Annotated in this window: 56 protein-coding genes, 1 tRNA gene and 3 pseudogenes (2 of these 60 cut by a window edge); 14 read left to right on the top strand and 46 right to left on the bottom strand. The window is 37.9% G+C overall.

Annotated features, from left to right (window positions below):
- The 6 genes from M014_RS0124760 to M014_RS0124735 all read right to left on the bottom strand — a co-directional run.
- On the bottom strand, positions 1 to 459 hold the 5' portion of the coding sequence (locus M014_RS0124760) for a phosphoglycerate kinase (protein WP_026594091.1). It extends 726 nt beyond the left edge of the window; only the first 459 of its 1,185 coding nucleotides appear in the window; the start codon lies at positions 457 to 459; the stop codon falls past the left edge of the window.
- 134 nt (positions 460 to 593) lie between these two features.
- Complete coding sequence (gene gap / locus M014_RS0124755) at positions 594 to 1,598, bottom strand: type I glyceraldehyde-3-phosphate dehydrogenase (RefSeq protein WP_020061700.1); 1,005 nt, start codon at positions 1,596 to 1,598, stop codon at positions 594 to 596.
- Positions 1,599 to 1,624: 26 nt separating this feature from the next.
- Positions 1,625 to 2,653: a gapA transcriptional regulator CggR gene (gene cggR / locus M014_RS0124750; protein WP_026594090.1), complete on the bottom strand. Its 1,029-nt coding sequence runs from the start codon at positions 2,651 to 2,653 to the stop codon at positions 1,625 to 1,627.
- A 135-nt stretch (positions 2,654 to 2,788) separates the two neighbouring features.
- A complete protein-coding gene (locus M014_RS0124745) occupies positions 2,789 to 3,034 on the bottom strand; it encodes a glutaredoxin family protein (RefSeq protein WP_026594089.1) in 246 nt (81 codons plus the stop codon).
- A 9-nt stretch (positions 3,035 to 3,043) separates the two neighbouring features.
- On the bottom strand, positions 3,044 to 4,351 hold the full coding sequence (gene rpoN, locus M014_RS0124740; RefSeq protein WP_026594088.1) for an RNA polymerase factor sigma-54: 1,308 nt from the start codon (positions 4,349 to 4,351) through the stop codon (positions 3,044 to 3,046).
- A gap of 506 nt (positions 4,352 to 4,857) precedes the next feature.
- Positions 4,858 to 4,933: transfer RNA gene (locus M014_RS0124735), tRNA-Arg, on the bottom strand.
- 180 nt (positions 4,934 to 5,113) lie between these two features.
- Between M014_RS0124735 and M014_RS0124730 the strand changes: the two genes are divergently transcribed.
- The 8 genes from M014_RS0124730 to clpP all read left to right on the top strand — a co-directional run bounded on the left by M014_RS0124730 (position 5,114) and on the right by clpP (position 9,731).
- Entirely contained in the window at positions 5,114 to 5,320 is a 207-nt protein-coding gene (locus tag M014_RS0124730) for a DUF1657 domain-containing protein (RefSeq protein ID WP_000216162.1), read from the top strand.
- Between the two features lie 116 nt (positions 5,321 to 5,436).
- Positions 5,437 to 5,925: a YhcN/YlaJ family sporulation lipoprotein gene (locus tag M014_RS0124725; RefSeq protein WP_026594087.1), complete on the top strand. Its 489-nt coding sequence runs from the start codon at positions 5,437 to 5,439 to the stop codon at positions 5,923 to 5,925.
- A 34-nt stretch (positions 5,926 to 5,959) separates the two neighbouring features.
- Complete coding sequence (gene spoVAC / locus M014_RS0124720) at positions 5,960 to 6,436, top strand: stage V sporulation protein AC (RefSeq protein ID WP_026594086.1); 477 nt, start codon at positions 5,960 to 5,962, stop codon at positions 6,434 to 6,436.
- Positions 6,437 to 7,453 (top strand): stage V sporulation protein AD, encoded by a 1,017-nt coding sequence (gene spoVAD / locus M014_RS0124715; RefSeq protein ID WP_026594085.1) that lies wholly within the window; start codon positions 6,437 to 6,439, stop codon positions 7,451 to 7,453.
- Positions 7,450 to 7,800 carry a stage V sporulation protein AE gene (gene spoVAE / locus M014_RS0124710; protein ID WP_026594084.1) on the top strand — a complete coding sequence of 117 codons (351 nt, stop codon included), beginning with the start codon at positions 7,450 to 7,452 and terminating at the stop codon, positions 7,798 to 7,800. Before spoVAD ends, spoVAE begins: the two co-directional genes overlap by 4 nt.
- Before the next feature lie 11 nt (positions 7,801 to 7,811).
- The gene (locus M014_RS0124705) at positions 7,812 to 8,018 is read left to right on the top strand and encodes a DUF1657 domain-containing protein (RefSeq protein WP_026594083.1); all 207 of its coding nucleotides are present in this window, start codon (positions 7,812 to 7,814) and stop codon (positions 8,016 to 8,018) included.
- A 20-nt stretch (positions 8,019 to 8,038) separates the two neighbouring features.
- The gene (locus M014_RS0124700) at positions 8,039 to 8,908 is read left to right on the top strand and encodes a DUF421 domain-containing protein (RefSeq protein WP_026594082.1); all 870 of its coding nucleotides are present in this window, start codon (positions 8,039 to 8,041) and stop codon (positions 8,906 to 8,908) included.
- Positions 8,909 to 9,149: 241 nt separating this feature from the next.
- Positions 9,150 to 9,731 carry an ATP-dependent Clp endopeptidase proteolytic subunit ClpP gene (gene clpP / locus M014_RS0124695; protein WP_026594081.1) on the top strand — a complete coding sequence of 194 codons (582 nt, stop codon included), beginning with the start codon at positions 9,150 to 9,152 and terminating at the stop codon, positions 9,729 to 9,731.
- A 286-nt stretch (positions 9,732 to 10,017) separates the two neighbouring features.
- On the opposite strand, the gene M014_RS0124690 is transcribed toward clpP, so the two are convergent.
- From M014_RS0124690 to M014_RS0124585, 22 genes are all read right to left on the bottom strand, one after another.
- Positions 10,018 to 10,275, bottom strand: coding sequence for an HPr family phosphocarrier protein (locus M014_RS0124690; protein WP_026594080.1), 258 nt, complete (start codon positions 10,273 to 10,275; stop codon positions 10,018 to 10,020).
- 22 nt (positions 10,276 to 10,297) lie between these two features.
- The gene (whiA, locus tag M014_RS0124685; protein WP_026594079.1) at positions 10,298 to 11,248 is read right to left on the bottom strand and encodes a DNA-binding protein WhiA; all 951 of its coding nucleotides are present in this window, start codon (positions 11,246 to 11,248) and stop codon (positions 10,298 to 10,300) included.
- Positions 11,249 to 11,334: 86 nt separating this feature from the next.
- Positions 11,335 to 12,288, bottom strand: a complete 954-nt coding sequence (locus M014_RS0124680) for a gluconeogenesis factor YvcK family protein (protein WP_026594078.1) — start codon at positions 12,286 to 12,288, stop codon at positions 11,335 to 11,337.
- Positions 12,289 to 12,291: 3 nt separating this feature from the next.
- Positions 12,292 to 13,173, bottom strand: a complete 882-nt coding sequence (gene rapZ / locus M014_RS0124675; protein ID WP_026594077.1) for an RNase adapter RapZ — start codon at positions 13,171 to 13,173, stop codon at positions 12,292 to 12,294.
- Between the two features lie 20 nt (positions 13,174 to 13,193).
- Positions 13,194 to 13,652: an NUDIX hydrolase gene (locus tag M014_RS0124670; RefSeq protein ID WP_026594076.1), complete on the bottom strand. Its 459-nt coding sequence runs from the start codon at positions 13,650 to 13,652 to the stop codon at positions 13,194 to 13,196.
- A gap of 404 nt (positions 13,653 to 14,056) precedes the next feature.
- Entirely contained in the window at positions 14,057 to 14,758 is a 702-nt protein-coding gene (locus M014_RS0124665; protein ID WP_026594075.1) for a LutC/YkgG family protein, read from the bottom strand.
- Positions 14,739 to 16,172 carry a LutB/LldF family L-lactate oxidation iron-sulfur protein gene (locus M014_RS0124660; RefSeq protein ID WP_026594074.1) on the bottom strand — a complete coding sequence of 478 codons (1,434 nt, stop codon included), beginning with the start codon at positions 16,170 to 16,172 and terminating at the stop codon, positions 14,739 to 14,741. Before M014_RS0124660 ends, M014_RS0124665 begins: the two co-directional genes overlap by 20 nt.
- A gap of 15 nt (positions 16,173 to 16,187) precedes the next feature.
- Positions 16,188 to 16,913 (bottom strand): (Fe-S)-binding protein, encoded by a 726-nt coding sequence (locus M014_RS0124655; protein ID WP_026594073.1) that lies wholly within the window; start codon positions 16,911 to 16,913, stop codon positions 16,188 to 16,190.
- Positions 16,914 to 17,126: 213 nt separating this feature from the next.
- Positions 17,127 to 17,936 (bottom strand): DUF368 domain-containing protein, encoded by an 810-nt coding sequence (locus M014_RS0124650; protein ID WP_026594072.1) that lies wholly within the window; start codon positions 17,934 to 17,936, stop codon positions 17,127 to 17,129.
- Between the two features lie 172 nt (positions 17,937 to 18,108).
- Entirely contained in the window at positions 18,109 to 19,062 is a 954-nt protein-coding gene (gene trxB, locus M014_RS0124645; RefSeq protein ID WP_026594071.1) for a thioredoxin-disulfide reductase, read from the bottom strand.
- 77 nt (positions 19,063 to 19,139) lie between these two features.
- Positions 19,140 to 20,651, bottom strand: coding sequence for a tetratricopeptide repeat protein (locus M014_RS0124640; RefSeq protein ID WP_026594070.1), 1,512 nt, complete (start codon positions 20,649 to 20,651; stop codon positions 19,140 to 19,142).
- Positions 20,652 to 20,790: 139 nt separating this feature from the next.
- Complete coding sequence (locus tag M014_RS0124635; RefSeq protein WP_026594069.1) at positions 20,791 to 21,306, bottom strand: acyltransferase; 516 nt, start codon at positions 21,304 to 21,306, stop codon at positions 20,791 to 20,793.
- Between the two features lie 22 nt (positions 21,307 to 21,328).
- Positions 21,329 to 21,967, bottom strand: a complete 639-nt coding sequence (gene ppaX / locus M014_RS0124630; RefSeq protein ID WP_026594068.1) for a pyrophosphatase PpaX — start codon at positions 21,965 to 21,967, stop codon at positions 21,329 to 21,331.
- A 66-nt stretch (positions 21,968 to 22,033) separates the two neighbouring features.
- A complete protein-coding gene (gene lgt / locus M014_RS0124625) occupies positions 22,034 to 22,846 on the bottom strand; it encodes a prolipoprotein diacylglyceryl transferase (RefSeq protein WP_026594067.1) in 813 nt (270 codons plus the stop codon).
- 23 nt (positions 22,847 to 22,869) lie between these two features.
- Complete coding sequence (gene hprK / locus M014_RS0124620) at positions 22,870 to 23,799, bottom strand: HPr(Ser) kinase/phosphatase (protein ID WP_035415741.1); 930 nt, start codon at positions 23,797 to 23,799, stop codon at positions 22,870 to 22,872.
- A gap of 162 nt (positions 23,800 to 23,961) precedes the next feature.
- Positions 23,962 to 24,336, bottom strand: coding sequence for a phage holin family protein (locus M014_RS0124615; protein ID WP_026594065.1), 375 nt, complete (start codon positions 24,334 to 24,336; stop codon positions 23,962 to 23,964).
- A 316-nt stretch (positions 24,337 to 24,652) separates the two neighbouring features.
- Complete coding sequence (gene uvrA / locus M014_RS0124610) at positions 24,653 to 27,523, bottom strand: excinuclease ABC subunit UvrA (RefSeq protein WP_026594064.1); 2,871 nt, start codon at positions 27,521 to 27,523, stop codon at positions 24,653 to 24,655.
- Positions 27,524 to 27,528: 5 nt separating this feature from the next.
- Complete coding sequence (gene uvrB / locus M014_RS0124605; protein WP_026594063.1) at positions 27,529 to 29,505, bottom strand: excinuclease ABC subunit B; 1,977 nt, start codon at positions 29,503 to 29,505, stop codon at positions 27,529 to 27,531.
- A gap of 260 nt (positions 29,506 to 29,765) precedes the next feature.
- A complete protein-coding gene (locus M014_RS0124600) occupies positions 29,766 to 30,107 on the bottom strand; it encodes a zinc ribbon domain-containing protein YjdM (RefSeq protein WP_026594062.1) in 342 nt (113 codons plus the stop codon).
- 76 nt (positions 30,108 to 30,183) lie between these two features.
- Positions 30,184 to 31,938 carry a SulP family inorganic anion transporter gene (locus tag M014_RS0124595; protein ID WP_026594061.1) on the bottom strand — a complete coding sequence of 585 codons (1,755 nt, stop codon included), beginning with the start codon at positions 31,936 to 31,938 and terminating at the stop codon, positions 30,184 to 30,186.
- Positions 31,939 to 32,065: 127 nt separating this feature from the next.
- Positions 32,066 to 32,506 (bottom strand): hypothetical protein, encoded by a 441-nt coding sequence (locus M014_RS0124590; protein WP_026594060.1) that lies wholly within the window; start codon positions 32,504 to 32,506, stop codon positions 32,066 to 32,068.
- 1 nt (position 32,507) lies between these two features.
- Complete coding sequence (locus M014_RS0124585) at positions 32,508 to 32,861, bottom strand: ArsR/SmtB family transcription factor (protein ID WP_026594059.1); 354 nt, start codon at positions 32,859 to 32,861, stop codon at positions 32,508 to 32,510.
- Positions 32,862 to 33,038: 177 nt separating this feature from the next.
- Between M014_RS0124585 and M014_RS30710 the strand changes: the two are divergent.
- Together M014_RS30710 and M014_RS0124580 are read left to right on the top strand one after the other, a co-directional pair.
- Positions 33,039 to 33,229, top strand: a pseudogene (locus M014_RS30710) (IS3 family transposase); the annotation flags it as partial.
- A 164-nt stretch (positions 33,230 to 33,393) separates the two neighbouring features.
- Entirely contained in the window at positions 33,394 to 34,803 is a 1,410-nt protein-coding gene (locus M014_RS0124580) for an amino acid permease (protein ID WP_026594058.1), read from the top strand.
- Between the two features lie 20 nt (positions 34,804 to 34,823).
- Here the strand turns inward: M014_RS0124580 and M014_RS0124575 are convergent, their stop codons facing one another.
- The 3 genes from M014_RS0124575 to M014_RS0124565 form a co-directional block, all read right to left on the bottom strand.
- Positions 34,824 to 35,435: a hypothetical protein gene (locus tag M014_RS0124575; RefSeq protein ID WP_026594057.1), complete on the bottom strand. Its 612-nt coding sequence runs from the start codon at positions 35,433 to 35,435 to the stop codon at positions 34,824 to 34,826.
- Positions 35,432 to 36,193 (bottom strand): MerR family transcriptional regulator, encoded by a 762-nt coding sequence (locus M014_RS0124570; RefSeq protein ID WP_035415739.1) that lies wholly within the window; start codon positions 36,191 to 36,193, stop codon positions 35,432 to 35,434. The genes M014_RS0124575 and M014_RS0124570 overlap by 4 nt, the downstream gene beginning before the upstream one ends.
- 160 nt (positions 36,194 to 36,353) lie before the next feature.
- Positions 36,354 to 37,376, bottom strand: coding sequence for a YeiH family protein (locus M014_RS0124565; protein ID WP_026594055.1), 1,023 nt, complete (start codon positions 37,374 to 37,376; stop codon positions 36,354 to 36,356).
- 293 nt (positions 37,377 to 37,669) lie between these two features.
- Here M014_RS0124565 and M014_RS0124560 point away from each other — a divergent pair, with 293 nt between their 5' ends.
- Together M014_RS0124560 and M014_RS30275 are read left to right on the top strand one after the other, a co-directional pair.
- Entirely contained in the window at positions 37,670 to 38,563 is an 894-nt protein-coding gene (locus M014_RS0124560; RefSeq protein WP_026594054.1) for a LysR family transcriptional regulator, read from the top strand.
- Positions 38,564 to 38,614: 51 nt separating this feature from the next.
- Positions 38,615 to 38,944: pseudogene (locus M014_RS30275) on the top strand (MerR family transcriptional regulator).
- 80 nt (positions 38,945 to 39,024) lie between these two features.
- Here M014_RS30275 and M014_RS0124555 read toward each other — a convergent pair.
- Positions 39,025 to 39,336, bottom strand: coding sequence for a heavy metal-binding domain-containing protein (locus M014_RS0124555; protein ID WP_000637524.1), 312 nt, complete (start codon positions 39,334 to 39,336; stop codon positions 39,025 to 39,027).
- A gap of 47 nt (positions 39,337 to 39,383) precedes the next feature.
- Complete coding sequence (locus tag M014_RS0124550; protein WP_026594053.1) at positions 39,384 to 39,716, bottom strand: DUF1904 family protein; 333 nt, start codon at positions 39,714 to 39,716, stop codon at positions 39,384 to 39,386.
- A gap of 431 nt (positions 39,717 to 40,147) precedes the next feature.
- Here M014_RS0124550 and zwf point away from each other — a divergent pair, with 431 nt between their 5' ends.
- Complete coding sequence (gene zwf, locus M014_RS0124545; protein WP_035415762.1) at positions 40,148 to 41,623, top strand: glucose-6-phosphate dehydrogenase; 1,476 nt, start codon at positions 40,148 to 40,150, stop codon at positions 41,621 to 41,623.
- 16 nt (positions 41,624 to 41,639) lie between these two features.
- Positions 41,640 to 42,251: a cyclase family protein gene (locus tag M014_RS0124540; RefSeq protein ID WP_026594051.1), complete on the top strand. Its 612-nt coding sequence runs from the start codon at positions 41,640 to 41,642 to the stop codon at positions 42,249 to 42,251.
- Positions 42,252 to 42,578: 327 nt separating this feature from the next.
- Here M014_RS0124540 and gndA read toward each other — a convergent pair whose 3' ends face one another.
- From gndA to M014_RS0124465, 13 genes and pseudogenes are all read right to left on the bottom strand, one after another.
- Positions 42,579 to 43,988 (bottom strand): NADP-dependent phosphogluconate dehydrogenase, encoded by a 1,410-nt coding sequence (gene gndA, locus M014_RS0124530; protein WP_026594049.1) that lies wholly within the window; start codon positions 43,986 to 43,988, stop codon positions 42,579 to 42,581.
- 400 nt (positions 43,989 to 44,388) lie between these two features.
- Positions 44,389 to 45,591 (bottom strand): PDZ domain-containing protein, encoded by a 1,203-nt coding sequence (locus tag M014_RS0124525; protein ID WP_081811124.1) that lies wholly within the window; start codon positions 45,589 to 45,591, stop codon positions 44,389 to 44,391.
- Positions 45,592 to 45,681: 90 nt separating this feature from the next.
- Entirely contained in the window at positions 45,682 to 47,118 is a 1,437-nt protein-coding gene (locus M014_RS0124520; RefSeq protein ID WP_442852743.1) for a S41 family peptidase, read from the bottom strand.
- A 118-nt stretch (positions 47,119 to 47,236) separates the two neighbouring features.
- The gene (gene ftsX / locus M014_RS0124515) at positions 47,237 to 48,130 is read right to left on the bottom strand and encodes a permease-like cell division protein FtsX (RefSeq protein WP_026594046.1); all 894 of its coding nucleotides are present in this window, start codon (positions 48,128 to 48,130) and stop codon (positions 47,237 to 47,239) included.
- Complete coding sequence (gene ftsE, locus M014_RS0124510) at positions 48,120 to 48,806, bottom strand: cell division ATP-binding protein FtsE (protein WP_081811123.1); 687 nt, start codon at positions 48,804 to 48,806, stop codon at positions 48,120 to 48,122. The genes ftsX and ftsE overlap by 11 nt, the downstream gene beginning before the upstream one ends.
- Before the next feature lie 388 nt (positions 48,807 to 49,194).
- Entirely contained in the window at positions 49,195 to 49,518 is a 324-nt protein-coding gene (cccB, locus tag M014_RS0124500; protein WP_026594044.1) for a cytochrome c551, read from the bottom strand.
- 451 nt (positions 49,519 to 49,969) lie between these two features.
- A protein-coding gene (gene prfB / locus M014_RS0124495; RefSeq protein WP_098302617.1) for a peptide chain release factor 2 occupies positions 49,970 to 51,071 on the bottom strand; the annotation gives its coding sequence in 2 pieces (ribosomal slippage) (positions 49,970 to 50,998 and positions 51,000 to 51,071; 1,101 coding nt in all).
- A 173-nt stretch (positions 51,072 to 51,244) separates the two neighbouring features.
- Complete coding sequence (gene secA, locus M014_RS0124490) at positions 51,245 to 53,755, bottom strand: preprotein translocase subunit SecA (RefSeq protein WP_026594042.1); 2,511 nt, start codon at positions 53,753 to 53,755, stop codon at positions 51,245 to 51,247.
- Between the two features lie 343 nt (positions 53,756 to 54,098).
- On the bottom strand, positions 54,099 to 54,641 hold the full coding sequence (gene hpf, locus M014_RS0124485) for a ribosome hibernation-promoting factor, HPF/YfiA family (RefSeq protein ID WP_026594041.1): 543 nt from the start codon (positions 54,639 to 54,641) through the stop codon (positions 54,099 to 54,101).
- Positions 54,642 to 55,031: 390 nt separating this feature from the next.
- Positions 55,032 to 55,229, bottom strand: coding sequence for a cold shock protein CspC (gene cspC / locus M014_RS0124480; protein ID WP_026594040.1), 198 nt, complete (start codon positions 55,227 to 55,229; stop codon positions 55,032 to 55,034).
- Positions 55,230 to 55,355: 126 nt separating this feature from the next.
- The gene (locus M014_RS0124475; protein WP_026594039.1) at positions 55,356 to 56,060 is read right to left on the bottom strand and encodes a ComF family protein; all 705 of its coding nucleotides are present in this window, start codon (positions 56,058 to 56,060) and stop codon (positions 55,356 to 55,358) included.
- Positions 56,060 to 57,406: a DEAD/DEAH box helicase gene (locus M014_RS0124470; protein ID WP_026594038.1), complete on the bottom strand. Its 1,347-nt coding sequence runs from the start codon at positions 57,404 to 57,406 to the stop codon at positions 56,060 to 56,062. The genes M014_RS0124475 and M014_RS0124470 overlap by 1 nt, the downstream gene beginning before the upstream one ends.
- A gap of 127 nt (positions 57,407 to 57,533) precedes the next feature.
- Positions 57,534 to 57,671: pseudogene (locus M014_RS0124465) on the bottom strand (C40 family peptidase); it runs 1,369 nt beyond the window's last position.

Raw genomic sequence — 57,671 nt, 5'->3', positions numbered from 1 at the left:
ATGAGCACGGTGAGCTGCACCGAATGCATCGTTAACGAAAAGATCAGCAAGAGCTGCAAATTCTTTCGCTAGTTCTGCATCGTTCTTTTCTTCACCCGCATAGAAACGTACGTTTTCAAGAACTAATACGTCGCCTTCGTTCATTGCTGCAACCATTTCTTGTACAGCTGGCCCGAATGCTTCGTCTGCTTTTTTCACTTCTTTACCAAGAAGCTCACCTAAACGTGCAGCTACTGGAGTAAGACGCATTTCTTCTACTACTTGGCCTTTTGGACGCCCTAAGTGACTCGCTAAAATCACTTTCGCACCTTGCTCTACTAAATATTGAATTGTAGGAAGAGCTGCACGAATACGAGTCTCGTCTGTAACTTTGCCATCTTTCATAGGTACGTTGAAGTCAACGCGGCAAAATACTCGTTTACCCTTTAAATCTACGTCACGAATTGATTTTTTGTTCATTGGATTTCCCTCCGACTAGTTAGGATTGACAAAACCCATTCAAAAGCTTATCACATTTGCTTCTAAAACGAAAGAAGAGAGAGGGAACAAACCCTCTCCCTCGTTTTGTCATTGATAGCTTATAAACTCAAAAATTAAAGACCTTTAGAAGCGATGTAATCTACTAAATCAACTACGCGGTTAGAGTAACCAGTTTCGTTGTCGTACCAAGAAAGGACTTTAAGCATGTTGCCTTCCATAGTCATTGTAGATAATGCATCGATTGTAGAAGAACTTGTGCATCCGTTATAGTCAATAGATACTAATGGCTCTTCGCTGTATCCAAGGATACCTTTTAATTCGCCTTCAGCTGCTGCTTTGAATGCTGCATTTACTTCTTCAACTGTTACTTCTTTTTCAAGTTCAACAACTAAGTCAACAAGAGAAACGTTAGCAGTTGGAACACGTACTGCGCCACCGTTTAATTTACCTTTAAGTTCTGGTAATACTAATGCTACTGCTTTAGCTGCACCAGTTGTAGTTGGAATCATGCTCATTGCTGCTGCACGTGCACGACGTAAGTCTTTATGTGGTAAGTCTAAAATTTGTTGGTCGTTAGTGTAAGAGTGAATTGTTGTCATCATTCCGCGTTTTACACCGAATTTTTCGTTTAATACTTTAGCAAATGGAGCTAAGCAGTTTGTAGTACAAGAAGCGTTAGAAATTACATTATGGTTAGCTGCATCATATTGCTCATGGTTAACACCCATAACGATTGTGATATCTTCGTCAGAAGCTGGTGCAGAGATGATAACTTTTTTAACTGATCCACCTAAGTGTTTTTCAGCATCTGCTTTTTTAGTGAAACGTCCAGTAGATTCTACTACTACTTCTACACCGTAGTCGCTCCATGGTAATTGAGCTGGGTCACGCTCAGCGATAACTTTGATTTCTTTACCGTTAACGATGATGCTGTCACCGTTAGCAGATACTTCTGCATTTACTGTTCCGTGAACAGAGTCATATTTTAAAAGGTGAGCTAAAGTTTTAGCGTCTGTTAAGTCGTTGATTGCTACTACTTCCACGTTAGGGTTGTTAAGAGCTGCGCGGAATACCACACGTCCGATACGTCCAAATCCATTAATACCAATTTTAGTCATTTGAATTTCCTCCTTGGGGGATTATATTAAAGGGTAATACCCTTTGTTAATTGTTTTGCTGCACCTTCATCTGTAATTAGAATCGAAGTGTGCCCTTGTTTAATTACAGCCTGTATTGCTTTTGCTTTTGAAGATCCTCCAGCTACTGCAACAACGTGAGATACGTTTTGTAAATCTTTCAGTTGCATGCCAACTGTTTGTACTTTATGAACGACATTACCTTGTTCATTGAAGTAATAACCGAAAGCCTCGCCAACTGCATCACTTGCTTTAATTTTCATCCAATCTGCTTCCGAAGTATTTCTGCGACGTGCCATTGTTAACGCATCACCAATTCCATGAATGACGATATTGGAAGATCGAATCAACTCAAGAACTTCTTTCACGGAAGGCTCTGTCACAATGGACGCATATGCTTCGCTGCTTACATGGTCTGGAACATACAATAAGCGATAATTGCTCATCGTATTTTGTGCCATTTTCGCACAAATGGTATTGGCCTCTAATTCGACCCCTTCTCCAATTCCACCACGCGCTGGGACAAATAGCATATGTAAGTCTTTGCAATCCAGTTGCATCATGTCCGCGGCGGCAGCTAGCGTTGTTCCTCCAGCCACAGCAACGATATTATTCGCTGTCAGACGGTCTTTTATACAAGTAACACAAGCACGGCCCATCTCCAATTTGACCCAAGGTGAATCGTCACTATCACCAGGGACAACAAAAACTTCATCCAAGTCTAATGTTTCCTTAAGTTGTTTTTCTAAAACCTTTAACCCGGAAATTTCTTTCATAAAGTCTTCCAAAGCAAGAACCACAGTTGTTCCTTCTTCTGTTAAAGTCATTCCAGAAGATGCGACGTGAACTAAGTTTTGTTCTTTCAAAACTTGCACTTCACTTCGCAATACTCGTTCTGTCATACCAAGACTTGCAGATAAGTTTCTTCTTCCAATCGGCTGCATGAGGCGAATGTACTGAAGAATTTGCATTCTCGTTTGCATAACAGGTAGCAAATCAGGTAATAATTTTTTTGTATTTCGAATCCATGAGCGCATATCTTTTCTCCTCACTGCATCGGTTCATTTTCCCTCGTGGTCATTTTGTGTCCCGTAGTGACATTTTATGTCCCACTAGGTTAAAAAAAATAATCCCTGCTACGTGTATTATTGTAACAGGAGATAGAAACTTATTCAACTCTTAACTGCATTCTTTATATAGTTTACTATGACATCTTTGTGAATGACACCATATTCCGCCTGTTTTCCGTCTATTTCCACGACCGGAATCATAATTTGATACTTTTCTAAAAGCTCATCATCTTCGTATATATCTATTTCCTCGATTTCAAAAGAATATACCTTTTGAACCTCTTTCAAAACCTGTTTTGCCTTCACACAAAGACCACAGTCCGTTTTCGTATATAAAACAACTTTCATCTTCTTCACCTATCCAATTGTTTTTCGTAAAGAAGAAGCGGGAATATTCATTTGCTCTCGATATTTTGCAACTGTTCTACGAGAAATAACGATCTCATGCTCTTCTTCTAACAATTTCGAAATTTTTTGATCTGAAAGTGGTTTTTTCTTATTTTCTTGTTCTACAAGCATTTGAATCAATTGTTTGACACGCTTTGTAGAAACAGCCTCATCTTCTGTTGTCACCACTGCATTGCTAAAAAATGACTTCATTTCAAACAATCCGTGCGGCGTTTGTACATATTTATTACGTGTAGCACGACTAATTGTAGATTCATGTACACTTAGTTCTTCAGCTACTTCTTTTAAGGAGAGTGGTTTTAAGTACTCTGGTCCTCGCCAAAAGAAATCGCTTTGTTTCTTCATAATGATCTCCATGACTTGCAAAAGCGTTTGTTTCCGTTGCTTTAAACTGCGCATAATCCACTGCACATGCTGATACTTCTCAGATACATATGAAGCAACGTCCCTCTCACTATTATGAAGAAGCGCGCTATACTCTGAATGAATTTCAATTCTCGGCATGTTGCGTTCATTCATTTGTAAAACGAGACGATCTCCTTCTTTTTTCACAGCCATATCAGGAACAATATAAAGCGGCTTCTCAGAAGAAAATGCAAGCCCTGGTTTTGGCTGAAGCGATGTAATACAATCAACAGCTAACTGCAATTCCTCATTACTACACTTTAAGATGTGAACAAGCTTTCGCCAGTCTTTCTTAATAAAATACGCGAAATATTCATCCACAATCATTTTTGAGAGGGCATTCCCTTTTTGTAAGCGCTTCAATTGAAGTGATAGACACTCCTGAATATTACGCGCTCCTACCCCTGCTGGCTCCAATGACTGAACAAGTTCCATAGAACATTCTACTATATCAATAGGTACGGCAAGTAACTCTGCTAATTCTTCATTTGTTTCTTGTAAATAACCATTTTCATCCATGTTCATAATGATGAAAGAAGCCGTTTTCCGCTCCAGCTCATCTATTTTGTAATACTGTATTTGATCCAATAAATGTTGCTGAATCGTTTTCGAATCCACACTGTAAATTTCCATTTGATTATCGACTTGTTTGCTTGTACTTTTACTTTTGCTTGAGCTCTTTTTCTTCTCCCTCTCAAAGCCATTTAACTCAATAAGGGGATTCTCCATCGATTGCTCATACAAAAACTCCGATAGTTCCTGCACGTTATATTGGAGCATTGTAATCGCTTGTCTTAACTCTTGTGTCATGGCCAAACGTAAGCTTTGTTCTTGTAAAAGACTTGCCTTCAATCTAATCTCCCCCTTGTTTCTATTGTACAATAAGTTTCTTAAAAGGAGAATCCTGTGCAGATACCCTTTCCAAAATATTATTAATTTATATGTATTAATGACGTTTACATCTTACAACTGCAAAATGAATAATATTGAAAGAAAACAATAAAAAAATATATAAACTGACATAAAGCCTTTCTTTTTTTGAGCGTAAGAGAGGACCAATCAAAAAAGAAGCGGTCAGTACTTTTTTAATCCCATGCAAAATGAGAACAAAAGGAGAAAACGAGTGGAGACTTCCTTTTGTTTTCATAACTTCGACTTATACGCTTGGAAATCTAAATACATATATAGAACAACCTTTTATAACCACATACTAATAGTAAATCTTATAATCAGATATAACAAGGGGGGGAATTCACGTTGTATATTTTCGAACAGTCGATAATTGCCGATATATAACGATTTTGACCATATATAAAATAAAAAGTCCTAACTTACAAATGTAAGTTAGGACTTTTTGACGCGCCCAGAGGGATTCGAACCCCCGGCAGACGTGGTACCGGAAACCACCGCTCTATCCGACTGAGCTATGGGCGCATGAACGATATACTCGTAATTATATCTTCTTATACCCATGTACGCAACTACTATCACGCAAAAAGCTCTCCCCACATTTCTTCAAAAACAAAATCACTAACCTAAATTTGGAAATTATATTTTCAACGCTATTCACAAATTATAATCTTTGAATTCATATTTCAAAGGAGGCTTCATTCAATGACTGTAATTACAAAATTAAAACAAACTGTTTCTGGATTAAAAAGTGCACAAGCGAGCTTAGAGGGATTTGCTCTGGATACAGATAACCAACAAGCGAAGCAACTTTTCCAAACAGCTGCACAGCAAACTCAATCGATTATCGATTCTTTAAACCCACGTGTTGAAGAAGTGCAACAAGAAGAGCCTCAATACGGACAACAATAAGCGAGCATACTATTCCGTCTGATGGTAGACATTTTTTGAAAAACAGAAAAAGGATGATTCCATATCATCCTTTTTCACACCAAATTACATAAAGCAATAGAAATGGAATGATTGTAATGCGAAAACTTAGAATCATAACCGCGTTATTCGTACTCCTATGCGCTTCATTTACTGGCTGCGATAATAGCCCCTTAGATAAAAAAGTAAAAAAAGAGGAATCAAAACGAGAAGAGGAAAAAAAAGGACCCAAGTTAACAAAAATGAGTACGGAATCCTTTAATCAATCTATATCGCAGGAAGCAAAGAAAAAAGTACTCGCTATGGAGGAAATCCTAAAGGCCACAGCAGTCAATTCTAATCTAGACCTTTACATAGCGGTCAAGCCCGAACATCATGAAAGATTTCGATTAAAACCTCTGCGTAGCAAAATCAAAAAACAATTGAGCGATGAGTATCCTACTTTCGATATTCGCGTAAGTACAGATCGAAAAATTTTCATGCTGTTAGATAGCCTGGAAAACAAAATTAAGAAAAAAGAAGTAAACAAAGATCAGATTAAAAAGCAATTGAAACTCATACAATCAGAAATGAAATCTGATACTTAATTGTACGTTCTCTAAAGGAAAAGGAAGGGTTCAAATGTCCAGTAAAGACAAAAATTTAACACCTGTACAACAAGAATATAAAAAGTTTGCACAACAACGGGAGCCAAAGCGCCCTGTTTTTAAAAATTGTATAAAAGCCTTTTTCGTCGGTGGGTTCATTTGTTTAATTGGTCAACTTATTTCAACCTTTTATATCACGTATTTCGATTTTACCGAGCGATCTGCTGGGAACCCGACAGTCGCTACGCTTATTTTCATCTCAATGCTACTCACTGGTTTTGGTGTGTATGATCGCCTTGGGCAATTTGCCGGGGCTGGGACAGCAGTTCCTGTTACTGGCTTTGGCAATTCCGTTATAGCTGCCTGCATCGAGCATCGAACAGAAGGCTTTGTTCTTGGAGTCGGTGGCAACATGTTTAAATTAGCTGGTTCCGTTATTTTATTTGGTGTATTTTCTGCTTTTGTAATTGCTCTTATTAAAACTATTCTTGTTCAATGGGGAGGGCTGTAAATGTTACAAGGACACCGAACATGGGTATTCGATAATAAACCTGTTATCATCTCAACGGGCGTAGTCGGTGGGCCATTTGAAGCAAAAGGAAAGATTCCTGAAGACTTTGACACCCTTCACGAAGACTTGTGGCTCGGACAAGATTCTTATGAAAAGGCACATAAAATTTTATTTGAAGAAGCCTGTAGTCGTGCAACGGAAAAAGCAAAACTTCGTAAAGAAGATGTTCAATTTGTACTCGCAGGAGACTTAATTAACCAAATTACTCCTTCAAGCTTCGCTTGTCGTACACTTGGCACTCCGTATCTTGGATTATTTGGCGCCTGCTCTACTTCTATGGAAGGTTTAGCTCTTGGCGCAAGTATTGTAAATGCAAAAGGCGCAAAATATTTATTAACAGGGTCATCCAGTCATAATACTGCTGTAGAAAAACAATTCCGTTATCCAACAGAATATGGCGGACAAAAACCGCCTACCGCACAATGGACTGTAACAGGCGCTGGTGCCGCCCTTTTGAGTAGTGAAGGACATGGGCCACAAGTAACATCCGCAACGATTGGCCGAATTGTTGATATGGGGTTAACTGATCCATTTAACATGGGAGGCGCGATGGCCCCCGCCGCTGTAGATACAATTGAAGCTCATTTACGCGACCGACAAATTGATGCATCTCACTATGATTTAATTGTAACAGGTGACCTTGGGCACGTTGGCCGCGAGATCGCTTATGATTTACTGCATAAACACGGGACAAAGGTCATAAGCAAACAATTTCAGGATTGTGGATTACTCATTTATAGAGACGGACAACCAGTGTTAGCAGGTGGAAGTGGTGCAGGTTGTTCTGCAACTGTCGTATACGGACACTTATTAAATCGAATGAAAAAAGGAGAATTCAAAAAGATGCTTGTCGTTGCAACAGGTGCGTTACTATCTCCTCTTACATTTCAGCAAGAAGAAACCATTCCATGTATTGCTCATGCTGTATCGATTGAGTTTGGAGGTGTGGAACAATGATTTTTTTCTGGGCTTTTGTTATAGGTGGACTCATTTGCGTAATCGGACAACTTATGTTCGATGTTGGGAAGCTTACACCCGCTCACACAATGGCAACCCTCGTTGTGATTGGCGCTATATTAGATGGATTTAATTTATATGAACCATTAATTGATTTTGCAGGTGCTGGAGCAACAGTTCCGATTACAAGTTTCGGAAATGCCCTTGTTCATGGGGCTATGGCTGAGGCAGCAGAGCACGGTATTGTCGGCGTTATAACAGGAATGTTTAAAGTAACAAGTGCTGGTATATCCGCAGCCATTATATTCGGATTTATCGGCGCATTGCTATTCAAACCAAAAGGATAAGAGGTGTTCCCATGACTGTTGTTGCTAGTGTTAAGACATGCCTCGCTAGTTTAAAAGGTGCCCAAGCAAGTCTAAGTACACTTTCGCAAAACGCTGCGGATGAAGAAGCAAAGCGAGTCTTTCACGAATGTATGTTAGAAATGGACAGTGTCATCGCTGATCTTAAAAATAGAGTTTCAATATTAGAACGTGAAGAACCTCAATATAAAGGTTTTTAAGCAGACTGGAGGAAATTACTATGTCTCACCTACCCGAATGGACACTTGTCATTCTTCGTTCCATATTTATATTAATTATGTTATTTGCTATTACAAAATGGTTAGGAAAAAGACAAATTTCTCAACTTTCCTTTTTTGAATATATAGCGGGGATGACAATTGGTGATATTGCTGCTCAGGTATCTACAGGGCTAGATCAAAAATTTTTCCATGGTGTCTTTGCTATACTCATTTTTGCTGCAGTCCCATTTTTCACAGGTATTCTGTCCTTAAAAAATAAAGCGGCCAGAGATTTTTTTGAAGGAAAATCTACCGTTTTAGTAAAAGATGGAAAAATACTTGAAGATAATTTAAAAAAAGAAAAATATACAAGCGACGAATTACTTGAGCTTCTTAGAGGAAAAGATGCATTTAACATTGCTGATGTAGAATTTGCCGTATTAGAACCTAGCGGTGAATTAAATGTGTTATTGAAGAAAGATCGTCAACCGCTTACTGCAAAAGATATCGGATTAAAGGTACCAAATGAAAAAGAAACACAAACCGTTATTATGGATGGCAATGTACTCGATGAACCCCTGTCGGCCAGCGGGCATAATCGCGCTTGGTTACACGCTGAATTAGAAAAAATCGGTGTTGTAATTGAAAATGTCTTTCTCGGTCAAGTGGATTCTTACGGACAACTTACCATTGATATCTATAACGATAAAATTCAAATGCCTTCTCCTCAAAATAAACCTTTATTGCTCGCATCTTTAAAAAAATGCCATGCTGATCTTGAATTATTCTCTTTAGAAACAAAATCAAAAGCGGCGAGTCAAATGTATAGTAAAAACGCAAAACAAATCGAAAATATTTTAAATAAAGTAACCTATCTCCTAAAAGAATAGCAGATAAGAGAACGCTTCTATAGAAAAGGCGTTCTTTTGTTTTTTCTACATCTTCTATCAGGTTTAAATTTATATAATTCGGTTATGATGTTGAAGATACATAAGCAGGGAATTACAAAAACATAGCGAATAAATGATGATAAAACTACATATTTTTTTGATTTAAAGTGGTTTCGTTTGACCTTTATTGACCATAATTGTATTATAAGACTAAGAAAGCTTTCAAAGGAGGAAATAACAGATGAATTTAATTCCTACAGTAATTGAACAAACAAATCGTGGAGAACGCGCTTACGATATTTACTCTCGACTATTAAAAGACCGCATCATTATGCTTGGTAGCGCAATTGATGACAACGTAGCAAACTCAATCGTTTCCCAGCTTTTATTCTTGGAATCTCAAGACCCAGACAAAGATATTCACCTATACATCAACAGCCCTGGCGGTTCTATCACAGCGGGTATGGCAATTTACGATACAATGCAGTTCATTAAACCACCAGTATCAACAATTTGTATCGGTATGGCTGCATCTATGGGGGCTTTCCTACTTGCAGCAGGTGAAAAAGGTAAACGTTATGCACTTCCAAACAGTGAAGTAATGATTCACCAACCACTTGGCGGCGCACAAGGTCAAGCAACTGAAATTGAAATCGCTGCAAAACGTATCCTATTCTTACGTGAAAAATTAAACCAAATTCTTGCTGATCGCACAGGTCAACCATTAGAAGTACTACAACGCGACACAGACCGCGACAACTTCATGACAGCAGAAAGAGCACTAGAATACGGCTTAATCGATAAAATCTTTACAAATCGTTAATAAACTTTAAAGCGGAAGCGGCTCTTTCAGAATCGTAGGGCGTTGGAGCACCCGACAGAGAAGCGCTTTTTGCTTCGTCCGAGGGGGCGAAACGACCGGAGATTCTAGCCGCTGAAGCTGGATATAACTAAAAGCGGAAGCGGCTCTTTCAGAATCGCTCCCAAAAAGGCTATCGCCACGTGCGATAGCCTTTTTTTATTGGCCGTTTCTCATGATATATCAGCGACTTGATGATATAACATAAATCAAGTCAATTGAAAAAGCTATCGCTACATGCGATAGCTTTTTACTGTTTATTTTGCACATATGCCGCTAGCGCTTCTAAAGCCGCTTCTGCATCTGAACCTTCTGTTATAATCGTTATATTGCTGCCAGATCCAATCGCTAAGCTCATAATCCCCATTATGCTCTTTGCATTGACTGTTTTACCATCTTTCTCAATAAAAATATCAGCATGAAAACGATTTGCTTCTTGTACAAACAACGCAGCCGGACGTGCTTGTAAGCCGTTTTTTAATGCAACCTCAACTTGTTTCTGAACCATAGCTCCCATTTCCCCTTTACCGTTATTTTTTTGCTACCGGTTCCCCCGCGCGTAATTTCTCTGCGATTTCATCGATTTTACGTAAGCGATGATTGATACCTGATTTACTGATTTTCCCCCCAGATACCATCTCACCTAATTCTTTCAATGTTACATCTTGATAACTAATGCGTAATTGTGCAATCTCTCGCAATTTGTCTGGCAAGACATCCAATCCAACTGTCTCATCAATGTAACGAATATTTTCAATTTGCCGTAAAGCGGCACCAATTGTCTTATTTAGATTGGCTGTTTCGCAATTCACTAAACGATTGACCGAATTACGCATATCGCGAACAATACGAATATCTTCAAATCTCAACAATGCATTATGTGCACCAATAATGTTTAAAAACTCCGTAATTTTCTCCGCTTCTTTTAAATACGTAATGTACCCTTTACGCCTTTCCAGCGTCTTACTATTTAAATCAAATCCGTTCATCAGTTCACATATAGAATCATTATGTTCCTTGTATAACGAAAAGACCTCTAAATGATAAGATGATGTTTCTGGGTTATTTACTGAACCACCTGCTAAAAATGCACCTCGTAAATACGATCGCTTGCAACATTTCTTTTCAATCAATTCTTGTGAGATATTGCGGATAAACGAAAAGTCTTCCCTGACAATATGCAAATCTGCTAAGATTTCACGAGATTTCTCAACAAGCCGAACGATATATACATTATTTTTCTTCAGTCGCATTTTTTTACGGACAAGCAATTCTACCGTCACGTCATATCCTTTTTTCAGCAATGTGTAAATTCTTCTCGCAATTGCCGCATTTTCTGTTTGAATATCAATCGAAAGACGACGGTTTGAAAAAGAAAGTGATCCGTTCATTCGAAGCAATGCTGATAGTTCTGCTTTCTCACAACACTCCTTCACCTGAAGCTTTGTCAGCTCTTTCTTTGTTTCTGATGCAAATGACACAGCCCCACCTCCTTATACGATATTTTGGAACAAAAATCTTGTCCTATATGAATGAGTAGCGTTATCTCTCCTGAGATAACGCATGCTTATAACAACGAATATAAGATAGAAGCTAATTTCAATGTATCATGCCTAACAACTTGATCATCATACTTTGCTAATTCATCTTGAATTAAACTAATGTTACTTTCCGCAAAACGATCTTCGTCAATCACAACAGGTTCAGACATTTCTTCTGCATACAAGTTACGTAATTCAGCAGGAATATCATGATTATTTACAATCGCTGTATCGATGAAAGGCGCCCCAAGATGATCATGTAAAGCCTGCACATGATCAAATGCTGTATATTCCATCGTCTCTCCAGCCTGCGTCATGACATTACATACATATATTTTTTTTGCCTTTGCATTAAGAACAGCGTCACCAATTTTTTTCACAATTAAGTTTGGCAAAATGCTTGTGTACAAACTACCTGGACCAAAGACAAGTAAGTCTGCCCGCTGAATTTCCGTTAACGTCTCATACAGCGGCTCTACATCACCTGGTGTTAAAAATACACGATTGATCTTTTTTCCGAAGTACGGAATTTTCGATTCGCCTGTTACAATTCTCCCATCTTCCAGTTCTGCATGAAGCACCACACTTTGATTCGCCGCGGGTAAAACACGACCTCTTACATTTAAAACTTTACTAGTTTCTGTAATAGCATGGAAAAAGTCGCCTGTAATCGAAGTCATACCCGCTAACAATAAATTACCTAATGCATGACCCGTTAAACCTTCTCCGGATGTAAAACGATGTTGAAATAAAGCTTCCACAAGCGGCTCTACATCTGATAACGCAACAAGTACGTTACGAATGTCGCCTGGTGGTGGAATTTCTAACTCATCACGCAATCTACCAGAACTGCCACCATCATCGGCTACTGTAACAATCGCTGTAATATCAACAGGATACTTTTTCAATCCTCGTAATAAAACAGACAGTCCAGTTCCGCCTCCCATGATAACAATCTTAGGTTTTCTCTCTTTTTTCATCCCTTAATTGCCCTTTCTCTTCTCCACATCACGATGAGATACATGAACGATATATTCTGGTTTCAAATGTTTTCCAAGGTATTCTGTAAGCGTAACAGAACGATGTTGTCCACCTGTACATCCAATTGCAATTACAAGCTGACTCTTGCCTTCTCTTTTATAATGCGGAAGCATGAAAGTAATAAGATCCGTCAGCTTTTCTAAAAACTTATGTGTCTCATTAAATTTGAGCACATATGACGAAACTTCTTCATCCAGTCCTGTTAACGGCTTCATCTGTGGAATATAATATGGATTTGGTAAAAAACGAACATCAAATACTAAATCTGCGTCAATTGGAATACCATACTTAAATCCAAATGACATCACATTTACACGAAATGCTTGCTCATTTTCTGTTGAAAACAGATGAACAATTTTTTCGCGCAATTCTTTCGGTTTTAACTCAGACGTATCAAGTACAATATTTGCTCTTGCCTTCATGTCTGTTAATAAACCACGTTCCGCTTCAATTCCTTTTAACGGAAGTCCTGTCGGCGCAAGCGGATGCGAACGTCTTGTTTCTTTGTAACGCGTTACAAGAGTGCTATCTCTCGCATCTAAGAATAAAATATGAGGAATAATCCAAGTGCGTTCTGATAAATCATCAAGCGCTCCCCATAAATGCTCAAAAAATTCGCGGCCACGTAAATCAATACCAAGTGCCACCTTGTTCATTTTCCCTTTCGAGTCTGCCATAAGCTCAACAAACTTTGGCAATAACATAGGTGGTAAGTTATCTACACAAAAATATCCTAAATCTTCGAAACTTTGCAGCGCTACTGTTTTTCCTGCACCGGACATTCCTGTAATAATTACCATTTTAATATCATTATTCGCTGTCATTGTATCCCCTCCATGACGGTTTAGCTTGGATCCAATCGATATGAAAGTAATTCAAATTCTGGTGTATATACAAACGTACCGTAGATTATTCCATTTCCTTTAATTAAATAATCAATAATGTGATAGTCTCCCGGCGCCATTGCTAATTCATCAATTTTATCAAGTGTATGCCAGCCAATGATGCCTTCTTCGCTTTCCAATTTGTTTTCTCCTGCAAAATCTGTCGCTAAAAAGGAGAACATCATCCATTCAGAAACAACTTTATCACCTTCTTGGATAACAAAAGTGAAGACCCCCTTTAACGCTGGGTTCTTTAAATAAATACCTGTTTCTTCACGATATTCGCGAACAACGGATTCTCTTACTGTTTCACCGCGTTCCATTTTCCCACCTGGCGCAACCCACCAGTTTCGACGAGGTTTTTGTAATAGGAGAACTTCATTACCTTTAATTAACACACAGTTCGTGACTCTTTGCATGCTTCTTCACCTCAGCTACTTATGATGAATTTCTTCATCACATACTTATTTCATTATACTATCAAAAACACTTTGTCACAATGAAGGAACTCCCAACCTAATTGAACTATCCCCACCTCCCCCTACACGAGCTTGAGGTGGGACATCCTACTGTTTCTACCCTAGCAAAAACACTTCCTCTTGTTCTGCGAAAAGGATTGATTTTCTTAAAAAAGAAAAAAACGAGAAGACCCCATCATCACTTCATGTAGAGGAAGGGGTCTTCTCGGTTAAAATGATAAAAAACCTCGTAATTTATATATCTCATAAGCAATTATGCAGATATTAAGTGCGACTTTTAGCAGCAGAGGTTTCTCTTTTACTCATTATTCAGTAATCCCCCTTAAGAGAGAAAACTTAAATTCTTATTGATCATCCACAATAATATACGCTGTTCTTATTGGCCCATGTACACCTACAACGAGATTCATTTCAATATCTGCACTATTTGACGGACCAGAAACGAAATTCAAACAAGCTGGTAATTTATCTCCCGCTTTATTTTGATCGTGAATGACTTTCGTAGCTTGGGTTAACCTTGGCACAATCGTACTTTTAGGAACAATTGCAATATACGATTCAGGAAGAAGGCTAACATGCCTTCCTTTTAATCCATCATTAAATAGAACAACAGTTCCTGATTCAGCAAGAGCGATATCACTGAATGTAATGCCAAGGTCAGCAGCTTTCGCAAATTCTATATTCTCTTCTTTATGATCTAAACCCCACTTACGAAAATGTATTGTACCTTCATTGCTTAAAAATTGACCGAGACCATATTCCTTAAACCGTTCATCATTAGAATACATAACAGATTGGATATTCCATTCTGTTAAAAAAGATTGTAATGTTTCAACAAGCCTGTCCTTTGTTGTTCGCTTAACTTGTGTGTGAATTACCTCGCATTGCTCTATTAACTTTAGTACAAGTTCATCTTGTGTGAATCCGTCAAAAACAGTCCACTGCGGAGAAAAAGACCAGTTCGGTTTTTTCACCGCTTCCGGACGTTTTCTGCCAAGCTTTTCTGATAAGTGGAGTAAAAATTCCTCACGATTTTGGATGGCCATTATCGTTCTCCTTTACACGTTTTTTAAACCAATCTCTAAACGACTGTTTTTCTGGAACTGGAAAATCTCTCGCATCTGTCCAAGCTTTTAACGGCCCGATTCCACGCTCAATCTTATCCCCTTTCGTAAGAGGCTTTAACGCATACGGAGCGGTCTTTGCAGCAAGGGAAAACAATCTAGAGCTATTCACCGCTTTTTCAAAACCTTTCATAGCTACATTCCAGGCTACAGGTGATTGTTTCGCTTCTTCTACAATGCGGCGGCGATGTTTAATTAATAAATCGTGTAACGGTATTTTCACTGGACACGCTTCTGTGCAAGCACCACAAAGGCTAGATGCATAAGGTAAATCTTTATATTCATCATATCCTCCTAAAAGCGGCGTCAACACAGCTCCAATCGGTCCTGGATAAATGGAGCCATACGCATGTCCTCCGATATGCCGATATACGGGACATACATTAATACATGCCGCACAGCGAATGCACTGAAGAATACTTTGAAATTCTGTTCCTAAAATATTAGAACGACCATTATCAACAATGACTAAATGAAATTCCTCAGGTCCATCCGTCCCACCAGGCTCGGTTAATCCCGTAATATAACTTGTTAACTTTTGCCCTACAGAACTCCGGCATAGAAGAGTTACTAGAACATCAAGTTCTTCCCATGTCGGAACAATACGTTCCATTCCCATAACTGTAATTAACGTTTTCGGAAGCGTTGTGGCAAGTCTTGCATTTCCTTCATTTGCCACGATAGAGATAGACCCAGACTCTGCAACAGCAAAGTTACATCCTGTCACCCCTACATCCGCTGTAAAAAAATCATCACGCAAATAATTCCTTACAAACCTCGCCATTTCTGTAGGATCAGATGTTCCAGTATAATCTAACTTTGTTTTAAATATTTCACAAATGTGTTCTTTATCCTTATGAAGACACGGAACAACAATATGTGATGGTGGATCGTGGTCGTTCACTTGCAGAATAAATTCGGCAAGGTCCGTTTCTAACACTTCTCCTCCAGCTTCTTCAATCGCTTTATTTAAACTAATCTCTTCTGTTACCATAGATTTTGATTTCACAATTTTTTTCGCATTTTTCTTTTTTACAATCCCTTTTACATATTCCCTTGCGTCTTCTGCAGTCTTCGCAAAATAAACAAAACCACCGTTTTTCTCAATATTTTCACTCAGTTGATATAAATAATAATCAAGGTTTTCTAATGTATGCTTTCGAATTTCTTCTCCTAAAGCTCGCCATTCCTCCCAATTCCCCAGACTCTCAGTAGCTTTTAATTTCTTACCTCTAAGACCATCTTGCGCTTTCCTGACAGCCTTTCTCATGAATTGATCCCCTATACCTGTTTCAGTACGCTTATGAAAGGGATCGTTCCCAATTTTCATTCCCATCTTTATATCCCCCTCTCACTTTCGATCTTCATTTAATACTTGAGCAATATGTTTTACATCAATTGGATAACCATTGCGTGTTAAACGTCCTTTTATATTCATTAAGCAGCTACAATCCATCCCGATTAACAGCTCCGCACCGGTTTCCATAATATGCTTTACTTTTTCATCTACCATTTGTTCAGAGATTTCTGGCATTTTCACTGAGAATGTGCCTCCAAATCCACAACAATCATAATTATGTGGTAGCGAAACAACTTCCAGCCCTTTTACACATTTTAATAATTTTTGCGGTGGTTCCTTAATCCCCATTAATCGGCTCATATGGCAAGATGTATGAACCGTTGCTTTTTTATGAAGCTCCGCACCTAAGTCTTCTTTTCCTAATACTTCAACAAGAAATTGTGTGAATTCATATGTTTTATTTGCAAGTTCAGTAGCTTTTTTCTTCCACTCTGCTTCACTTTCAGAAAATAAGCTAGCAAACTCGTGAACCATCATCGCACAAGAGCCTGATGGCGCTACAACATATTCTGAACCAGCAAAAGCCTCAATCATATGTTTAGCAGCTGTTTTTGTTTCTTTATGATAACCGCTATTATAAGCAGGCTGTCCGCAGCAGGTTTGGTCTTTAGGGAAATCAACTTCACACCCCAAATCTTCAAGAATTTCTACGACATCTTTTCCTACTTCTGGATAAAAAACATCTGCAACACAAGTGATAAATATTGACACTTTCAAATTTGACACCCCCAAATAAAGTAAAGTAGCCTGTCATAAATTGTCCTTTTACAGGCGATTTACTTTCCTACCAAATGTTGAGAGGCAAGATAAAGCAGAAAAGTAAGCTCTAGTAACATTTCAGCAAAATAATCAATTTTGTATATTATTGGTAAAAAACACAGAAAATATAAACACAAATAACAAAAAAAGTGATTGAGAGCTATCTCTCAATCACTTTTTCTTACTAAAATACGATACAATTGCAAATCCCAAAATAAACGTAATAATAGAACTTACAATCGACATACCACCGGTCGGAATCCCTGGAAACACTACTGCAATCGATCCGATAACAAGCCCGATAATTGAAGCGAATGTTGCACTTTTAAAATGCGCTATTAAGTAGCTAATTCCTTTACTACTCACAACAAACCCAACCATAACACCTGCACCAATGACTGCAATGAGCGGCAAGTTTAATGTTGTTAACGCATTAATCGCTGTTGGATATACACCGATGATTAATAAAATAAATGATCCACTAATCCCCGGAAGAAGCATAGCCATACTCGCCATCCAACCTGATAAGAATAACCCAATTGTATTTAAAATTGTTAAAGAAGTAATTGGATCTGCTGCTTTATCCGGTTTTAAAAATGCTGTTACAGCTACTAGTACCGCTGAAACAATTAGTATAACAATATGTCCTGTTTTAAATGTTTCCTTTGCATTTGCTTCCTTCATCAACATTGGTAAAATACTTAAAATTAAACCAAGGAAGAAAAACTGCGTTGGTTCATAATGATTTTCCAGTAAATACTTAATCACATGACTTAATGTTAAAAATGCCGCTGCCACACCAGCGCCAAGCGGAATCAAAAAGCCTAAATGCTTTTTCCATTCACGACTAAAGAATCCACTAAGTGCCGCAAGCAACCCTTCATAAATTCCTAATACAACAGCAATTGTTCCGCCGCTTACACCAGGAATTAAATCACTAACTCCCATACAAAAACCACGGTATATATTACGCCATTCCATACTGAATAAACTCCTCATTTCTCATAATCGTTTTTTCCGTAGATTCTAGTATAACAATAACTTTTGGTGTACTCCATGAGTAATTTAACAAATATTTTACATTTCAAACGAAAAATAAAGCAAGCTACCTTCTATGAAGATAGCTTGCTTCTCAAAAAGACTCTTACCCTTATTATTCTGTTACAGTTTTTAATTCCTCTAGCAGCTCTTCTACGTAGTGCTGTGCACTTTGCGCCGCGATACTACCATCGCCAGTTGCTGTTACAATTTGACGAAGCATCTTTTCGCGAACATCACCAGCTGCAAAAATACCAGGAACTTTCGTCTCCATACGTTCATTTGTTTCAATATAACCATTTTCATTTGTAATGCCAAGCTCAGTAAATGGTTTTGATAGTGGTAACATGCCGATATAAATGAAAGCACCGTCTGTTTTAAACTCTTGCTCTTCACCAGTGTTCACATCTACAAGTGTTACACTACCTACTTTACCCTTCTCTTCATTGATTTCTTTTACAGTATGATTCCAAATGAAGTCCACTTTCTCATTTTGGAAAGCACGGTCTTGCAGGATTTTCTGTGCACGAAGAGCGTCACGGCGGTGAACGATTGTTACTTTTGATGCGAAGCGTGTTAAATACACACCTTCCTCAACAGCAGAGTCTCCTCCACCAACAACAACAAGCTCTTTCCCTTTAAAGAACGCGCCGTCACATACTGCACAGTATGATACACCGCGGCCGCCAAGTTCTTTTTCACCTGGTACACCTATTTTTTTATACTCGGCACCACTCGCAACGATAATAGCGCGTGTTTTATATTCTTTTTTACCAGCTACAACTGTTTTATATTCTTTACCATCAATGATTTCTTTCACATCACCATATGCATATTCAGCACCAAATTTCTTTGCATGCTCAAACATTTTATTTGATAAATCAGGTCCTAAAATAGATTCATAACCTGGATAGTTTTCTACATCTTCTGTATTTGCCATTTGTCCGCCTGGAATACCACGTTCAAGCATAAGCGTGCTTAAATTCGCACGAGATGTATACACTGCAGCTGTCATCCCAGCTGGTCCAGCACCAATAATAATGACATCATAAATTTTTTCTTCTGACACACTATTCACTCCTATTCATTCCTACCGTGATTTACCCTCATTATACTGTTAGCATCTGTTTTTTCCCAATGATTTGCCTATGCATGAGTACGCTTGACTACCTGCACATATTTTCTCACAGTTGCCACAGATACATTATATATATTTCCAAGTTCGGCCTGTGTCATTTTATTTTTCTGCTGACCGCGCACAATATATTCGATTGCGGCAGACCAACCAAACACATTCGTAAAGACCGTTCCAGATGTATATAAACGTATAAACGTACAAAACCAAAAATGCAAGCATTCTTCAATTAATTCATCTTCTTTATTTGTATAATTATATAAAGCATCCGCAACCCGAATACATTGTTCAAACGGTTGTAACTCGCTCGGAATACTCTTATGGCTATTCATCAAGAAGAAGTATTTTGCCAATTGCGAAACAATCGGCACACGATTTTTCGCCTGCATCACATCAAAGAAAAAACCAATTTTCTCAGGTGTTGTTAATTCATTCATTAAATATAGTGCTAACATTTGTTCTTCCAACGTTTCACTTTGCTGGAAAGATTTCCGTAGCTCTTCAAATAAAACATTCTGTCCCTCATCAGCTAGATTTAAAGCATTCCACGGCTCTTTCCCTTTTTTATCAGGATGTAATTCTACAACAGATTGCCACATCTTTTCCGCTGTCTGTTGATCTTTTATCATATAAGCAGAGTATGCGAACCAATAGTAAAAGCTGACATCTCCTTCATAGCCTTGGCGCTTTAATAACCTTAACCATTTATATGCCGATTCAAAGTGACCAATTGTTGCAAATGTTGTTCCTAGCTTTAATCGATGCTCAAATGATATCGGATATACTGATTCTAGTTGATTTGCTAACGATTCTGCTTGCTTGTGCTCTCCAATTGAATATAGAAAAATAAGCGTATTACATAACGCATGCATATTACCAGGATTTTTCTCTAAAATCATTTCTGTTAACTTTAATGCTTTATCTACATTTCCTAACTGAAAATGAGCAATTGCTAAATTATTATAACCCGACCAAAATTCTGGATAATCTTTCGTAACAATTTCAAGTGTAGCAATCGCTTCTTCTAATTGTCCGTTACGAATGTAACGATTCGCCTCTTCCTGCATAACAATTAGTTCATCTTCATCTTCAAGCTCTTCCGCATCCATTGATTCTTCTTCCATAATCTCAAGTAACTCTAACGTCTCTTCCACAAATTCTTTCTCTGTAGCTATCTCTAAATATTGCTCCGCATACTTCTTTGCTTGCTGAAACAGACCAAGATATGCGTAATTATTTGCTACAAAATAATAACACTGTTCAATATCAGCTTGTGAACGGATAAGTTTCAAGAAAATTTGATTCGATTCTTGATACTCTCCCACCTCAGATAATACAGTTGCTAATTGACATAAAATAAACGGCTCTTTCTCACTTTGTGCCGCTCTACGAAAATATTTAATCGCATCTTGTAATTTATGACCTTGATAAGACCTCATCCCTTTTTTATAAAAGAAATCAGCTAATTGATTAAATGAGATAACTTGTCCGTTCTCCTTAAATATTCTTTGATTTTTCCCCATATATCCTCCAGTTTTTTGTTTTCTTCGCTCATACACTTTTCTATTTATAAGTATAAACGATTCCGTAAAAAACAAAACAGTATATTATAATCAATTATTTCCTTTTTATTCATAAAAAGAGAAGGAAAATGTTACATTTTTAACATTGACCTTCTTCTCTAGCTGCCATTTCTTCCTTCGTATAAATGATACGCATTGGATTTCCACCTACAAAAGCTCCACTTGGTACATCACGATGAACGAGCGTACCTGCTGAAACAATAGCACCGTCACCAATCTTCACACCTGGCAATACAGTTGAATTCGCTCCAATCATCACTTCATTCCCTATGATTACTTCTCCAAGACGATATTCCGTAATTAAATATTCATGAGCTAAAATCGTTGTGTTGTAGCCAATTACTGAATTCGTTCCAACTGTAATCTTCTCCGGAAACATAATATCTGGCATTACCATAAGTGCAAATGATGTTTGCTCTCCGACTTTCATTCGTAAAAATGTGCGATACAACCAATTTTTCATAGATAAAAATGGTGTATATCGTGCAATTTGAATAACAATAAAATTTTTCATTACCTTAAAAAAAGACACTGTTTTATATACATTCCATAATGAATTTGCTCCTGAAACAGGGTAGCGCGTTATACGTCGCACTTTGCTCTCTCCCCTTATCCACTTACTCAGACAAAATAGATAATAAATCACTCATTTTATCTAATACATAATCCGGCTTATACGATTCTAAGTATTCTCTACCTTTAATCGTCCATGCAACCGCTGCTGTTTTCGTGCCTGCATTTTGTCCGCCTACTATATCATGATGGTTATCTCCAACCATTAAAGTTTCTTCTGGTTTCGCATCCAATAGTTTTAATGCTTTTTGAATAGGTTCTGGATGTGGTTTCACATGCTGTACATCATCAATTGTCACAACAACATCAAAGAACTCATTTAACTTCGAAAGCTTTAAACCCATTTCTACTGTTTGTCTTGCCTTCGTTGTTACAATTCCAATTTTATAATCTTGTTTCTTTAATTCCCGAACTGTTTCATAGACAGTTTCATATTCTTCCACTAATTCGTCATGATGGTCATGATTATACTGACGATAGCACTGAATCATCTCATCCACTTTATCCTCATCCATTGAACTAAACGTCTCATGCAAAGATGGACCGATAAATGGCAATACATCCTCACGCTTATACTGATCTGGATAGTACTTATGTAACGTGTGTAAAAAAGAAGAAATAATAAGTTCATTTGTATTTATTAATGTTCCATCTAAATCAAATAACACTGTATTTATTTTCATATGTTAAAGTCCTTTCACTGGCTGAATATGAAAGAAGCAGCATCTCATATAAGATGCTACTTTTCTCTAGTTTTCTGAATATCTTTTATTAGCTTGCCCCATTTTACGTCTCACAATAATGAAAATGATTGAAATCACAACAAGCCCGATGGACACCACTTGCGCAATGCGAAGCGGCCCTAACATTAAGCTATCCGTACGTAAGCCTTCCACAAAGAAGCGTCCTACCGAATACCAAATTAAGTACGTAAAGAATAATTCACCACGACGTAAATTCGCTTTGCGTAATAACAATAATACAATTACCCCTGCAAAATTCCATAATGATTCATATAAGAACGTTGGATGATAATATACTCCATCAATATACATTTGATTCACTATAAACTCTGGTAAATGTAAGCTCTCTAAAAACTGTCTTGTTACTTCACCGCCGTGAGCCTCTTGGTTCATAAAGTTCCCCCAGCGTCCAATTGCTTGCCCAAGAAGAATACTTGGTGCTGCAATATCAGCTAGCTTCCAGAATGAAAGACCACGCTTTCTCGCAAAAATAATTCCTGTAATAACCGCTCCAATTAAGCCACCATGAATCGCCAAGCCACCTTGACGAATATTAATAATTTGGCGTGGGTCTTGCATATAATATTCCCACTCAAAAATAACATAGTATGCACGTGCGCAAATAATTGCAATTGGTACTGCAATTAAAACAAGATCAATAAAAGTATCTTTTGGAATACCTAATCGTTCACCCTCGCGTGTAGCTAACCAAAGTCCAAGCAAAACACCTGTCCCAATAATAATCCCATACCAATAGACTGGGAATGGTCCAAGTTGAATCGCTACACGATCTAGCTGTGGTACAGAACCTAACAGCATATGTATGACCTCCCTCTTCCAAATTACTCTTGATTTCCTAGCTCAATCGCACTCATTAGACGCTCTGAAAATTGCTGAGCTGCATTGACTCCCATTCGTTTTAATCTGAAGTTCATCGCTGCTACTTCAATAATAACAGCCAAGTTTCGACCAGGACGAACTGGTAGTGTAATCTTCGTAAGTTCTGTATCTATAATTTTCATTTTCTCTTCATCAAGACCGAGGCGATCATAATTTTTCTTTTGATCCCAAATCTCAAGATTAATTACAAGTGTAATACGCTTATAGTTTCGCACCGCACCTGCACCAAATAGCGTCATGACGTTAATAATACCTAGACCACGAATTTCTAATAAATGCTCAATTAAATCTGGAGAACTTCCTACTAGCGTATCTTCATCTTCTTGACGAATTTCTACGCTATCGTCCGCCACTAAGCGATGACCACGCTTTACAAGCTCAAGTGCTGTTTCACTTTTCCCGACACCACTTTGACCTGTAATTAAAACACCAACTCCGTAAATATCTACTAATACACCGTGAACGGCAGTTGTTGGCGCTAACTTACCTTCTAAATAGTTCGTTAAGCGACTTGATAATCTTGTTGTCGTTTGTGCAGAACGCAAAAGAGGTACACCAGATTCACGTGACGCTTGCAATAATTCCTCAGGTACATCTTGACTACGAGTTACGATAATACAAGGCGTCTCTTCTGTACAAAGAGCTGTCATTCTTTCTTGCTTCTGTTCGCTTGTTAATGTATCAAAAAACGTAAGCTCTGTTTTTCCAAGAAGCTGCACACGATCTGCTGGATAATATGTAAAGAATCCTGCCATTTCAATTCCAGGTCGCGATAAATCACTTGTATCAATTGGACGATGAATCCCTTCTTCACCACTTACTAATTCCAATTGAAATTGTTCAATTAAATCTTTTGTCCTTACTTTTGGCATATGTAAACCTCCACTCCGCTGCGGGTTCAGTCTCATTTGATGTAAAATTCCATTCTAACCGATATTGTACCATTTTTTTCTGAAAACAAGAAATATGGTTTCTAGTAAATAGAAAAAAACATTTCATGAGCGTCATGAAATGTTTTTCTTTTTGTCATTTTTCTACTTCTTTTCAGCTAATGGCTCGACAATTACTTTATCAATTAGCATATTTAAAATCGAAATACAAATTGCCGCCAGAATTGCTACACCAAATCCTGATATGTTAAAAGCGTCACCTAATAAAGAATCTGTCATCTCTAACGTAATTGCATTAATTACAATTAGGAAGAAGCCAAATGTTAAAACAGTAATCGGTAACGTAATTAAAATTAATAACGGTTTTACAAACACATTTAAAATCGATAAAATAATGCTCGCGATAATCGCGGTTTGTATGTTTTCTATGTAAAATGCGTCTGGTGCAATTCCCTTCAGAAGACCTGATACTACAATTAACACAACGCTATTTACAAGAAGTGATAGAATCCATCTCATTTTCTTACACATCCTTTTGACATATATACTTAATCATACGCTAATGGATTGTAAACGCCAAGTGACCATTTAAAAAACGATACAAAACCTTTCCTTTTTAGTGAGAGAGAGCGTCCGCCCATGCATAGAAGCAGGACCCATGACATGCGAAGACAGAAGGGGAAACTGAATAGAGGCCACCTTTGGACCTCGGAACCATGATTTGTATGATAAAAATCGAAATGAGTTTATATAACAACTTATTCCAGCCCTTATACTTGTATACCTATTGCGCTAAATCCTCTCCCAAACCAAAGCAAGGAGCCAGCCAATCGGCTTAGCTCCCTACTTCAACCTCTTTCATTTTCTCTTTCATACGAGCTGTATCACGCTGTAGAATTTCTTTTAAATACTTTCCTGTATAGGAACGCTCTTCTTTAACCACTTGTTCCGGTGTACCCGATGCAACGATTTGACCACCTTTGTCTCCACCTTCTGGACCAAGGTCAACAATGTAATCAGCTGTCTTAATTACATCTAAATTATGCTCAATTACAAGCACTGTCTCACCACTTTCAACAAGTCGCTGTAATACTTCTAGAAGGCGTGCAATATCATGTGCATGTAAACCAGTCGTTGGCTCATCTAAAATATATAACGTACGACCTGTAGAACGGCGATGTAATTCAGATGCTAATTTCACACGCTGCGCCTCACCGCCTGATAGCGTAGTAGCCGGCTGTCCTAATTTCATATATCCTAGTCCTACATCTACAAGCGTCTGTAATTTCCTTTTAATTTTCGGGATATTCGCAAAGAACTCTACCCCATCTTCAATTGTCATTCCTAATACTTCAGAAATGTTCTTATCTTTATATTTTACTTCTAACGTTTCGCGGTTATAACGTTTACCGTGACATACTTCACACGGAACATATACATCCGGCAAGAAGTGCATTTCAATTTTTATAATTCCATCACCGCGGCAAGCTTCACAGCGACCACCTTTTACGTTAAAACTAAAGCGTCCCTTTTGATATCCACGTACTTTTGCTTCATTCGTTTGTGCAAACACATCACGAATATCATCGAACACACCTGTATATGTTGCTGGGTTTGAACGTGGTGTACGCCCAATTGGTGATTGATCAATATCAATAACCTTATCTAAATGCTCAAGACCTTTAATATCCTTATGTGCTCCTGGCTTACTCTTCGCCTTATATAACTTCTGCGCTAAGGATTTATATAAAACTTCATTGACCATCGTACTTTTTCCAGAACCAGATACACCAGTTACTGCAACAAATGTCCCAAGTGGGAATGACATCTTCGCATTTTTTAAGTTATTTTCTTTTGCACCAATAATCTCAACTTTACGTCCGTCCCCTTTACGTCTTTCAAGTGGAACCGGAATAAACTTCTTCCCGCTTAAATATTGACCAGTTAATGAATTTTCATCATTCATCACTTCATCTGGTGATCCGGCTGACACAACTTGCCCACCATGAATTCCTGCACCAGGGCCGATATCAATCAAGTAATCTGCTGCCATCATTGTATCTTCATCATGTTCAACAACGATTAGCGTATTTCCTAAGTCGCGCATTTCCTGTAATGTACGAATCAGACGATCATTATCACGCTGATGCAAACCAATGGAAGGTTCATCTAAAATATATAGTACGCCAGTAAGACTTGAACCGATTTGTGTCGCTAAGCGAATACGCTGTGCTTCACCACCTGATAACGTTCCTGCTGCACGGCTTAAAGTTAAATAATCAAGTCCAACATTAACTAAGAAACCTACTCGCTCTTTAATTTCACGTAAAATTAAACGAGCAATTTGTTCTTGCTTCTCAGTCAATTCAATGTTGGAAAAGAAATCATACACTTCCTGAACAGAGTACTTCGTTACATCCGCAATTGTTTTCTCGCCAACAAAAACAGCTAAGCTTTCTGGCTTCAAACGGCCCCCCTTACATTTCGGACACGTCTGCTCCGCCATGTACTTCTCCATTTGTTCGCGAATGTAATCAGAACTCGTTTCACGATAACGACGTTCGATATTTGGAATAACGCCTTCAAATAAAATCTCACTTTCTTTCACTTGTCCAAAGTCATTCACATAGCGGAAATATACCTTTTCTTCGCCGCTTCCGTATAGTACTTTATCAAACAAATCTTTCGGAATATCTTTAACAGGCATATCCATATCAATTCCGTAATGATTGCACACAGATTGTAGCAATTGTGGATAATACTGCGAGCTTGTCGGTTCCCAAGGAGCAATCGCATGCCCATTTAACGATAAATCCCAGTTTGGAATCACAAGTTCTAAATCTACTTCCAGTTTCGAACCAAGTCCATCACAAGTCGGACAAGCTCCAAACGGGCTATTGAAAGAGAACATACGCGGCTCTAATTCACCGATTGAAAAACCACAATGCGGGCAAGCATGATGCTCACTAAATAAAAGTTCCTCTTCTCCAATCACATCGATTAATACACGACCTCCGCCTAGTTTCAATGCGCTTTCAAGAGAATCTGCAAGGCGGCTTGCAACCCCTTCTTTCACAACGATACGGTCAATTACGACTTCAATGGAATGCTTCTTGTTTTTATCTAACGTAATTTCTTCAGACACATCAAGCATTTCTCCATCAACACGAACGCGTACATAACCTTGTTTCTTTATATCTTCTAACACTTTCACATGCGCACCTTTACGGCCTGATACAATCGGTGCTAACACCTGTAATTTCGTACGTTCTGAATATTCAAGTACACGATCTACCATTTGTTCTACCGTTTGAGATGTAATTTCAATCCCGTGGTTCGGGCAAATTGGCGTCCCAATACGCGCAAATAATAGACGTAAATAATCATAAATCTCCGTTACTGTTCCAACTGTTGAGCGCGGGTTACGGCTCGTCGTTTTTTGATCAATTGAAATCGCTGGAGATAGACCTTCAATTGTATCCACATCCGGTTTATCCATTTGTCCTAAAAACTGGCGCGCATACGCGGATAAAGACTCCACGTACCTGCGCTGCCCTTCGGCGTAAATCGTATCAAATGCTAACGATGATTTCCCTGAACCAGACAAACCTGTCACAACAACGAGCTGATTTCTCGGAATGGTTACATCAATATTTTTTAAGTTATGCGCCCTCGCACCTTTTACAACGATAAAATCTTTGCTCACTATTTTCACCCTTCCGCTTTTAATTCTAGCAGTAAATCTCTCAGCTCAGCTGCACGCTCGAAGTCTAGTGCTTTTGCGGCTTCCTTCATTTCTGCTTCCATCTTCGCAATTGTTTTTTCCCGTTCTTTCTTCGTCATTTTCTTAGCTGGCTCCGCTTCATACACTTCAGTTTCTTCTGCGGCTGTTGTTGCACGAATCACGTCGCGCACTTCTTTTTGAATCGTTTTCGGTGTAATACCATGCTCTTCATTGTAAGCTTCTTGCTTTTGACGACGACGTTTCGTCTCTTCAATCGCAATTCCCATTGATTTCGTTATGCGATCTGCATACATAATTACATGGCCATTTTCATTACGTGCTGCACGACCAATTGTTTGAATTAATGATCGTTCTGAACGTAAGAAACCTTCTTTATCCGCATCTAAAATAGCTACAAGCGATACTTCCGGAAGATCAAGTCCTTCTCGTAATAAGTTAATACCGACAAGCACATCGAATTTACCAAGGCGAAGGTCACGAATAATCTCAATTCGCTCCAGCGTCTTAATTTCAGAATGAAGATAGTTTACTTTAATCCCAACATCTTTTAAGTAATCTGTTAAATCCTCTGACATTTTCTTTGTTAATGTCGTAATTAATACGCGCTCATTTTTCGCAATCCGGTCTTGTATTTCTCCTAGTAAATCATCAATTTGCCCTTCAATTGGCCTTACATCAATTTGCGGATCTAAGAGCCCAGTTGGACGAATAATTTGCTCCACAACTTCCGGTGCATGTTCTAGTTCATATGGACCCGGTGTTGCTGATACGTACACAACTTGATTCGTTTTCTCTTCAAACTCTTCAAACATAAGCGGTCTATTATCCATTGCTGACGGCAAACGGAATCCATGATCAACAAGTACTTGCTTACGCGCTTGGTCTCCGTTATACATCGCTCTTACTTGCGGGACTGTTACGTGTGACTCATCCATCACAATTAGGAAATCTTTAGGGAAATAATCTATTAATGTATATGGCGTTGAACCCGCTGGACGGAGCGTCAAATGACGGGAGTAGTTCTCAATCCCCGAACAAAATCCCATTTCGCGCATCATCTCTAAATCATAACGTGTTCGCTGCTCAATCCGCTGTGCTTCTAACAACTTACCGTTATCATTTAATTCTTTTAAACGTTCTTCTAATTCTTTTTCAATATTTTCAATAGCAATCTTCATTTTTTCTTCACGTGTAACGAAGTGAGACGCCGGGAAGATTGCCACATGTTCACGTTCTGCTAATACTTCACCTGTTAAAGCATTCACTTCACGGATACGATCAATCTCATCACCAAAAAACTCAATACGGATACAATGTTCATCAAGCGATGCAGGGAAAATCTCGACTACATCCCCTCGCACACGAAATGTTCCACGCTGGAAATCAATATCATTGCGGCCGTACTGCACATCAACAAGTTCACGAAGTAATTGATTGCGTTCCTTCTCCATACCAACGCGCAGAGAAACAACAAGCTCACGATATTCTTCCGGAGAACCTAAGCCGTAAATACAAGAAACACTCGCTACAATGATGACATCATCTCGTTCAAATAAAGCTGATGTTGCTGAGTGACGCAATTTATCAATCTCATCATTAATTTGTGCATCTTTCTCAATAAACGTATCGGTTTGTGGTACATACGCTTCCGGTTGATAATAATCGTAATAACTCACAAAATACTCAACAGCATTGTTTGGAAAGAAATCTTTCAGTTCACTGTACAACTGTCCTGCTAGCGTTTTATTATGAGCCATTACAAGTGTTGGCTTTTTCACTTCTTTAATAACATTCGAAATCGTAAATGTTTTTCCCGTTCCTGTCGCTCCAAGCAACACTTGATGTTTCTTACCATTATTAATCCCTGCTACCAGCTGCTTTATCGCCCTCGGCTGATCACCTTGCGGGGAATATTCTGAGACAATCTCAAATTGATGTTCCAAACAAAACCGACCTCCTCGTAAAAAATCTGTATTCCCATTTTACCACGAATGCCCATAAAAAAACCAAGAAAACGAACAGATATTCGGTAAAGTTTTCGACAATCAATATTGAGCAGCACCAACAAACCGCGAATTTTGTATGCTAAGCAAAATTCCACAAAAAAAAGCCGATTTCCTGTGTACTGTGCGCTAAGGGATAAATCGGCTTTTTGCTATTAATTTGTTTGCAGTGGTCAAAATTTTATTGTATGAAAAATCATTTATACTTTTTTAACAAATTCTGATTTTAATTTCATGGCACCAAAACCATCAATTTTACAATCAATATCATGATCTCCATCAACTAGACGGATATTCTTCACTTTTGTACCGATTTTCACAACTGATGAAGTTCCTTTTACTTTCAGATCTTTAATAACTGTGACAGAATCACCATCGTTTAACACGTTTCCATTGGCATCTTTAACAACTTTTGTATCCTCATTATTTTCCGCCCCTGACTCTAAATCCCATTCATGGGCACACTCTGGACAAACAAAAAGATTTCTATCTTCATAAGTGTATTCTGAATTACATTTTGGGCAATTTGGTAAATTAGACATATTTTTATTTCCTCCATTTTAAGCTTTTATAAAATCATTAAAAACGTAGATCAACTAAACTTTTTATAGAATACATTTAAAAATCCAATGCATTGGTTTTATTATTTATTACATTAGCTTGCTGAGAAAGTTGGGCACATTCATGAAAAGCAAAATGCTTACATCCTGTACATTTTTTCGTATTCAAATGTTCTAGAGCGCGGTTAATCGCTTCTCCTGTGTGATCAAAAAAGTGTTCTTCCCCGATTTCGTTGTACAATCCATTCTTATCTAGAGTTGCTTTTAACTCGGATTGAATTCCTGAGATGAGAAGTACGCCACCTTGTTTTTTAAAATGCTGAATAATATTTCTAAAGTATGCTTCTCCTGTTGTATCGATAAAAGGAACTTTTCCCATACGTAAAATTAAAACTTTTGGCTTATAATGAATAGTCCCTAAAATGTTTTGTTCAAATGTTTGAGCAGCACCAAAAAACAGTGGGCCCTCTATTGTGTAAATACTAATTTGTGGACAATCATGTGCCTTATTTACCACATGTGGTAATAATTTTTCATTCTTTTTTGTATGATCAGGAAGCACTTTAGATATGACAAGCATATTACTCATACGTTTTGTAAACAAAATAACAGCTAAAATAAGGCCGACTTCCACAGCTGTTGTCAAGCTAGTAAATACAGTAAGCAAGAATGTTACGAGCAATACAAGAGAATCCCCTGTCTTCATCTTAAGTATGTGAACAAAATGTTTTTGTTCACTCATATTCCAAGCTACTACCATTAAAATAGGAGCCATACTAGCAAGTGGAATATGTGAGGCATATGGCGCTAACAGTAGAAGTGTGGATAACACAAATATCCCATGAATAACACCTGACATTGGAGATACAGCCCCACTTTTAATATTAGTTGCCGTGCGGGCAATCGCCCCTGTTGCTGGAATCCCTCCAAATAATGATGTAACAACATTGGCAACTCCTTGACCAATAAGTTCTTTGTTACTGTTGTGTTTACTATTTGTCATACCATCTGCCACGACAGCAGATAAAAGGGATTCAATACCACCCAACATGGCGATAACAAATGCAGGGCCAATTAACTGTTTTATGCGCTCTAACGTGATTTCTGGTATATCAAACTGAGGAAGTGTGTTCGGAATCGTACCATACGCTGTACCAATGGTAGGTACATGACCTGAAAAAAATACAGCAGCAATTATAGTTGAAATAGCAACACCTACTAATGAACCAGGTACTTTGGGCAAAATCTTTGGTGTTATCAATATAACCAAAAGGCAAATCAGAGCAGTTATAATACTATAAAAATTAATGGTATCAATATGGATAAAGATTTCATTTAGGTTTGCTATAAATGCCTCATGCTTTTTTATACCTGTTAAACCTAAAAAACTAGCAATTTGTCCCGTAAAGATACTAACAGCAATACCTGATGTAAAACCAATTGTTACAGGGCGCGGGATAAATTTAATTAAAGATCCTAGTTTAAAAATTCCCATAAGGCATAAGATAATTCCGGCTAATAAACCGGCCAGTAGTAAATTTTCATACCCATAGGTAATTACAATCCCTAAAAGAATTGGAACAAAAGCACCTGTAGGCCCTCCAATTTGATACTTTGAACCACCAAATAACGAAATGAGTATCCCGGCAATACATGTTGTATAGATTCCATACTCCGGCTTAACACCAGAAGCTATAGCAAAAGACATAGCAAGTGGAATCGCGACGACTCCGACAATCATTCCAGAAAGAAGATCTTTTTGAAAATGTCCTAATGAATATCCTTCAAACCTTCCTGTAAATAACCCTTTCATTACAAAACCTTCTTTTCTATTTTTAATAAATCTTACTTCTTTTCTCCTGAAAGAATATTTTCTTGTGATAAATTTGTATTACAAATACATTTAAAAGCTCTCTACCCCGTTACAAAAGAGTATCATCCTAATATTGGTTATACGTTTTGCTTAAATGCCGTTCTAATTTGCCTATATCTCCGCCTTCTTGTACGTAGGATTCTAATCTTTCTGCTAAAAGTAATCCATTTCGACTCTCTAGCTTTTTCATATCTATAAACGATGTAATTCTTACTGTATCTGGTGTAATATCCCTACGAAACATTTGTCCTGGAATTTCACTCCAAAAACGATTCCATTCATCTAGTAATCCTATTTGGTCAAACAAAAAGCACTGAATTCCGCATAACCAGGCTGTACAAGCTGTATTTCTTTTTTGACATCCAACTCCATCTTGTAAATGTTGACATGAAAAACAACAAGAGTTTCCACTTTTAATACAAATGCTACAAACGTGATAAGCTCCTATTGAGCGAAATATCTCCATTCCATGTTGAATGATATCTTCTTTCTTAACTTCAATGCTCAACCTAGCCCTCCTTACCGATCGATTCACGCTCTGTTACATCTAGTTCCTCTAACATTGAAATTGTATCGATTAAATGGTTGTTAAAAATCCGCTTTGCAACTACCAGTAAATCCACAATCATAGGATCTCGTAAAGAATATAAAACTCGTTTCCCATCTTTGGTACCAACAACAATATTCTTTGAACGTAGTACGCTTAATTGTTGAGAAACAGCTGAACCCTCCTTATTAAGAATAGCTTGAATTTCATTTACACTTTTTTCACCCTCTGACAATAATTCTAAAATACCTATTCGCAAAGGATGTGCTAAGGCTTTAAAGAAGTCCGCTTTAAATTGTTGCATTTCGTTTCCCATTCAAATACCTCCATTACTTACCCTTAATTTGAAAAAGTACCATATTACATCTTCAAATATTTGAATATGTAATATGGTACTCCTAAAACCTCAAATTTTCAATACAATTTTTGAAAGATTAAACTAGAATCAAAAACGACGGAATTTGAACAGTGCTCATTCACACATCCACAAACAAAGCCTTGCGAATCTTTTACTCAGCTAAAAAATGAAATTAAGAGATATATGACATACTACAATCATTATCGATATCAATTGAATATAAAGAAGATGACTTCTGTTGATACAGAACTCACCTTTTTTCAAACTTATCTAAGTTGGTCACTCCGCTCATTTTGGCTTTATACACTCGTTCAACACGAAATTAGCGAGAAAAAACAACCAGAATACAGAAAAGGTAGAATTTTCTAAAAAATATATGTTTACAAAGTAATTTTTTCACATTAGAATACGAACTACAAGGATTCGACATTATGCGACAAAACGAATTTATTTTTCTGAATTTTTAAACAAAAGGAGATGAGGAAACTATATGAATCTATTTCGAAAAAAATCCATTTCAGCATTATTAGCGCAGTCAGAACAAAAAGGAGCATCGTTAAAGAAGGAGCTCGGCGCATTTGACCTTACTATGCTTGGGGTCGGCGCTATTATCGGAACTGGGATTTTTGTTCTTACCGGCGTTGCCGCAGCAGAACATGCGGGACCAGCACTTATTTTATCGTTTATTTTTTCCGGTTTAGCCTGTGTATTTGCAGCATTATGTTATTCTGAATTTGCATCAACTGTACCGGTATCTGGTAGTGCATACACTTATAGCTATGCGACATTTGGAGAGTTAATCGCTTGGATTTTAGGATGGGATTTAATTTTAGAATACGGATTGGCTTCGTCAGCTGTTGCATCAGGCTGGTCGGGTTATTTCCAAGGGCTATTGAGCGGATTCGGGATTACATTACCTACCGCTTTAACAAGCGCATATAATCCTGAAGCGGGAACATATGTAGATTTACCTGCAATCTGTATCATCTTTCTTATGACATTGTTATTAACAAGAGGAGCCAAAAAATCAGCTCGTTTTAATGCTATCATGGTAGCTATCAAACTCTTTGTTGTTTTACTCTTTATCGGTGTTGGCGCCTTCTATGTAAAACCTGAAAACTGGACGCCATTTATGCCGTTCGGCTTCTCTGGCGTAACAACTGGAGCTGCAACTGTATTCTTTGCTTACATCGGATTTGACGCTGTATCAACAGCTGCTGAAGAAGTCAAAAATCCACAGCGTAACATGCCAATCGGTATTATTGCTTCTTTAACAATCTGTACAATTTTATATATCGTTGTTTCATTAATTCTAACTGGAATTGTGCCTTACGATCAGTTAGGTGTGAAAAACCCTGTTGCATTTGCACTACAATACATTCAACAAGATTGGGTTGCTGGTTTCATTTCTTTAGGAGCCATTACTGGCATTACAACTGTATTACTCGTTATGTTATATGGACAAACACGTTTATTTTACGCAATTAGTCGCGATGGCTTACTACCAAAAGCACTTTCTCGCGTGAACAAAAAAACAAAAACACCCGTTATCAATAGTTGGATCACTGCAACTATGGTTGCTTTCTTCGCTGGTTTCGTTCCTTTAAATAAACTAGCAGAATTAACGAATATCGGTACACTATTCGCATTCATCGTTGTATCGATTGGAGTAATCATCTTACGCAAAAAACAACCAGATCTACCTCGCGCTTTTAAAGTGCCATTCGTACCATGGATCCCTGCTTTAGCCGTTTTATTCTGTGGATATTTAGCATTGCAACTCCCAATAACAACATGGATCGGCTTTGTTATCTGGCTTGTAATCGGGCTTGTTGTCTATTTCAGTTACGGTTATAAAAATAGCACTCTTCGAAATGAACAAAAAGAAGATGTTGCTTAAAAAAGAAGCTGTTGTCCTAATTAGGATGACAGCTTCTTTTCTTCTTTCGGAAAGATAACATATGAAAATGTAATGATCGTATCCGCTAAAAATACAACGCTCCATACTTGACTCACCCGACTTGCCGCCTCATTTAACACAATGCCTTTTTCAAGCCAATCTCCCCACTGTTCAATCGGCACGAACCCATACATAAAGAAAAATACAATGTGAATAGCGATAAATAAAAGAAGATGTAAACTCCATTGTCCAATCTCCCGCTTTGTATAAGCCCAGCCTGTTAGCTCTAACGGTTCTTCTATATGCGAAAGTGGTTCATTCCGCCATTTCGCAACAAGTTTCTGCATACGTATATCTAGTTTCTTTAAATCTTTTTTTCCATAAAAGAGTGCATATAGTAGTATCACTACCGTAATGATTTGAAAGTTAGAAAACTTACCTGTTTGATAATAATCAATGGCACCTAGAGCTAAAATAAATACTTCATTAAGCAACAATACAATCCCGACAATGAAACTGGCTTTCTTGAATCGCAATCCGTAACGTAGTAAAAAAAATCCAATAGCTGATACCCAAAATACAATTTCTGCACCGATTAAGAAATACCAACGATATTCTGTAAGTATACTCATTTCCTACGCTCCCTCTCATCATATATACGAAAAGCCTCATCCATATACGCTAGAAGCTCCTCTTCAATTGGATACATATTCATCTTTTGTGAATCTTCTTTTGATTTTCTTACTTCCCACAATTTATCTAGAAATGCCTCATCACCGTTTGCCATCTCTATACATTTCCCCATTAACCTTTTTGTAGCCTCTTGTACTTCATCATGAGATGTATCTTTACCTTCTGTCATAAAGCTACGTAACTGCTTCAATATATCCACCCATTCTCGAACATTCTCATCTTCCTCGCTCATATTTGGCAAATTACGAAGAAGTTTTTGCTCCTCATCTGAAAATATTTGTTTTTGAAACATTTCGCGTATACGAGGAGACTGCTGTGAAAGTTGAATAAGTTCAAACATAATTTTCCAGTTTAATTCTCCTTCAAGTTCCGCTGAATACACAACCGCCTGTAAAATCCGTTCCATCCGAGTGAATTTTTTCTTCTCTTCCTGCACAAACTTAAGCTGCTTTTCTAATGATTCTTTTAAGCTGAATCCACCTGTCACTAACATATTCGTAATCTCTTTCAATGAGAAACCTATTTCTTTTAGAAATAAAATTTGCTGTAAGCGAATAACGTCCGTTTCACTATATAAACGGTGTCCCCCTTCCGTTTTTCCGCTCGGCCTTAGCAAATCAATTTGATCATAATAACGAAGCGTTCTTACTGTAACTCCCGTTTCCTTTGTAAGCTCTTGAATCGAAATCATTTCCATCACCCTTTCCTCTTTCATTGTAAAAGATGACGTAACGTAACTTTCAAGTGTTTTTGTAAAAAAATTCAAAAAAGCTGTGTACATTCTTCATGTACACAGCTTTTACAGAAATAATATTTTATAAAAAGGAAACATATGAACTATATCTCCTTCTGTTACATTACATAAACCCTAACGCATATACAAGAATATAACCAAGAATCGATAGGCAAACAGATCCTATCAACCCAGCTACAAATGCTTTACTTCCTAATTTACGGAACGTCGTAAATTCTACATTTAAACCAAGCCCCGCCATTGCCATCGCAATAAGCATGTACGCGAGGACAACAATATAACCTGCAACAAACTCCGGTATAATTCCTAACGAATGAACCGCGCTCATTGCTAAAAAACCAAAAATAAACCACGGGATTGGGAGGTCACGCAATGAACTCTTTTGTCCTTTTCCTTCGCTGCGATTAAACCATAAGCCAATTAAGATGGCCACTGGTACCAGCATAGCAACACGTGTTAACTTCACAATTACCGCAATATCAACAGACGTACTTCCGCCTGGCGCAGCCGCGGCGATGACATGCGCAATTTCATGCAACGTCGCCCCAGAGAATACACCATAGCCATAAGGAGATAAGCCCAGAACCGGATACAATATAGTATAAATGAGTGTGAAAATCGTACCTAAAATAGCAATAATAGCCGCACCGACTGCTGTTTCATCATCCTTTGCTTTCACTTGCGGTGCAATTGCCACGACTGCAGCCGCGCCGCAAATCGCTGTCCCGCACGCTGTTAAAATCCCAAGTTTCTTATCGACTTTAAAAACACGTGTTAGCGTATATACAACAACAATTGTAAAGGCAATGACAATCCCCGCAATAACTAGCACTTTTGGCCCCGCCTTTGCAATATCAACTAAATTCAAACGCATCCCTAGTAAAATGATCCCGAACCGAAGTAACTTCTTACTAGCAAAATTCGTTCCTGCTACCGCTTCATAGGGTATGCTAATAGTTGCTCTCCAAATCATACCGAGCAGAATAGCAATAACCAATTGGCCCATAATATTTAAAAATGGAAGCTCTGCTAAAAATTTCGCAGCAATCGCAATTAACAGCGTAATCCCAATCCCTTGTGAAAAACCGAGACGCTTCTTTTTTTGCATAACCAGTGTTTGTTCCACTTTGTACCACTCCAATAATCGTATTGAAACATGCATGTTCGTTATATTTACATTATAGAAGATTTTCAATGATAAGTTTAATACCAATATCCAATCTCAATCATTAAGAAAACTTATGATAAACTAAAAATGCGGAAGCGGCTCGCTCAGAATGTGAGGGGGATGGAGCTTCTGACAGAGAGGCGCTTTTTGACTCGCAGGAAGATGCGAAGCCACCGACCATTCTTGCCGCTATAGCTAGACATAACCAACATACACAGTACAGTCGAATTCAAAGTAAAGGAGTAAACACAATGAATGTTGATATTTTAAAAATATTTGTGACTGTTGTAGAACAAAAGCATTTCTCTCGTGCCGCAGAACTACTTAACCTTTCACAACCTGGCGTCAGCATGCATATTCGTAATTTAGAAAACGAATTTGGTACGACGCTTATTCAGCGTTCCCCAAAACATGTCCAAGTGACAGAAGCTGGTAACATTTTATACATTCACGCAAAGCAAATGTTATCTCTTTATGAAGAGGCAAAACAAGAAATTAACGAACTACATAACGTTGTCACAGGAACGCTGCGCATCGGTGCAAGTTTTACAATCGGTGAATACTTACTTCCAAAAATATTGGCGCGTTACGCCAATGAAAATCCACGCGTGGAAGTACATACATTCATCTCCAATACAGAAGAAGTTCTCCAAAGTATTCGTTCCAATCAAATTGATATAGGCTTAGTAGAGGGACAAGTCATATACACCGATATCAATGTAGAGACCTTTATGGAAGATGAAATGAAACTTGTTGTTCCGCCTAATCATTCTCTTCTAAATACCAGAATAATAAATGAAGATTCCTTACAAGACCAAGTATGGGTACTTAGAGAAAGTGGATCTGGAACACGCGCCTATAGCGATCGCTTTATCCATCAGCACCATTTAAAAATGAAACGCTTCTTTACATTCAGCAGCATTCAAAGTGTAAAAGAAGCCGTTGCCGCGGGGCTTGGCATCGCAATTCTTTCCGACTGGACTGTGAGAAAAGAATTACAAGCAGGAGAACTTTGTCCAATCGAAGTTCCAAATAAAAAACTCATCCGCCCTTTCTCTATCGTGCGTGGCAAATACTTTATCCCCTCTAAAGCGATTCAAGTCTTCTTAGACCATGTTCAATCATTTGCAAAAAAACAGAGTTGACCTTCACATTAGTGTGAAGGTTTACAATCTGTATGAAAAGAGTAAAAAACATTGCAGATTGGAGAATTATCAAAACAAACATATACCAGGGAACGTTCACTTAGACATTATGAAGAAAAAGGATGATTACCTTCTAAACGACTTCCGAATAGTTATCGTGACTTTGATCAGAGTGCTATCCAAAAGGTTGAACTCATTCAAATGCAATTACAGTTTGACTTAAATTTAGAAGGGACTACAAGAATGCTACGCTGCTTAGAAATCGAGCCGCAACTGTACGAAACTCCAGAAGGAAGCACTCTAATGTCTTCCCTATATATCGACGAGGCCTTTGCCATTTCCCAAGAAATATCGATGATTCGACATGCTAGGGTGCCCTAAATATATCAGAGTTTCTACAATATAAGACATTTGTAAACACAAAAAAGCCGTGCAATGAGCACGACTTCTTTCTTTATATGCTATATACGGACAGCAGTTCCACTTACTGCAACCATTAGCATCCCTTCACGAACTACTTCATAATCCACGTCAATACCTACAATCGCATTTGCACCTTTTTGCTTCGCAAGAGATTTCATCTCTTCCATCGCAATGTCACGTGCTTCTTTTAGTTTACTTTCGTATGCACCAGAACGGCCACCGACAACGTCACGAACAGAAGCAAATAAGTCGCGGACGATATTTGCACCCATAATTGCTTCACCATTAACAATGTCAATATACTCAATAATTTCTTTCCCTTGAATAGTAGAAGTTGTTGTTACGATCATAATATATCTCCTCCTATGTATATAAGTTTATCAATGTTACATAAGCCTTAACTTGCGCAATGCTTTCCGTTAATATAATACGCTGACTCTGTGAAAACCGTAAACACAACCTCTACTTCAGGAAGTCCAAAACCCATTAAATATGTAGTAATGGCATTGGCAAATCGATTACGAATTTCCTGTCCACGCTCGAACCATTTTACTTCAATAAGAGGGAATGCCTCTATTTCTTCCCCATTGTATACAAATGTAGAACTTGGTAGTTCCAACGTAAAATTATCCGTACCACACTCACAAATCTCTGCGAGCTCTTCTACTAATGGTTTGCTTATACTCTTTAATTGCTCAGTAGTAATTCCACGAAATACAATATGTGGCAAAAAAACCCCTCCGTTACATGGCTTTATTCTATATTTCTCCATATCATAGCACAATGTATTTCGTTGTACCAGAAATCTATCGGCTCTCCTAATTTCCCCAACTCTTCCGTCTTAATTCCTACAATTGCAGGTTTTTATCCCGCCATTCATGGGCAGTACGATTCCCACTGACGGAAGTTTCACTTTATTTCTTTCTCATTACGCCAACTTCAAAATAACTACACTACATTGTATTAATGATTTCATGCTCTTCTTTTGATTTTCTATAATCTTCATCTTAAAATAATTTAAAAGATTTATTCTTACTTTCTTACACATACTTAAAAGTAGGAGACTTCTTTCGAATTATGTTAAAATCTTCTGTGATAGTATTTATACATTGATAAAGGTGAGGGTACCCAGTGAACAAGAATGACAATACACACTGCACGATGGTTATATTTGGAGCAACAGGCGATTTAGCAAAGAGGAAATTATTCCCTTCTATATATAGCCTATATAAAAAAGGACATCTCTCTAAAAATTTCGCTGTTGTTGGTGTGGCGAGACGTGAATGGAGCAATGATGTATTTCGTGAAAATGTATTTTCCTCTATTCAAGAATCAAAAATTAAACCAGGGGATGATTTAGAAGAATTTTTAACTCATTTCCACTACTTAGCGTTTGATGTTACGAATACTGCTTCATACCAAGATTTAAACACGTTACTTATTAACCTAGAAGAACAATTCAATATTCCAGGAAACAGAATGTTTTATATGGCGATGGCTCCTGAATTTTTCGGAACAATCGCTTCTTACTTGAAATCAGAAGGTGTGACAAACTCAAACGGTTGGAATCGATTGATTATTGAAAAGCCTTTTGGAAATGACTTTTCATCTGCACAAATATTAAACGACAAACTTCGTCAAGCATTTACGGAAGACGAGATTTATCGTATTGACCATTATCTAGGAAAAGAAATGGTTCAAAATATTGGTGTCATTCGTTTTGCAAATGCAATATTTGAATCACTATGGAACAATAAGTACATCTCTAATATTCAAGTTACATCCAGTGAATCTTTAGGTGTAGAGGACCGCGGAGGTTATTATGACCATTCTGGTGCTTTAAGAGATATGGTACAAAACCATATGTTACAAATGGTTGCGTTACTGGCGATGGAACCACCAATTCGCTTAACAACAGAAGAAATCCGAAGCGAAAAAATTAAAGTATTGCGTGCACTTCGACCGATAACAGTAGAAGAAGTTGATCAATATTTTGTAAGAAGTCAGTATGGACCAGGAACAATCAATGGAAAAGAAGTTCCTGGGTACAGAAGCGAAAGTAAAGTCGATCCAAACTCAAGAACAGAAACATTTGTAGCAGGTAAATTATTAATAGATAATTTCCGCTGGGCAGGTGTGCCGTTCTACATTCGTACAGGGAAACGCATGCAAGAAAAATCAACAAAAATTGTCATTCAGTTTAAAGAATTGCCAATGAATTTATATTCTAAATCAGAAAACAACGTTCAGCCAAACCTGCTTATTATTCATATTCAGCCGGATGAAGGGATTTCTCTTGTTTTAAATGGTAAAAAAATTGGTACTTCTGAAAGAACAACACCATTTAAGCTTGATTACTGCAATGACTGCATAGACGGAGTAAATACACCGGAAGCTTACGAGAAACTTCTATATGATGCAATTCAAGGCGATTCAACAAACTTCACTCACTGGGATGAAGTAGCATTGTCATGGAAATTTGTTGATGTTATTTCTAAAGCATGGCAACAGGATGTATCAACAGATTTACTTACTTACGAATCAGGCTCAATGGGACCACAAGCTTCTGATGATTTACTTGCGGAAAATAGCTTCCAATGGTGGCCTATTTCAGATGATAGTGACTACTCAATCTAAGCAAAGGGGAATTCTTATGAAAAAAGTATATGATATTACAGTACCTATTTACGAAGGAATGCCTGTATATAAAAATAAACCAGAGAAACAGCCTCAACTTTCCAAAGTTACAAACGGTCATGTAACAGAATCCACATTAAAAATGGATGCTCATACAGGAACGCATATTGATGCGCCTTTGCACATGATAAATGACGGGGATACGTTTGAAACACTTGATATTGAAAAATTAGTAGGCGAAGCAAAGGTTTTTGACTTAACTCATGTTGATAGTGGCATTACTGCTGAAGACCTGAAAGACTTCGATATTCAAAAAGGGGATTTTGTTTTATTTAAAACAAAGAACTCCTTTGATGAAGGATTTAACTTCGAATTTATTTATTTAGCTGAAAGCGGCGCGAAACTGCTTGCTGAAAAAGGGATTCGCGGTGTGGGCATTGATGCATTAGGTGTTGAACGTGCCCAAGAAGGTCACCCAACCCATAAAACACTATTTGCACACGATATTATTGTAATCGAAGGATTAACATTTAAAGAAGTAGAAGCGGGAACATACTTTATGGTTGCAGCTCCATTAAAACTAATGGGTACAGATGCATCACCAGCGCGTGTGCTATTATTCCAATAAAAAATGGACCAAGATATCAATCTTGGTCCATTTTTTACCGCTATTCGCGGGCAGTAATACTCCCACCTCAAAATTCAGCAAAAGCATTGTCCAGCTCTAGCGGCTAGAATCTCCGGTCGTTTCGCCCCTCGGACGAGGCAAAAAGCGCCTCTCTGTCGGGGCGTGGGCGTCCTGCGATTCTGAGCGAGCCGCTTCCGCTTTTCTTTATTGTCCAGTTCCAGTGGCTAGAATATTCGGTGGCTTCGCTTCTTCCTGCGAGGTAAAAAACACCTCTACGTCAGAAGCTCCATCCCCCTCACATTCTGGACGAGCCACTTCCACTTTATTTTATATCCATTTTGTATGGAATGTACCTTCTTTATCTACTCGTTTATACGTATGTGCTCCAAAATAATCGCGCTGTGCTTGTAACAAGTTTGCAGGTAGTGTTGCAGTACGATAGCTGTCATAATACGAAATTGCCGCTGAAAATGCAGGAACTGGAATACCTTGTTGTACAGCCACTGCGATAATTTGACGTAATCCGCCTTGGTATGACTCCACAATTTCTTTAAAGTATGGGTCAAGTAAAAGGTTTGGTAAGTCAGCGTTTGTCTCATAAGCCTCTTTAATGTTTTGTAAAAAGGCTGCACGAATAATACATCCGCCTCTCCAAAGCATAGAAATGCTGCCAAAATCAAGGTTCCAATCATATTCCTCAGAAGCTGCCTTCAATTGCGTGAATCCTTGTGCATAAGAACAAATTTTACTCATATATAAAGCTTGGCGCACTGCTTCAATTAATTCGGCTTTTTCAATTCCAAGTGCTGCTTTATCTTTAGGTCCAGATAAAACTTTGCTTGCGTTCACACGCTCTTCTTTTAAAGCAGAAATACAACGCGCAAATACAGATTCCGTGATAATAGGGAGAGATATACCTAAATCAAGTGCGCTTTGGCTTGTCCATTTCCCTGTACCCTTTTGTCCCGCAGTATCAAGAATAACATCCACTAATGGCTTGCCCGTTTCTTCATCTTTCTTCGTGAAGATGTCTGCTGTAATCTCGATTAGATAGCTGTTCAGTTCGCCCTTATTCCATTCAGCAAATATTTCATGAAACTCTTCTGCAGTCAAATCCAGTGTTTGTTTCAAGAAGAAATATGCTTCACAAATTAATTGCATATCTCCATACTCAATACCGTTATGAACCATCTTTACATAGTGGCCTGCCCCATTAGGTCCGATATAAGAACAACAAGGCTCGTCATTCACTTTTGCAGAGATATTTTCAAGCATATCCTTCACTTTTTCGTATGCATCCTTCTGTCCGCCCGGCATAATAGACGGTCCCTTCAATGCACCCTCTTCTCCGCCTGACACACCTGCTCCGATGAAATTGATTCCTTCTTCGGCAAGACGTTTGTTTCGGCGAACTGTATCGATAAAGTATGTATTACCGCCGTCAATTAAAATATCACCTTTATCAAGGTGAGGAAGCAGAGAATCAATCGCCTTATCTGTAATTTCCCCTGCATTAACCATTAGTAAAATCTTTCTAGGTGATTCAAGTGAGTTAACAAACTCTTCAACCATATGAGTACCAACCATGTTTTTACCACGATTTTCCTCAATGATTTCATTTACTTTTTCCTTTGAAATATCATATAGGGCAACAGAATACCCTTTACTCTCAAAGTTAAGTGCGAGGCTTTTTCCCATAACGCCCACACCAACAACTCCAATTTGTTGCTTTGGCATATTTCATCGTTCCTTTCTATGCATGTTACTCTGTCTATATTATAGTATATATACCTAAAGTAACACTTTAATCAAATAATCTATCTTATTTATTTCAATATGCTCCACCAAGACACGTGCAAAAGGTCATAGGGACATGGCACATCGCCATCAAGTTAAAAAATAATTTTACTCATTTTCCATACCCCACTTATATCATGAAGATTGCTTATAAAAATATACAAAAACCCCCAATCATGGACTTTTTAAGTGTCCACGATTGGGGGTACAGTTCAAAGCTAGATTTCATTCAGTTTGTATTTTCTGGTTTACTAATTATAGAAAAACGTGCTAATCACAATCACGAAATAGTTCCAATTAATTTTGAAACAATTCTATCTTATTATAAAAAATCATAGAATTACACAGCTTCCGTATCCCACTTATGATCTTGCTCCACAAACACAATGCCTAATTCATGATGTCCACCTGCATATAGCGCTGTTTGAGCAAGGCGAAGCTCACCTTTTGTATCAAGTACTTCTAACTTACAAAATGCCCCTGTCGTCTTGGACTGCAGCGCATCATAAAACTCCTCTGTACTTTTAGGAATCACGCCGTTTACTTTCGTAATAACCTCTCCTGGTTTCAGATTCAATTCTGCACCGACTGTATTCGGGATCGTGCCTAACACTACTAATCCATCATCGCGCGCTGCAAAATATGCTGGACGCGTTTCATCAGCAATTCGTTCTCTCATTGCAATTGTGAATCGTCCAAGCATTGCCGCTCCCATTGCAACAATCGCTACAACTGGCCACCAATAGCTCACAACACCTAAAATAAGAACAACAGTCGCTAATCCAAATATACGTCTTCCTGTAAATAATAACGCTTCCTTTGGTTCCTCACTTCTAATTGTTCGCATAAAGCCAATTAAAAATGGTACAAGGAATAAGGAATACGTTTGTGAGCCAACAGAAACAACTGGCCACCACGAAACAAATTGTGTAACAGCATCTCCCGGCACGAGAATAAAAATCGGAACAAGCCATAAACGCTTTGATTCATGCAGTCCAATATTTAAACCGCGCTTTCCTTTACGCATTTTTGGCGTTGAGTATCGCACTGCATTTTTCGAAATTAATAACCCTTCTACTACTAGCATCAAGCCAAGTAAAATGGCAAGTGATGCGATTGTACTCTTTTCTCCTTCCCCAAGCTGTAAGAAAGAGATTGGCAGCTTAGAAGACAATATAGCTGCTACAATCGCCGCGCCAAATGTGTAAGCAGCAGATAAATATCTATACTGAGCAGCTAGTCCAAATACGAGTGTCCAAATTAAAATCATCCATATACTCGCCTCTGATAATACCAACCCTGCTCCAATTGTAATGGCAGATACAAGCAGTCCGTATCCAACTCCTGCAAACCAAGATGTTCGCAGTTCAAACCAAATATCATATACTTTAAAGGAAAAATCTTTTCTCTCTCGTAATACGCGTAAATATCCAACAAACACACTGCTTATTAAAAATACATAAACAGCAGGGTGTAAGAAAAAACGCCCAACTGCTCGCATTATTTCAAAAAACCACGCCTCCACGAACTGTTTCACCACCATTTATCATTTCTTTTTATCTTATCACAACTAATCAAACGTTTGTTTAACACGCACAAAAAAATACAGGCAATAACATGCCTGCATTTCTTCTTATTTCGCCATTAATTTTAATGCTGCCTGTAATTGCAGATCATTTTCACCAGAGCGAATCTTTTCAATGATTTTATTTTGTAGCGCTTCAGCTGTCTTTTTATCAAGCTGACCTGTCGCTTCCATTTCATTTGCATTTTGGAAGGCTTTTAGCGCTGATTCCGTTTCCTTACTGAAATAACCATCCTCACGTCCAGGTACATATCCTAAGCTCTTCAACATCTCTTGTGCATGTTTCACTTGGACATCATTTGAGTTATACGAAAGTGTTTTCTCAATTTGAATTGGCGTTGCATGATAATAATCTGGCTGTTTCACTTCCACTGTTGGGGAAATTCCTTTTTTATGAATCCAATTGCCGTCTGGTGTAAGCCATTTAAACATTGTCAATTTAATATTGCTACCATCTTTAAATGGAACAGCTTGCTGAACAGTGCCTTTTCCAAATGTTTTTTCACCAACTAAATCATATCCTTCGCCTTCTTGTAATGCACCTGCTAAAATTTCTGAAGCCGATGCGCTTCCTTTATCAATTAATACTGAAATCGGGTATGGCTTTCTCTCTTTTAATGAAGTTGAGAATTTCTTTTTCTCACCATCTCGTTGTTCAACTTGCATCATTGGCTTTTTGTCTGTCATGATTAATCCTAAAATATCTTGTACACTATTTAAGTAACCTCCAGGATTGCCACGCACATCAATGATAAGGCCTTTTATCTCTTTCTTTTCAAGCTCTTTTAATTGATCTTTAAATTCTTTTGCTGTATTTTCAGAGAAAGATGTAATTTGGATATAACCAATATTTTTCCCCTTCTCTTCTTTTACAGAACTAAACACAGTGAAAATTGGGATTTTTTCACGTTTAATTTTAAATTCTAATGGATCTGCCACTCCTGGACGTTTTATCTCAAGTGTAACGTCCGTTCCTTTCTTACCACGAATTTTCAAGACTGCTTCTTCACGTGATAAATCTTTTACACTGTTTCCATCTACCGATAAAATTTGATCGTTCGGTTTAATGCCTGCTTTTTCTGCTGGTGAACCTTTAATTGGAGATACAATAATAAGCTTGCCCTCCGTTTTGTTCACCTCAGCACCAATACCTTCGAGCTCAGGATCAAGTGATTGCTCAAATTGCTTCGCCGTTTCTTTATCCATATACGTGGAATAAGGGTCCTTCAGCGTAGACAACATTCCTTGTATTGCACCCTCAACTAATTTTTCATCCTTCACGTCTTCCACATAACGTGAATCAATCAGTGCATACGCCTCATTAATTTTTGCCAAATTTCCTTGCTTTGTGCTAGCACTATCGTTTGTTATTGTTTGCGCCACATATGCTGGATTAACCCCAAACATATACATACCCGCAAACATTCCGCCAGCACCAATTAAAAATGCAACAACCATTCCAATAATCGCAACTCTACGTTTCAATGCGGAATTCCCCTTTCCAAAGCACACAGGTGGTGTAGCAAAAGGCATCACACATTGTGTGATGCCTTTACCTATTTCTACTATATGATAAGCTTGTACGAATTATGTTTGCAACTTTTTACACTTTTAAGAAGCGACGAATTGACATTACACTTCCCCACATACCGATTAATGCACCGATTAACACTAATAAACCGGAAAGTTGGAATACAAACGGACTATATGGAAGCAGCTCGAAAATTGTGCCGCCCAGCTTCTCGTTAAACACGCCTTGCAGCGAGTTATAAATAGATAAAATCACGACAATTGGAAGGATTGAACCTAGTACCCCTAAGAATAAACCTTCTAATAAGAACGGCCAACGGATAAACCAGTTTGTCGCACCTACAAGTTTCATAATTTCAATCTCTGTGCTTCGTGCATAAATTGTAATTTTGATTGTATTAGAGATTAAGAACATTGCTGTGAATAGCAGACCAGCAATTAACAGAATCCCAATATTACGACCTGTTTTTACAGTATCAAATAATTTTTCAACTTGGCCTTTACCATATTGAACTGTACTTACAAACTGCATTTTTTCAATTTTTTTCGCGATTGTAGCTGTATCTGTTGGTTCTTTCGCTTTTACAACAAATACGTTTTTAAGTGGATTATCTTGCTCAAATAGTTCAAACGTTTTTCCACTGTCACCTAAGCTTTTAATCAAACGTTTTAATTCTTCTTCTTTAGAAGAATATTTAACAGAATCTACTTTTGCAATTTTATTAATATCTTCTTCCAATTTCTTTTGATCAGCTTCTTTTGCTGCTGGATCAATGTGTACACGAATCTCTACATCTTGCTCCACTTTCGTTGCAAAGTGGTTCATATTCATAATCGCTGTTAAAAAGACACCTACAAGTAATAGTGTAACTGTTACTGCACTTACAGAAGCAAACGTCATCCATCCGTTACGGGATAGATTTTTTACACCTTCTCGCAAATGTCGACTAAGGGTTTTATTCTTCATATCCGTATCCTCCCTCAATCTCATCTCGAACAATTTTTCCGCCTTCAATCGCAATTACGCGATGACGAATTGTATTTACGATATCTGCGTTATGCGTTGCCATAACAATTGTTGTACCGCGCTCATTAATGCGTTTAAAGATACTCATAATATCAAGCGCTGTATCAATATCTAAGTTTCCTGTCGGTTCATCGGCAATTACAACTTTTGGCTTATTTACAATTGCTCTTGCAATCGCCACACGCTGTTGTTCTCCACCAGAAAGCTCATTTGGAAGTGCATCCGCACGATCTTCAAGACCTACAAGACCCAATACTTCAGTAACACGCTCACGAATTGCTTCAGGTTCTTCTTCAATTACTTCTAAAGCAAACGCTACATTCTCATATACCGTTAATTTAGGTAGCAATTTAAAGTCTTGGAAAATTACGCCTAGCTGACGACGAAAATACGGTACATCTCGCTCTGCTAACGATTCAATTACAAGGCCATTCACATTGATAGATCCTGTTGTTGGTTTTTCTTCACGATACATCATCTTAATAAATGTAGATTTCCCGGCTCCACTCGGTCCAACTACGTATACAAATTCACCCTGCTTAATGTTAACTGTGAGTCCATTGATGGCTTTCATACCATTTGGATACTCCTTATAAACACTCGTCATTTTTATCATTATTTATCACCCAATACTTAATGATTTTTTTTCGACATACTTTTTCTGTCTATCTGAACATGAAAGCAACAGCTTTCACCCTTACTCACATTCTGTTGTACTACAAATCTTATAGAAGTATTTCTGTTGTTTCAAAATAACAGCGATAGCATTTACAGTCTATCACTGCTGCTTATGTACATGTTTCAGCAAAATTCTACAAACTACATTGTAACATCATTCAGTTTCCAATTCGGATACATTTTTGTTACAGTTGTGTTACATCACAAAAGAAATACGAAAAAGGCCATTATCTTGGCCTCTTCCGCTTTTCTTTTGTTTAGCTCTAGCAGCTAGAATAGTCGGCAACCTCACTTCTTCCTATTCTGAACAAACCGCCTGCGCTTTTTTATTTATGTTCTGCTAACCATTCTGATACTTTTTTTGCATCTTCACCTTGAATAAGTCCCGGTGACATTGCCCCGCGCCCTTTTTGGATAATATTTTCAATCTCCGCCGCGTCGTATTTACCGCCTACTTTTCGTAAATCGGGCCCAGTTGCACCAGATAAATCGTTAGCATGACACCCTGCACAACTTTTTTTGAAAATTTGCTCTGCACTATCTGTACTTGCAGATTGATTAGAAGACTTATTTTCCTCTTTCTTTCCGCATGCTCCCACAGTAAGAGCTAATGATGTTCCTAATGCAATAGCCAACAATTTCTTTTTCATGTATATCGCTCCCCATTGTTGATATCCTTCTTATTACTGATATAGCCATACTTTCATATAGCTCTCACTTGCCATTATAATAATTATCCCTTTATAGAAAAACCATCCTTCATAGGATATTTTTTACAAATCGATTAAGAACCCTATTCATATAAAGCTTTCACCAATTGTTTCAATTCTGTGAACAAATGTAAATTACTATAAAGATACTGTTTTTACAAAGCAGAAAAGAAAAAATCCTATCTATTTTCCTTATCATGTATAGCTCGATTCTTATATTTTCTACTTTTTACAAAACAATATACGGCCTTGTATTATAAAATTAAGCCCATTAAAAAGAGAAGTTGTCACTCAACTTCTCTTCCTCCTTCTCTTATCAATACAGACAAGATATACCTCTTTATACCCTCTATTCCCTCACCGATAGGCCAACATTCCGTTGGCTTTTTTCTTAAGAAATACGAGAGCGTAAATACGCATCAATAAATGGATCAATTTCTCCATCCATAACCGCTTGTACATTACCAACTTCCGTATTTGTACGATGGTCTTTCACTAGAGAGTATGGGTGGAATACGTAAGAACGAATTTGACTACCCCAACCAATATCTTTTTGTTCACCACGGATTTCATTCAACTCTGCTTGCTGCTCTTCTAATTTCTTTTGATATAATTTTGCCTTTAACATTTTCATCGCATGTTCACGGTTTTTAATTTGTGAACGCTCTGATTGACATGTTACAACCGTATTCGTTGGAGTATGTGTAATACGAACTGCAGAATCTGTCGTATTAACGTGCTGTCCACCCGCACCACTTGCACGGTACGTATCTATTTTTAAATCTTCCGTACGCACTTCAATCTCAATATCATCATTAAATTCAGGTACAACTTCACAAGATACGAACGATGTATGACGACGACCTGAAGAATCGAACGGTGAAATCCGCACAAGACGATGTACACCTTTCTCCGCTTTCAAATAGCCATATGCATTATGACCTTTAATTAATAATGTTACGCTTTTAATTCCCGCTTCATCCCCTGGTAAATAATCAACTGTATCTACTTTAAATCCGCGCTTTTCAGCCCAGCGTGTATACATACGTAATAGCATAGAACCCCAGTCTTGTGATTCTGTTCCACCAGCACCTGGATGTAGCTCTAAAATTGCATTATTTTTATCATAAGGATCGCTTAGTAATAGCTGAAGCTCGTACTCATTCATTTCTTGAACTAAAGATTTCACTTCAGATTCTAATTCTTCATGTAAATCCTTATCATATTCTTCTTTTAAAAGTTCATGTGTCACTTCTAAATTTTCAAATGTTTCATCTAACTGACGAAACTTCCCAACCATTTCTTTTAACGCATTCGCTTCATTAATTACTACTTGTGCACCTTGTTGGTCATCCCAAAAGCCTGCACCCATCATTGTTTCTTCTAATTCTGCAATGCGATTTTCTTTTGCAGGAAGGTCAAAGAGACCCCCTAAAAGCCGCTAATCTCTTAGCCATTTTCTCTAATTCTTGCCTAATTTCTACTAGTTCCATGCTCTTCACCTCTATGTAATTGCTTTCGCTTTTATATAAAACAAGGGAAACTCCCTCCGCTTGTACAGAGAGAGTTTGTCCCTTTTTATTATATGGATATTCTTAAAACTTTTCCATTTGGAAAATAAAATTTCATGGAAGATCGATTTTAAACGAGCCGACTTCGCTTTTCTTTATTTCCCAATTCCACAGCAGTTTTTATATTTTTTGCCGCTACCACATTTGCATAGATCGTTACGTCCGACTTGGTCACCTTTTACAACCGGTTTCTTTTTCACTTCTTCACCGTCATCTTTTGGGTGAATCGCTTCGCCTTGTGCTACTTCTTGGCGCTCTAAATTTTGTTCGATTTCTGCTTTTATGATGTAACGAGAAATTTCTTCCTCAATGGAAGCAATCATTGATTCAAACATTGCGAACCCTTCCATTTGGTATTCACGAAGTGGGTCAATTTGACCGTAAGCACGTAAATGAATACCTTCACGAAGATGATCCATCGCATCGATATGATCCATCCATTTCGTATCTACAACGCGGAATACAACAACCTTTTCAAATTCACGCATTTGTTCTTCTGGTAGAAGTTTTTCTTTTTCATCATAACGCGCAATTAACTTCGTAATGATCGGTTCACTCATTTCCTCTGGCGCAAGACGACGTAATTCTTCTTCTTTAATATCACCTTCCTCAAGAAGGTTTGTATTTAAGTAGTCAATCAGACCTTTAATGTTCCAATCCTCTTCAATTTCATCTTGCGTATGAAGGGCGATAGCACGTTCTACAGTAGATTTCATCATACCTTCGATAATGCCTCTTAAGTTTTCAGATTCCATTACTTCTTGACGTTGTTTATAAATAACTTCACGTTGTTGGCGAAGTACATCGTCATATTGCAGCAGTTGTTTACGTGCATCGTAGTTGTTTCCTTCTACGCGTTTTTGCGCAGATTCTACCGCACGAGATACCATTTTACTTTCAATTGGCTGTGAATCATCCATACCAAGACGATCCATCATTGCTTTCATATTATCAGAACCAAAGCGGCGCATTAGTTCATCTTCCATTGATAAGTAGAACTGCGTCACACCAGGGTCCCCTTGACGACCAGCACGACCACGTAACTGATTGTCAATACGACGGCTTTCATGACGTTCTGTACCGATAACCGCTAGACCTCCAGCTTCTTTTACACCTTCGCCTAACTTAATGTCTGTACCACGGCCAGCCATGTTTGTCGCAATCGTTACAGAACCTTTAAATCCTGCTTCTGTAATAATATCAGCTTCACGCGCATGATTTTTCGCATTCAAGACATTATGACGTACACCTTTACGTGTTAACATATTTGAAATAAGTTCAGATGTTTCAATTGCAACTGTACCAACAAGAACTGGTTGACCTTGTTTATGGCGTTTTACAATATCCTCAACAACTGCATTGAACTTACCTTCCATCGTTTTAAAAATTAAATCCGCACGGTCATCACGAACAATCGGTCTGTTTGTTGGGATTACGATAACATTCATATTATAAATGTTACGGAATTCCTCTTCTTCCGTTTTCGCTGTACCAGTCATACCTGATAGCTTTTCGTACATACGGAAGTAGTTTTGGAACGTAATTGTCGCTAACGTCATACTTTCATTTTGAATGTCAACGCCTTCTTTTGCTTCAATCGCTTGGTGCAAGCCCTCACTATAGCGACGACCTTTCATAAGACGACCAGTGAATTGGTCAACAATTACAATTTCACCTTCTTGTACAACATAATCTGTATCGCGGTGCATAACAACGTGTGCACGAAGCGCTTGATTAATATGATGAAGAAGTGCAACATGTTTTAAATCGAATAAGTTTTCAATATGGAAAGATTTCTCTGCCCTCGTAATCCCGTCTTCTGTCAACATGACATTTTTCGTTTTCACGTCAAAGGAGTAATCTTTTTCGTTTTCTAACGTACGAATAAAGGCATTTGCAAAAATATATAGTTCTGTTGATTTTTGTGCTTGTCCAGAAATGATAAGAGGCGTACGCGCTTCATCCACTAAGATGGAATCGACCTCATCAATAATTGCGAAATGAAGCGGACGCTGAACACACTGTTCTTTATACAGCACCATATTATCGCGTAAATAGTCAAAACCAAGCTCGTTATTTGTACTATATGTGATATCAGCAGCGTAAGCAGCTTGCTTTTCCTCACGTGACATACTATTTAAGTTAATTCCTACTGTTAAACCTAGGAACTCATGAAGTTGTCCCATTTCATTCGCGTCACGCTGTGCTAAGTATTCATTGACTGTAACAACATGAACACCTTTACCTGTTAAAGCATTCAGATAAACTGGTAAAGTAGAAGTTAATGTTTTACCTTCCCCTGTTTTCATCTCAGAAATATTTCCTTCATGTAAGGCAATACCACCCATTAATTGGACAGGATAAGGGCGCATACCAAGAACACGTGTCGCCGCTTCACGAACAACCGCAAACGCTTCTGGTAATAAATCGTCTACTGTCTCACCTTTCGTAAGGCGTTCTTTAAATTCAATTGTTTTCCCTTTTAACTGCTCATCCGTTAATGGTTTAATAGATGATTCTAAACCTTCTATTTGATCCACAATTTTCTGCATACGTTTAATTTGGCGCTGGTTTACATCAAACACCTTTTTTAAAATACCGATCATAGGAAATACGCTCCTCTTTTATTAAAATAAAACTTCCGATCGTGCTCTATATTTCTGCTCACGAATCAGTCGTTATAAAGATCTAATTTATTCACTGCCAATTTCTCTCCTAATAAAAAAACAAATGTATAAACCTAATGATAATTGTAACACTTGTTTTATAACTATGACAACAACTGGCCAAGCGCATGGCCTAAATTAGCTGAAACTTTGATCAATAAAGGGGGTTATAGAACGTTTCGATTCCTAGGATAGCTCTTTCCCACAATAACAGAGTAAAGAATGAAAGACTTTCGTATCAAATAAAAAAAACGTAGCCTTTTACAGCTACGTTTTCTATTTATTATTTTGTTTCAATTACTCCATATTTTCCATCTTTACGGCCATATACAACATTTGTTTCATTTGTATCGGCATTTGTGAAGACGAAGAAGTTATGCCCTAACATATCCATTTGTAAAATAGCTTCTTCTACGTCCATTGGTTTTAAATCAAATCGTTTTGTACGTACAAGTTCTAATTCATCCTCTTGCACTTCTTCTTGAGTAGCCGCTGGCTCTGTAAGAATAAATGCAGATTTAACAGAACCTTTTTCACGTAATTTACGATTTACTTTTGTTTTATGTTTACGAATTTGTCGCTCAATTTTATCAACTACTAAATCAATTGCAGCGTACATATCGCTATGAGTTTCTTCAGCTCGAAGTAATAAATCTGTGAATGGGATTGTTACCTCGACACGTTGTTTCTCAGAGTATACTTTTAAATTAACTCTAATCTCTGGGAATGCATCAAAATAACGTTCTAATTTGCTAAGTTTTTTCTCTACATATTCCTTTAATGCTGGAGTTACTTCAATATTTTCACCACGAATGTTGAATTTCATAGATGAATTCCTCCTTTCAAGCCTATGTATATAATTTCGACACCGGCTTAAAAACTCCTTCTAACTTTTTAAAAAAGTTAGCGAAATTGCAATTTATTATCGTTTTTTGTTGAAAAGAAAAGATGCATCGTTTCTATTTACATTTTACCCTATTTGCATCGTAAATAACGAATATAAGTATGGACAATTCGTTACAGAAAAGAAACAACTTTTTGACAACTTTTGTAGCCCCCTGCCACGCAACAAAAAAAACAGAAAGAGACTCTATAGGTGAAAGCCTCCTTCTGTTCTTCATAGCCGCAATTTATATGTTGAAAGTCCAAATTCACTCTATATAAACCGTTTCCACAACCGCAGCTCTATGTTTCTCACAAAACTCTTCGTTCAACATTATAATTTCACAACATTCGCTGCCTGTGGTCCACGCGCACCATCTACAATATCAAATTCTACTTTTTGCCCCTCTTCTAACGATTTATACCCATCTTGTTGAATTGCAGAAAAATGAACAAAAACATCATCACCTTCTTCACGCTCAATAAATCCAAATCCTTTTTCTGCATTAAACCATTTTACTCTTCCTTGCATGTTCGTTCCATTCCCTTCACTCTAAAAATAAGGGCGTTTGCCCCACAATTTGACTATAACGACTGACAAGATATCAAGTCAAAGAAGTCTTGTCGTCTTTTTATTGTATCTTTCGACACTCTCATCTTACCCACGACAAAGAGTAAGACTGGAAACAGTTTGGGCACCCGCCTCATACAAACACTCTGCAACTTGTCTAATCGTAATCCCTGTCGTATATACATCATCGATGAGCAAAAGATGCTGTCCAGTGAATCTTTCTTCTTTTCGAAAGTAAAAAGGATTGGTTCCCCTAAGTCTCTCAATACGTCTTTTTTTACTTTGCTTTTCCGTATTTTTTCTACTTAAAGATGTTTGTAGAACGAGAAGTGGCAAACAAGATGCCAACAATTCTGCTTGATTAAAACCGCGCTCATATTCCCTCTCCTTGCTAAGCGGAATGGGAATAATCGCATGACAATTTGAAAAGTATTTGCGAAATGCAGCTACAAATTTCGCATGAAAAATTTGTACAAGTTCAGCATCCCCGCGAAATTTAAACCGAGCTAATACTTCCTTCATCCAATCATTATAGACATATACAGATCGATTTTTTATAGGTGAAAACCTGTTTTCTTCCTTCCACCTTACACAATCTCTGCAACAGTTACCCTCTCTATACTCCAGCGCCAGAAACTCAAAAGGTCTGCCGCAGTCATCACAAATTTCTCCTATAATATAGGAAAGTTTTCGTTCACATCTCTCACACATACATCTTCTATCAGACTGAATAAAAAAAGAATACCAGCCCATACTCTCAGAAATAGAATCATCACAAAGTAGACAATGCATTAATCAATCAACCCTTCTCGCTTTGCTCTTTTATTCATAGATTGAATATGCCTTCTCGCTCGTATCATTGCTTCTGTTTTACCATAATGAAAATAAAAGATATCACCATCTGGCCTACGATGACTTCTACCGGCCCTACCAGCAATTTGTACAAGTGCACTTTCCGAGAAAATAGGTTCTTCCGCTCCTAACACCGCTACTTGCAAATTCTCTATCGTCACGCCGCGCTCCAAAATCGTTGTCGTTACTAATAGTGGGATATTTCTTTTTCGAAACGCTGTCACCTTTTCTTTTCGATTTGGATCCTCCGCATGAACGCCTTCAATTCGATTATCTAGTGTTTTTAACAATATACTTACTTCATCAATATAACGTACGTGGGGAACAAATAGAAAAATAGGAGATTGCTTGAGGAGGTGATACTTTAACCATTCAAAAACAACAAATGGGATTTCTTTTCGATTTAGTGCCTTTTTCCAATTGCCACACCACCTGAATCTTGGGACTGGCAAAGGATGCCGATGATAACGTCCTGGAATAATCACACCTTTTTGTTTCCCACTCCATAACTTACGTTTCCATGTTTCTGACGGGGTCGCCGTTAAATAAATTTTTGCTGCCCTATCTTTACTTGCTCGCTCCACCGCATAATGAAGCATCTTGTCCACTGCATATGGAAAGGCATCAATTTCATCGACAATCATAACATCGAAGGCCTTGTAATACCGAAGTAACTGATGTGTTGTAGAAACGAGAAGTCTCGCTTCCTTTTCACGATCCAAACTACCACCATATAGTGCAGCAATCGGTACATCTGGAAAAACAGTTTGTAAACGAGGAGCCAGCTCTAACACAACATCGGTCCGCGGCGTTGCAATACAAACCCGCTCTCCTTTTTGGAGTGCCTCTTCTATACCATAAAAAAGCATCTCCGTCTTACCAGCTCCGCATACTGCCCATATAAAAAAAGATTCTTTTTGGCGTACTGCTTCTGTTACTCCGTTAGCTGCTCTTTCCTGTCCAGGTGATAATTGCCCCTCCCATCGTAAAGAATTCGACAAAACTTCCCATTCTACATCCCGTATACCTCTAACGAGCACTGTACACTCTCCCACTCGTCCCATCGTAATGCACTTTCGGCAATACGTGCACATTTGATTGCATCGCTTACATAAAAACGAAGCGAATAACCGCCCTTCCATATTTCCACAGCGCTGGCATACATAGCGTAAAGATTTCTTTATGACACCTCTTTCCAAAGAAATATCCCCTTGTCTTTCCAAATGATCTAATTCATCCTTTGAAAATGAAAGTTCTTCTAACAGCACTTGTCTTCCTGCTAGCATAGTAAAGCACCCCTGGCTTTACTATAACCCTTTCTCTTTCTCTCGTAAAAACTCAAAAAAGCCGATAACCTACTTTTAAAATAGTAAGCTATCGACTTTATACACATGTTTTATATGATTCAAAATCCTAGAATCTACCGTAACCTAAGAAATGTTTTTGATTATAGCTGCTGTTAATATCACCGTATGCAATACCTTTATCACTAGCATGAATCATTTGGCCATTACCAACGTAAATACCGATATGAGAAGGGCCTGCTTTATA

Source organism: Bacillus sp. UNC437CL72CviS29 (assembly GCF_000482345.1).
Lineage (GTDB): Bacteria > Bacillota > Bacilli > Bacillales > Bacillaceae_G > Bacillus_A > Bacillus_A arachidis.
Note: the sequence above shows the minus strand (reverse complement) of the source record. Positions and strands in the feature narration are given on the sequence as shown.

What these genes read in the sequence shown, in the direction of transcription:
- gap (WP_020061700.1), bottom strand. Translation starts at nt 1,598, where the DNA reads ATGACTAAAATTGGTATTAATGGATTTGGACGTATCGGACGTGTGGTA.
- cggR (WP_026594090.1), bottom strand. Translation starts at nt 2,653, where the DNA reads ATGCGCTCATGGATTCGAAATACAAAAAAATTATTACCTGATTTGCTA.
- M014_RS0124745 (WP_026594089.1), bottom strand. Translation starts at nt 3,034, where the DNA reads ATGAAAGTTGTTTTATATACGAAAACGGACTGTGGTCTTTGTGTGAAG.
- M014_RS0124730 (WP_000216162.1), top strand. Translation starts at nt 5,114, where the DNA reads ATGACTGTAATTACAAAATTAAAACAAACTGTTTCTGGATTAAAAAGT.
- M014_RS0124725 (WP_026594087.1), top strand. Translation starts at nt 5,437, where the DNA reads ATGCGAAAACTTAGAATCATAACCGCGTTATTCGTACTCCTATGCGCT.
- spoVAC (WP_026594086.1), top strand. Translation starts at nt 5,960, where the DNA reads ATGTCCAGTAAAGACAAAAATTTAACACCTGTACAACAAGAATATAAA.
- spoVAD (WP_026594085.1), top strand. Translation starts at nt 6,437, where the DNA reads ATGTTACAAGGACACCGAACATGGGTATTCGATAATAAACCTGTTATC.
- spoVAE (WP_026594084.1), top strand. Translation starts at nt 7,450, where the DNA reads ATGATTTTTTTCTGGGCTTTTGTTATAGGTGGACTCATTTGCGTAATC.
- M014_RS0124705 (WP_026594083.1), top strand. Translation starts at nt 7,812, where the DNA reads ATGACTGTTGTTGCTAGTGTTAAGACATGCCTCGCTAGTTTAAAAGGT.
- M014_RS0124700 (WP_026594082.1), top strand. Translation starts at nt 8,039, where the DNA reads ATGTCTCACCTACCCGAATGGACACTTGTCATTCTTCGTTCCATATTT.
- clpP (WP_026594081.1), top strand. Translation starts at nt 9,150, where the DNA reads ATGAATTTAATTCCTACAGTAATTGAACAAACAAATCGTGGAGAACGC.
- M014_RS0124690 (WP_026594080.1), bottom strand. Translation starts at nt 10,275, where the DNA reads ATGGTTCAGAAACAAGTTGAGGTTGCATTAAAAAACGGCTTACAAGCA.
- M014_RS0124680 (WP_026594078.1), bottom strand. Translation starts at nt 12,288, where the DNA reads ATGAAAAAAGAGAGAAAACCTAAGATTGTTATCATGGGAGGCGGAACT.
- rapZ (WP_026594077.1), bottom strand. Translation starts at nt 13,173, where the DNA reads ATGACAGCGAATAATGATATTAAAATGGTAATTATTACAGGAATGTCC.
- M014_RS0124670 (WP_026594076.1), bottom strand. Translation starts at nt 13,652, where the DNA reads ATGCAAAGAGTCACGAACTGTGTGTTAATTAAAGGTAATGAAGTTCTC.
- M014_RS0124665 (WP_026594075.1), bottom strand. Translation starts at nt 14,758, where the DNA reads ATGGCCATCCAAAATCGTGAGGAATTTTTACTCCACTTATCAGAAAAG.
- M014_RS0124660 (WP_026594074.1), bottom strand. Translation starts at nt 16,172, where the DNA reads ATGGGAATGAAAATTGGGAACGATCCCTTTCATAAGCGTACTGAAACA.
- M014_RS0124650 (WP_026594072.1), bottom strand. Translation starts at nt 17,936, where the DNA reads ATGGAATGGCGTAATATATACCGTGGTTTTTGTATGGGAGTTAGTGAT.
- M014_RS0124640 (WP_026594070.1), bottom strand. Translation starts at nt 20,651, where the DNA reads ATGGGGAAAAATCAAAGAATATTTAAGGAGAACGGACAAGTTATCTCA.
- ppaX (WP_026594068.1), bottom strand. Translation starts at nt 21,967, where the DNA reads ATGAAAATAAATACAGTGTTATTTGATTTAGATGGAACATTAATAAAT.
- lgt (WP_026594067.1), bottom strand. Translation starts at nt 22,846, where the DNA reads ATGCTGTTAGGTTCTGTACCACAGCTAGATCGTGTAGCGATTCAACTT.
- hprK (WP_035415741.1), bottom strand. Translation starts at nt 23,799, where the DNA reads ATGCCAAAAGTAAGGACAAAAGATTTAATTGAACAATTTCAATTGGAA.
- M014_RS0124615 (WP_026594065.1), bottom strand. Translation starts at nt 24,336, where the DNA reads ATGAGATGGATTCTATCACTTCTTGTAAATAGCGTTGTGTTAATTGTA.
- M014_RS0124600 (WP_026594062.1), bottom strand. Translation starts at nt 30,107, where the DNA reads ATGTCTAATTTACCAAATTGCCCAAAATGTAATTCAGAATACACTTAT.
- M014_RS0124595 (WP_026594061.1), bottom strand. Translation starts at nt 31,938, where the DNA reads ATGAAAGGGTTATTTACAGGAAGGTTTGAAGGATATTCATTAGGACAT.
- M014_RS0124585 (WP_026594059.1), bottom strand. Translation starts at nt 32,861, where the DNA reads ATGGGAAACGAAATGCAACAATTTAAAGCGGACTTCTTTAAAGCCTTA.
- M014_RS0124580 (WP_026594058.1), top strand. Translation starts at nt 33,394, where the DNA reads ATGAATCTATTTCGAAAAAAATCCATTTCAGCATTATTAGCGCAGTCA.
- M014_RS0124575 (WP_026594057.1), bottom strand. Translation starts at nt 35,435, where the DNA reads ATGAGTATACTTACAGAATATCGTTGGTATTTCTTAATCGGTGCAGAA.
- M014_RS0124570 (WP_035415739.1), bottom strand. Translation starts at nt 36,193, where the DNA reads ATGGAAATGATTTCGATTCAAGAGCTTACAAAGGAAACGGGAGTTACA.
- M014_RS0124560 (WP_026594054.1), top strand. Translation starts at nt 37,670, where the DNA reads ATGAATGTTGATATTTTAAAAATATTTGTGACTGTTGTAGAACAAAAG.
- M014_RS0124555 (WP_000637524.1), bottom strand. Translation starts at nt 39,336, where the DNA reads ATGATCGTAACAACAACTTCTACTATTCAAGGGAAAGAAATTATTGAG.
- zwf (WP_035415762.1), top strand. Translation starts at nt 40,148, where the DNA reads ATGGTTATATTTGGAGCAACAGGCGATTTAGCAAAGAGGAAATTATTC.
- M014_RS0124540 (WP_026594051.1), top strand. Translation starts at nt 41,640, where the DNA reads ATGAAAAAAGTATATGATATTACAGTACCTATTTACGAAGGAATGCCT.
- gndA (WP_026594049.1), bottom strand. Translation starts at nt 43,988, where the DNA reads ATGCCAAAGCAACAAATTGGAGTTGTTGGTGTGGGCGTTATGGGAAAA.
- M014_RS0124525 (WP_081811124.1), bottom strand. Translation starts at nt 45,591, where the DNA reads ATGGTGGTGAAACAGTTCGTGGAGGCGTGGTTTTTTGAAATAATGCGA.
- ftsX (WP_026594046.1), bottom strand. Translation starts at nt 48,130, where the DNA reads ATGAAGAATAAAACCCTTAGTCGACATTTGCGAGAAGGTGTAAAAAAT.
- ftsE (WP_081811123.1), bottom strand. Translation starts at nt 48,806, where the DNA reads ATGATAAAAATGACGAGTGTTTATAAGGAGTATCCAAATGGTATGAAA.
- cccB (WP_026594044.1), bottom strand. Translation starts at nt 49,518, where the DNA reads ATGAAAAAGAAATTGTTGGCTATTGCATTAGGAACATCATTAGCTCTT.
- secA (WP_026594042.1), bottom strand. Translation starts at nt 53,755, where the DNA reads ATGATCGGTATTTTAAAAAAGGTGTTTGATGTAAACCAGCGCCAAATT.
- hpf (WP_026594041.1), bottom strand. Translation starts at nt 54,641, where the DNA reads ATGAAATTCAACATTCGTGGTGAAAATATTGAAGTAACTCCAGCATTA.
- cspC (WP_026594040.1), bottom strand. Translation starts at nt 55,229, where the DNA reads ATGCAAGGAAGAGTAAAATGGTTTAATGCAGAAAAAGGATTTGGATTT.
- M014_RS0124475 (WP_026594039.1), bottom strand. Translation starts at nt 56,060, where the DNA reads ATGCATTGTCTACTTTGTGATGATTCTATTTCTGAGAGTATGGGCTGG.
- M014_RS0124470 (WP_026594038.1), bottom strand. Translation starts at nt 57,406, where the DNA reads ATGCTAGCAGGAAGACAAGTGCTGTTAGAAGAACTTTCATTTTCAAAG.